43 protein-coding genes and 1 pseudogene (1 of these 44 only partly in view) are annotated in these 45,822 nt (G+C 62.5%); 23 read left to right on the forward strand and 21 right to left on the reverse strand.

What is annotated here, in order from left to right; all coding sequences use genetic code 11:
- The 5 genes from BEN47_RS01460 to katG form a co-directional block, all read right to left on the reverse strand.
- Positions 1-324: the start of a M48 family metalloprotease gene (locus BEN47_RS01460; protein ID WP_083321999.1), read on the reverse strand. Its footprint begins 1,080 nt before the window's first position; the window shows 324 of its 1,404 coding nt (coding positions 1-324); its start codon is at positions 322-324; its stop codon lies off the left edge, out of view.
- A 116-nt stretch (positions 325-440) separates the two neighbouring features.
- A complete protein-coding gene (locus tag BEN47_RS01465) occupies positions 441-1,901 on the reverse strand; it encodes a M48 family metalloprotease (protein ID WP_070724424.1) in 1,461 nt (486 codons plus the stop codon).
- Between the two features lie 109 nt (positions 1,902-2,010).
- Positions 2,011-3,345, reverse strand: coding sequence for a type IX secretion system plug protein (locus BEN47_RS01470; protein ID WP_239691466.1), 1,335 nt, complete (start codon positions 3,343-3,345; stop codon positions 2,011-2,013).
- Positions 3,346-3,498: 153 nt separating this feature from the next.
- The gene (locus BEN47_RS01475; protein WP_070724426.1) at positions 3,499-4,605 is read right to left on the reverse strand and encodes a porin; all 1,107 of its coding nucleotides are present in this window, start codon (positions 4,603-4,605) and stop codon (positions 3,499-3,501) included.
- Positions 4,606-5,304: 699 nt separating this feature from the next.
- A complete protein-coding gene (gene katG, locus BEN47_RS01480; RefSeq protein WP_438830491.1) occupies positions 5,305-7,506 on the reverse strand; it encodes a catalase/peroxidase HPI in 2,202 nt (733 codons plus the stop codon).
- A 703-nt stretch (positions 7,507-8,209) separates the two neighbouring features.
- On the opposite strand from katG, the gene BEN47_RS01485 reads away from it, so the two are divergent.
- Positions 8,210-8,680: a nuclear transport factor 2-like protein gene (locus BEN47_RS01485; RefSeq protein WP_158010794.1), complete on the forward strand. Its 471-nt coding sequence runs from the start codon at positions 8,210-8,212 to the stop codon at positions 8,678-8,680.
- 78 nt (positions 8,681-8,758) lie between these two features.
- On the opposite strand, the gene BEN47_RS01490 is transcribed toward BEN47_RS01485, so the two are convergent.
- Entirely contained in the window at positions 8,759-10,669 is a 1,911-nt protein-coding gene (locus BEN47_RS01490; RefSeq protein ID WP_070724471.1) for an ABC-F family ATP-binding cassette domain-containing protein, read from the reverse strand.
- A gap of 167 nt (positions 10,670-10,836) precedes the next feature.
- Here BEN47_RS01490 and BEN47_RS01495 point away from each other — a divergent pair, with 167 nt between their 5' ends.
- Positions 10,837-11,856 (forward strand): SMP-30/gluconolactonase/LRE family protein, encoded by a 1,020-nt coding sequence (locus tag BEN47_RS01495; protein ID WP_070724429.1) that lies wholly within the window; start codon positions 10,837-10,839, stop codon positions 11,854-11,856.
- Positions 11,857-11,959: 103 nt separating this feature from the next.
- On the opposite strand, the gene BEN47_RS01500 is transcribed toward BEN47_RS01495, so the two are convergent.
- Positions 11,960-12,742, reverse strand: coding sequence for an acyl-CoA desaturase (locus BEN47_RS01500; protein ID WP_070724430.1), 783 nt, complete (start codon positions 12,740-12,742; stop codon positions 11,960-11,962).
- A gap of 299 nt (positions 12,743-13,041) precedes the next feature.
- Positions 13,042-15,726: an AsmA family protein gene (locus tag BEN47_RS01505; RefSeq protein WP_125921441.1), complete on the reverse strand. Its 2,685-nt coding sequence runs from the start codon at positions 15,724-15,726 to the stop codon at positions 13,042-13,044.
- A 258-nt stretch (positions 15,727-15,984) separates the two neighbouring features.
- Here BEN47_RS01505 and BEN47_RS01510 point away from each other — a divergent pair, with 258 nt between their 5' ends.
- Positions 15,985-16,524 (forward strand): 2'-5' RNA ligase family protein, encoded by a 540-nt coding sequence (locus BEN47_RS01510; RefSeq protein WP_070724432.1) that lies wholly within the window; start codon positions 15,985-15,987, stop codon positions 16,522-16,524.
- Between the two features lie 20 nt (positions 16,525-16,544).
- On the opposite strand, the gene BEN47_RS01515 is transcribed toward BEN47_RS01510, so the two are convergent.
- The gene (locus BEN47_RS01515) at positions 16,545-17,177 is read right to left on the reverse strand and encodes a DNA-3-methyladenine glycosylase family protein (protein ID WP_070724433.1); all 633 of its coding nucleotides are present in this window, start codon (positions 17,175-17,177) and stop codon (positions 16,545-16,547) included.
- Between the two features lie 156 nt (positions 17,178-17,333).
- Here BEN47_RS01515 and nhaA point away from each other — a divergent pair, with 156 nt between their 5' ends.
- Positions 17,334-18,518, forward strand: coding sequence for a Na+/H+ antiporter NhaA (nhaA, locus tag BEN47_RS01520; protein ID WP_070724434.1), 1,185 nt, complete (start codon positions 17,334-17,336; stop codon positions 18,516-18,518).
- 139 nt (positions 18,519-18,657) lie between these two features.
- Here nhaA and BEN47_RS01525 read toward each other — a convergent pair whose 3' ends face one another.
- Together BEN47_RS01525 and BEN47_RS01530 are read right to left on the reverse strand one after the other, a co-directional pair.
- Complete coding sequence (locus BEN47_RS01525) at positions 18,658-19,425, reverse strand: IS5 family transposase (protein WP_070724435.1); 768 nt, start codon at positions 19,423-19,425, stop codon at positions 18,658-18,660.
- A gap of 119 nt (positions 19,426-19,544) precedes the next feature.
- Entirely contained in the window at positions 19,545-20,597 is a 1,053-nt protein-coding gene (locus BEN47_RS01530; RefSeq protein ID WP_070724436.1) for a threonine aldolase family protein, read from the reverse strand.
- Positions 20,598-20,827: 230 nt separating this feature from the next.
- Here BEN47_RS01530 and BEN47_RS01535 point away from each other — a divergent pair, with 230 nt between their 5' ends.
- Entirely contained in the window at positions 20,828-21,103 is a 276-nt protein-coding gene (locus BEN47_RS01535; protein WP_070724437.1) for a hypothetical protein, read from the forward strand.
- Between the two features lie 215 nt (positions 21,104-21,318).
- On the opposite strand, the gene BEN47_RS01540 is transcribed toward BEN47_RS01535, so the two are convergent.
- A complete protein-coding gene (locus BEN47_RS01540) occupies positions 21,319-21,822 on the reverse strand; it encodes a metallophosphoesterase family protein (RefSeq protein WP_070724438.1) in 504 nt (167 codons plus the stop codon).
- A 136-nt stretch (positions 21,823-21,958) separates the two neighbouring features.
- On the opposite strand from BEN47_RS01540, the gene BEN47_RS01545 reads away from it, so the two are divergent.
- Positions 21,959-22,663 (forward strand): NUDIX hydrolase, encoded by a 705-nt coding sequence (locus BEN47_RS01545; RefSeq protein ID WP_070724439.1) that lies wholly within the window; start codon positions 21,959-21,961, stop codon positions 22,661-22,663.
- Between the two features lie 47 nt (positions 22,664-22,710).
- A complete protein-coding gene (locus BEN47_RS01550) occupies positions 22,711-23,196 on the forward strand; it encodes a hypothetical protein (RefSeq protein WP_070724440.1) in 486 nt (161 codons plus the stop codon).
- Positions 23,197-23,214: 18 nt separating this feature from the next.
- Here BEN47_RS01550 and coaD read toward each other — a convergent pair whose 3' ends face one another.
- From coaD to BEN47_RS01570, 4 genes are all read right to left on the reverse strand, one after another.
- A complete protein-coding gene (coaD, locus tag BEN47_RS01555; protein WP_070724441.1) occupies positions 23,215-23,688 on the reverse strand; it encodes a pantetheine-phosphate adenylyltransferase in 474 nt (157 codons plus the stop codon).
- Between the two features lie 151 nt (positions 23,689-23,839).
- Complete coding sequence (locus tag BEN47_RS01560) at positions 23,840-24,706, reverse strand: DUF3822 family protein (RefSeq protein WP_083322001.1); 867 nt, start codon at positions 24,704-24,706, stop codon at positions 23,840-23,842.
- 242 nt (positions 24,707-24,948) lie between these two features.
- The gene (locus BEN47_RS01565) at positions 24,949-25,461 is read right to left on the reverse strand and encodes an NUDIX domain-containing protein (RefSeq protein WP_070724443.1); all 513 of its coding nucleotides are present in this window, start codon (positions 25,459-25,461) and stop codon (positions 24,949-24,951) included.
- A 19-nt stretch (positions 25,462-25,480) separates the two neighbouring features.
- Positions 25,481-26,149, reverse strand: coding sequence for a DUF4126 domain-containing protein (locus BEN47_RS01570; protein ID WP_239691468.1), 669 nt, complete (start codon positions 26,147-26,149; stop codon positions 25,481-25,483).
- 216 nt (positions 26,150-26,365) lie between these two features.
- On the opposite strand from BEN47_RS01570, the gene BEN47_RS01575 reads away from it, so the two are divergent.
- The 4 genes from BEN47_RS01575 (at position 26,366) to BEN47_RS01590 (ending at position 29,481) form a co-directional block, all read left to right on the forward strand.
- Positions 26,366-26,821: a PaaI family thioesterase gene (locus BEN47_RS01575; RefSeq protein ID WP_239691469.1), complete on the forward strand. Its 456-nt coding sequence runs from the start codon at positions 26,366-26,368 to the stop codon at positions 26,819-26,821.
- Between the two features lie 52 nt (positions 26,822-26,873).
- Complete coding sequence (locus BEN47_RS01580) at positions 26,874-27,359, forward strand: hypothetical protein (RefSeq protein WP_125921442.1); 486 nt, start codon at positions 26,874-26,876, stop codon at positions 27,357-27,359.
- Between the two features lie 5 nt (positions 27,360-27,364).
- Complete coding sequence (locus BEN47_RS01585) at positions 27,365-28,795, forward strand: ATP-dependent DNA helicase (RefSeq protein ID WP_070724445.1); 1,431 nt, start codon at positions 27,365-27,367, stop codon at positions 28,793-28,795.
- A gap of 200 nt (positions 28,796-28,995) precedes the next feature.
- Positions 28,996-29,481 (forward strand): DUF1573 domain-containing protein, encoded by a 486-nt coding sequence (locus BEN47_RS01590; RefSeq protein WP_070724446.1) that lies wholly within the window; start codon positions 28,996-28,998, stop codon positions 29,479-29,481.
- Positions 29,482-29,585: 104 nt separating this feature from the next.
- Here the strand turns inward: BEN47_RS01590 and BEN47_RS01595 are convergent, their stop codons facing one another.
- The 4 genes from BEN47_RS01595 to BEN47_RS20020 all read right to left on the reverse strand — a co-directional run bounded on the left by BEN47_RS01595 (position 29,586) and on the right by BEN47_RS20020 (position 32,739).
- Positions 29,586-29,963 (reverse strand): DUF423 domain-containing protein, encoded by a 378-nt coding sequence (locus BEN47_RS01595; RefSeq protein ID WP_070724447.1) that lies wholly within the window; start codon positions 29,961-29,963, stop codon positions 29,586-29,588.
- A 63-nt stretch (positions 29,964-30,026) separates the two neighbouring features.
- A complete protein-coding gene (locus tag BEN47_RS01600) occupies positions 30,027-31,238 on the reverse strand; it encodes an aspartyl protease family protein (RefSeq protein ID WP_070724448.1) in 1,212 nt (403 codons plus the stop codon).
- Positions 31,239-31,363: 125 nt separating this feature from the next.
- Complete coding sequence (locus BEN47_RS01605) at positions 31,364-32,431, reverse strand: o-succinylbenzoate synthase (RefSeq protein WP_070724449.1); 1,068 nt, start codon at positions 32,429-32,431, stop codon at positions 31,364-31,366.
- 38 nt (positions 32,432-32,469) lie between these two features.
- On the reverse strand, positions 32,470-32,739 hold the full coding sequence (locus BEN47_RS20020; RefSeq protein WP_083322003.1) for a KGG domain-containing protein: 270 nt from the start codon (positions 32,737-32,739) through the stop codon (positions 32,470-32,472).
- 276 nt (positions 32,740-33,015) lie between these two features.
- On the opposite strand from BEN47_RS20020, the pseudogene egtB reads away from it, so the two are divergent.
- The 6 genes and pseudogenes from egtB to BEN47_RS01635 all read left to right on the forward strand — a co-directional run bounded on the left by egtB (position 33,016) and on the right by BEN47_RS01635 (position 39,258).
- Positions 33,016-34,370: pseudogene (egtB, locus tag BEN47_RS21910) on the forward strand (ergothioneine biosynthesis protein EgtB).
- 63 nt (positions 34,371-34,433) lie between these two features.
- The gene (gene egtD, locus BEN47_RS01615; RefSeq protein ID WP_070724450.1) at positions 34,434-35,411 is read left to right on the forward strand and encodes an L-histidine N(alpha)-methyltransferase; all 978 of its coding nucleotides are present in this window, start codon (positions 34,434-34,436) and stop codon (positions 35,409-35,411) included.
- A 36-nt stretch (positions 35,412-35,447) separates the two neighbouring features.
- Entirely contained in the window at positions 35,448-36,563 is a 1,116-nt protein-coding gene (locus BEN47_RS01620; protein WP_083322004.1) for a pyridoxal phosphate-dependent aminotransferase, read from the forward strand.
- 142 nt (positions 36,564-36,705) lie between these two features.
- Entirely contained in the window at positions 36,706-38,076 is a 1,371-nt protein-coding gene (locus BEN47_RS01625) for an MATE family efflux transporter (protein ID WP_239691470.1), read from the forward strand.
- A 207-nt stretch (positions 38,077-38,283) separates the two neighbouring features.
- Positions 38,284-38,880 (forward strand): DUF922 domain-containing protein, encoded by a 597-nt coding sequence (locus BEN47_RS01630; RefSeq protein WP_070724453.1) that lies wholly within the window; start codon positions 38,284-38,286, stop codon positions 38,878-38,880.
- Between the two features lie 33 nt (positions 38,881-38,913).
- Positions 38,914-39,258 carry a tRNA-binding protein gene (locus tag BEN47_RS01635; protein ID WP_070724454.1) on the forward strand — a complete coding sequence of 115 codons (345 nt, stop codon included), beginning with the start codon at positions 38,914-38,916 and terminating at the stop codon, positions 39,256-39,258.
- A 13-nt stretch (positions 39,259-39,271) separates the two neighbouring features.
- Here the strand turns inward: BEN47_RS01635 and BEN47_RS01640 are convergent, their stop codons facing one another.
- Positions 39,272-39,688 carry a DUF4296 domain-containing protein gene (locus BEN47_RS01640; RefSeq protein WP_070724455.1) on the reverse strand — a complete coding sequence of 139 codons (417 nt, stop codon included), beginning with the start codon at positions 39,686-39,688 and terminating at the stop codon, positions 39,272-39,274.
- A 37-nt stretch (positions 39,689-39,725) separates the two neighbouring features.
- Here BEN47_RS01640 and BEN47_RS01645 point away from each other — a divergent pair, with 37 nt between their 5' ends.
- The 6 genes from BEN47_RS01645 to BEN47_RS01670 all read left to right on the forward strand — a co-directional run.
- On the forward strand, positions 39,726-40,619 hold the full coding sequence (locus BEN47_RS01645; protein ID WP_070724456.1) for a DUF58 domain-containing protein: 894 nt from the start codon (positions 39,726-39,728) through the stop codon (positions 40,617-40,619).
- A gap of 3 nt (positions 40,620-40,622) precedes the next feature.
- Positions 40,623-41,594, forward strand: coding sequence for a hypothetical protein (locus tag BEN47_RS01650; RefSeq protein ID WP_070724457.1), 972 nt, complete (start codon positions 40,623-40,625; stop codon positions 41,592-41,594).
- A gap of 128 nt (positions 41,595-41,722) precedes the next feature.
- On the forward strand, positions 41,723-42,724 hold the full coding sequence (locus tag BEN47_RS01655) for a VWA domain-containing protein (RefSeq protein ID WP_239691471.1): 1,002 nt from the start codon (positions 41,723-41,725) through the stop codon (positions 42,722-42,724).
- Positions 42,725-42,887: 163 nt separating this feature from the next.
- Positions 42,888-43,556: a YggS family pyridoxal phosphate-dependent enzyme gene (locus BEN47_RS01660; protein WP_070724459.1), complete on the forward strand. Its 669-nt coding sequence runs from the start codon at positions 42,888-42,890 to the stop codon at positions 43,554-43,556.
- 88 nt (positions 43,557-43,644) lie between these two features.
- Positions 43,645-44,811 carry a lysophospholipid acyltransferase family protein gene (locus BEN47_RS01665; protein ID WP_070724460.1) on the forward strand — a complete coding sequence of 389 codons (1,167 nt, stop codon included), beginning with the start codon at positions 43,645-43,647 and terminating at the stop codon, positions 44,809-44,811.
- A gap of 74 nt (positions 44,812-44,885) precedes the next feature.
- Positions 44,886-45,822: alpha/beta hydrolase (locus tag BEN47_RS01670; RefSeq protein ID WP_070724461.1), on the forward strand; the 937-nt coding region annotated here is incomplete at its 3' end.

Here is a 45,822-nt window from a genome sequence, read left to right on the forward strand (position 1 = left end):
CACCCCGGCAAATTGGGCTTCGCTGTTGAAGTGGGCCATGATGCCGCGCGTGAAATACACGTGGCCGTCGGGCGTGGCGAAGGCGTTGATGACGGGCGAATCCACGATGGTAAAGCCGTAATCGCCGGGGCGGTCCGATACCTTGTTCATCTGCTGGCCTTTGGTGTCAATGAGGCGCTGCAGCGTGGGGTTGTTGTACAGCCCGAACTGGGCCAGCACCTGGGGGTCGGGCTTGGGGCCCTGGGTGCGGCTGGTGGGCACGGCGCTGATGAGCGTGAGGGGCAAAAGCAGCGCGGCACCGGTACGCAGGAAGGAGAAATTCATAGGTCAGAATGAAAGCTGAATGCGCCGCATGGACTGCGACGGCTGGGCTTAAAACGCATTGCCCGGAACAGGGTTGCGGGGCATGCTCGGGCAACCCTAAACCAACATGATGCCAGTTATTTCCCAACCACCTTTATCAGCGAGCCAGCATTCACTTGCTCATTGAGCTGCATGCCGTTCAGAATGGCTAGCTCTTCCAGGCGTTTTTCGGGCACGCCGTTGCTGGTGAGGGCCTTGGAAAGGCTGCTGCGCAAGGCCAGCTTCTTGATGCGGATGCGTTCGGGCTGGCGGTTGAGCTTGTCCGGGTCGGTGAGGCGCTGGAAGGCTTCGGCCACGCCGCTGAACTGCGGGGCGTAAGCGGGGAAGTCGGCCGGGGCCGCCACGCCCAGCAGGGCATACAGCGTTTTGCCGTCTTGAATGACGTGGCCCAGCACCCGCACACCGGCCACCTGCTGGCCGGTTTGGGGGTCCTGCTGCACTTGGTCGGCAGTGAAAACCAGGGCGGGGAAGCCGTTGATGGTGGTGCGGCGCGAGTCGGTGGGCTGCAGGCTGAGCTGCTTGGTAATGGCCTGGGCAGCTTCGTCGAGGGAGTTGCCGGGAGCCGTCATCAGAATGAGCAGGGCCTTGCCGGCGGGGTCGGCCATCTGGAACTGCTGGGGCGTGTTCTGGTGCTTCCAGCCGGCGGGCACGGGCATCCGGAACTTCAGCTCAGGGTGGTAGAACACGCTGTTCTCCACAAAGCCCTGCTTGGGGTCCTCGCCGTACACCATGCCGTCGATGAGGCGCAGGTACTGGTCGCGGTTCACGGCTAGCACGGGGTTGCCGTTGGCGGCCTTCCACTTATCGGCCAGCTGCTTCACGGTGTTGTACCGGTCTTCGGGATTGGGGTGGGTAGACAGGAAATCAGGAATGGGCTCGGCCTTGGATTTTTGCTGCTCGCGGGCCAGGGTTTGGAAGAAGTCGGCCATCTGGCTGGCGTCGTACCCAATTTTGGACGAATACTCCACACCCAATTCATCGGACTGCCGCTCGTCGTCGCGCCCAAATTTCAGGAACAGCAACTGCATGCCCTGCATGGCTTGGTCGCCGAACTGCGCCACTTGGGGCGAGAGTATCATGGCCCCCATCAGCCCCACCTGACCCAGAATGGCCTTGGTTTGCTGCCGGGCCGAGTGCCGCGCCGTGACGTGCCCGATTTCGTGGCCCAGCACGCCGGCAAACTGCGCTTCGTTGTTGAAGTGGGCCATGATGCCGCGCGTGAAATATACATAGCCGCCCGGCACGGCGAAGGCGTTTATCACCGGCGAGTCGACCACCTTGAACTGGTATTTCAGGTTGGAACGGTGCGAAATAGCGGCCATTTTCTGGCCCTTTTCGTCGATGAACTTCTGCATCTTCGGGTCCTGGTACAAGCCAAACTGAGCGGTCACGGCCGGGTCCGACTGCGCGCCCATGGCCACTTCCTGGCCTTCGGATACCAGAATAACTTCTTTTTTGCCCGTGACGGGGTTTACGGCGCAGCCGCTAAGCAGCAGGATGGCGGCCACGCCTAGGCGCAGGGTATGACGTGTTTTCATTGGTGTGAGGCACCCGGCACCCGCCAGCGGGCCAACTGCGGCCCGCCCATCGAGAGCTGATGGTGTGCGATAACAAACGAAACTGACCGCGGCGGGTTGTTAGGCCCTGCTACTGGCGGCTGTTGAAGCCCACGGCCTGGTAGCCGATGAGCAGGTCGGCGCGGGTTCCCGGCGGGCGGTAGTACACCAGCAGGTCGTACTGGTTTTCGGTCTGCTGGTGGGTGCCTTCGAAGTACACTTCGTTGGGCACGGCGCCCCGGGCCCCGGCCACGGCAAAGCTGTAGTTGTAGTAGCCCTGCTTGAGCAGGGCGTGGCCGGTGTACAGCTGCCTGCCCTCGTCGTAGGCCAGCCGGAACTCGTCTTTGAGCTGCCAGTCGGTGAGGGCGCCGAGGACGTACACGGGGCCCGGCGCGGGCTGGGCAGCCTTGAGCTGGAAGGTCACGTCCACGTAGTCGGCGTTCACGTCGCCGTTGCCGTACTCGCGGCTCTCGAACACGCGCTGGCCGTTGGCGTCCTGGTACTGGTTGTAGGCCTGGGTGCTGCGGGACGTTTCGGGCAGCAGCAGGGCCGTGGCGGGCACGGGGCGCGGGTCCACGCTCAGCACGCCAATACCGGCGGCCAGCACCGAGCGGATGTCAAAATAGCGGTACTCGCTCAGGCCGGGAAACGCGTTTTCGAACCCAAAGTACTGGTACTCCAGCCGGCGCTCGGCGTCGCGCACGAAGGTGGGGCGTAGGTTGTACTTGGCGTTGTCCCAGCGGAAGTTCTGGCGCAGCACCACCTTCACCTCCGACACCGGGTTCACTAGGTTCACGCCGGCGTAGCCGATGCCGAAATCGAGCTGCTGCAGCGTGTAGCGCTCCTCGCCGCCCACCACAATGCCGGGTTTGAGGGCCACTTGCACCTGGTTTTCATACACCAGCAGCCGGCGCGATACTACCGGCACGCCGCCCGCGCTCTGCACCACCAGCAGGTAGTTGCCGCTCAGTTTCACGCCGGGCGCCCGCAGCCGGTAGTGGTAGTAGGGCACCTTGCCGCCCACCCCAATCCGGAAATCGGTAATCAAAAACTCGTTTATCTCACTGAGAAACTGCAGGTCGGTGAGAATAGATGGCTGCCAGTTGGCATCGCAATGAATGATTTTGGCCGCGTAGCGCTGGCTTTGCTCGCCCAGCACGTCAAACTCCAGCGTAATGGCCTGGCTACGCCCCAGCGGTACCACCGGCGGCTGAAACACCTCGTTGGGCTGGCCCGTGGCTACGTAGCACTGCACACTGCGCACATCAGGCGAGTAGGTGTAGTCTTGGTAGCGCAGGGTTTTATCGGCGTAGTATTCGGGAGCCTTCTGGCCGCCAGACGTTGTTGGGCTGGTGCTGGTGATGGGCGTGCCCAGCGGCACGCAGGCGGTGGCAAGCAGGAGGGAGGCAAAACGGAAAAGGCGCATGGCGCGAAAGTACGGAGGCATACGTTGCCCCGCTCTCAGAGAGCTGGCAAAGTGCCCCCGGCAAGGGCAGTACCCGCCCCGGCCCGCCCCGCGCCCGGTGCTGCTCTGGCGTCTGCCAAGCCAAGCACTACCAGACGCATTGCCTGCCTGCCCTTACAGCGACAGCGCGATGGTGCCCGTTAGGTTGCCGTAGGTGCGGGCCGAGGGCTGCTCGGCGGCATCATACAGGGAGTTGCGGGAATTGAGCACTTTGCCTTCGAGCCGCACCAGCACGCGGCGGGTGGGGGCGTAATCCAAATTGAGAGAACCGCCCCGCACAAAGAAATCGGGCTCGGACGCCGGTGGGCCGGCATCGCGCACCACCACGCCGTTTTTGGCAAAGTAGTATTCGCCCCGCAGCGCCGCCGTAAACGGGCTGCCAGGCTGCCGGCCCAGGCGGTAGCGCAGCACCAGCGCTCCGGTGTGCCAGGAGTCGTGGTCCTGGCCGGCGCTGCGGGCCTGCTGCGTGCCAATGTCGAACAGGGCGAGCACCGAAAGGCGCGAAGTGGCCGCGTAGGTCAGGTAAAAATCGTGAAAGTAGCGGCGGCGCGCCGCCGAGTTGGTGGGCTGTTCGTTGCCGTAAAACGTGCTGGAATTGAGCAGCCAGCGGGCCGAGGGCCGCCACTGCACCTGCGTGCCCAGCGCTTTGGCCCGGTTGGTTTCGCGTATGTTCTGCCAGCCGTTGAGGGCCAGTGCGGTCAGCGTCCATTTCGGGCTGGCCTCATAGGTAAAGCGCGCTCCGGCTTCGTAGTAGGGCGAGCTTTCGGCGGCCAGCGAATGCGTGAGCGTCCAGTTGTTTTTGGAAATGGCCGACTCGAAGCCGATGTGCGAGCCGAAAACGCCCACGTCGAGCCAGGCTCGGCGCAGGGGCCGGAAGCCCGCGTAGGCTTCGTAAATGTGCTGCAGGACTTGGGGCTCGGCCGCGTAGTTGGCTTCGGGGTAGGTGCCGGCCTGCAGGCCCAGGGCACCGCGCACGCGGCCGTCGTCAAACTGGGCCCCCACCAGCGCCTGGTTCACGGTGAATTCGTTCTGGCGGTTGTGGGAGTAGAGGAAGCCGGGGCGGCGCGTGTCGGTGGGAGCTGGAAAATCCAGCCCGAAATAACCGTCTACGTAGCCGTAGAGCTGCACGGTAGCGGTAGTGTCGGCGGTGGGCAGTTGGGCAGCGACGGGCCGGGCCAGCCCCAGGGTCAGCGGAAGCAACAGGAGCAGGAGGGGTTTCATAGCGAAGCGGTGACGGCGGGGCCGTAGGTGGCGGGTTGCTGCACCCGGAAACGGGTGCTTGGTGGGGGACATTGATGAGCAAACAGGGAATAACTTCCGGTCCGGATGTACAGCTCCGCGTTTGTTTTTGCAACCTGCATTTATCGGCGTCAAAAAGCATGTAAAATTATCATTTTCCGCGGCGCCTGCAATGCACCTGGGCCGTGCCGGACGGCAGCAGGCAACCTGCTCCCCCCCAATCGGGAACTTCACCCGCGTTGGCCAGCAGCACCCTGAAAAAAACATTTCTACGTTCGGTTCCGGCTCGACGGTCGAGTTGACCAATGCTGAGTGCTGATACCCAAGTGCCCCATACAAGCGCAGTGCGCTGCTACTGGCCCGTATCAAGGGGCTTTATGAAAAATGAAACGATTTTTTCGTCGGTAGTATCCCGGCTTTGGGCTACTGCCGGCGCAAACCCTCGCAGTGGCCTTGAGGTCTGGCTGCTCCATGCTTTTTGAGGTTGTCCTACCAGTTTGCCGAAACAGTCCTGAACGGCTTCGATGGCGCTTAGCGTGCCCGTATGGGTTATGGGTATTGAATTATCAGTCATTAACAAGCCAGCGTCAACAAAAAAAGGTGGCCTTGAAAAAGGCCACCTTTTTTGTTGACATAATTCGACAACTGTTGCAGTCTAAGGACCGCGAAAGCTGCGTCTGACTATGCCCGGTCGAAGCGGCCGAGGTTCATCACCTTGGTCCACACAGCCACAAAGTCTGTCACAAACTTTTCGTGGGCGTCGGAGCAACCGTAAACTTCGGCCAGGGCCCGCAACTCGGAGTTCGAGCCGAAAATCAGGTCCACGCGCGAGCCGGTCCACTTCACGGCGCCAGTCTTGCGGTCGCGGCCGTTGAAGGTGTTCTGGGCGTCCGACGTGCTGCTCCAGGTCGTGTTCATGTCGAGCAGGTTCACGAAGTAGTCGTTCGTCAACGCGCCTGGGCGGTCGGTGAATACGCCGTGCTTGGACTGGTCGAAGTTGATGTTGATGGCCCGCAGGCCGCCAAACAGCACCGTCAGCTCGGGCGCGCTTAGGGTCAGGAGCTGGGCTTTGTCAACCAGCAACTCCTCGGCCGCCGCCTTGTGGTGGGGCTTCAGATAGTTGCGGAAGCCATCGGCGGCCGGCTCCAAGGCTGCAAACGACACCACGTCGGTTTGCTCCTGCGAAGCATCGGCACGGCCGGGGGTGAAGGGCACCGTCACTTCCTGACCCGCGTTGCGGGCGGCTTGCTCCACGCCCACGCCACCGGCGAGCACCAGCAGGTCGGCCATGGAAATCTGCTTGCCGCCGGTCTGGGCGCCGTTGAACTCGCGCTGAATGCCGTCGAGCTTTTGCAGCACCTCCGCCAACTGGGCGGGGTTATTCACTTCCCAGTTGCGCTGGGGAGCCAGGCGCAGGCGGCCACCGTCGGTGCCACCGCGCTTGTCGGAGCCCCGGTATGTAGAAGCCGATGCCCAAGCGGTAGACACCAGCTGGAACACGGTGAGGCCGGAAGCCAGAATCTTCTCCCTCAGCGCGGCCACGTCCTGGTCGTTCACAAGAGAGTGCGTCACGGCCGAAATCGGGTCTTGCCAGAGCAACTCCTCCGTGGGCACTTCCGGACCCAGGTACCGCTCTTTCGGGCCCATGTCGCGGTGGGTCAGCTTGAACCAGGCGCGGGCGAAGGCATCGGCAAACTCGTCAGGGTTCTCGTGGAAACGCTTGGAAATCACCTCATACCGGGGGTCTACGCGCAGGGCGATATCCGTGGTGAGCATGAAGGGCGCGTGCTTCTTGGCCGGGTCGTGGGCATCGGGAATGGTGCCGGCACCGCCGCCGTTCACGGGCCGCCACTGGTGCGCCCCGCCGGGGCCCTTGGTCAGCTCCCACTCGAACCCGAACAGGTTATCGAAGTAGTCGTTGCTCCACTTGGCGGGCGTGCTGGTCCAGGCGCCTTCCAGGCCGCTGGTGATGGTGTGCTCCGAGTGGCCCTTGCCGAAGCTGTTGCTCCAGCCCGTGCTCATTTCTTCGAGGTTGGCACCGGCGGGCTCCATGCCCACGTGCTCGGCGGGGCTGGCAGCGCCGTGGGTTTTGCCGAAGGTGTGGCCGCCGGCAATCAGGGCCACGGTCTCCTCGTCGTTCATGGCCATGCGGCCAAAGGTTTCGCGGATGTCGCGGGCCGAGCGCACCGGGTCAGGCTCGCCGTTGGGGCCTTCGGGGTTCACGTAGATGAGGCCCATCTGCACGGCGGCAAGGGGGGTGTCCAGCTCGCGGTCGTTGGTGTAGCGCTTGTCGCCCAGCCACTCGGTTTCGGGGCCCCAGTAAATGTCCTGCTCGGGCTCCCACACGTCGGCGCGGCCGGCGCCGAAGCCAAAAGTTTTAAAGTTCATCGACTCGAGGGCGCAGTTGCCAGCGAGCACAATCAGGTCGGCCCAGGAAATTTTCTGGCCGTACTTCTGCTTGATGGGCCACAGCAGCAGGCGGGCTTTGTCGAGGTTGGCGTTGTCGGGCCAGCTGTTGAGGGGCGCGAAACGCTGAGCACCCGAGCCGCTGCCGCCGCGGCCATCGCCGATGCGGTAGGTGCCGGCGCTGTGCCAGGCCATGCGCACGAAGAATGGGCCGTAGTGGCCGTAGTCGGCCGGCCACCAGTCCTGCGAATCCGTCATCAGGGCAAACAGGTCCTGCTTCACGGCATTCAGGTCAAGCTTTTTGAACTCGGCGGCGTAGTTGAAGTCCGCGCCCAGCGGGTTAGATTGTGCGGCGTGCTGGCGCAGGATGCTCAGCTTGAGCATGTTGGGCCACCACTCGCGGTTGGTGCGGCCGCCGCCGGCGCTTTGCTTCACCGCGCCGCTGCTGAAGGGGCATTGGGCTGCCGGCTCGTTCATCTCAAACAGAATGGAGTTTTCCGGAGGGAGGTCGTGCAAGTTGTTTTTCATCTTAGATTGATTTTTTATGTCGTCCTGTTTTGCGAGTTCTGAGAGTCGAAAATGGAGTGTTCCGGTGTAGTGGTCAGCCTATCCGAAAGAATTGGAAATTCGATGAAGCTGGATTTAGTCCGCTCGGAAAACTTGGCTTTAGGCAAATTTACAACTACGCTTTTCATAATCAAAATTGATTTAATTAATTGTTTTATAAGCACAGATTATACTTGGCGAAGAATTAACCTTGAACTGCTATGGCTACATTGGCCAATTGCCTGAAGCGTGTTTTAGCCAGCTTATGATGCAAAGAGTAGCCATTTCGATTCTGGAATTGGTAGTTACGCTCGGCGCTTTAAAAACGGCCGGTTCAGACCTTATCTTACGAATCAAGATTAATTGCAATAAAAAATTGGATGGTAAAAAGTAAGGCATAGATTTGCGCACCTCGAAGCTTATACATTTAAGTATTGCCATTGCTTAAAGATGCTTTGACTTGGTGCCTTGTTCAACCGCTTTGAGTTTCTTTCAAAAACCGCCCACGCACTTTCAGGTAACCTTCAAATTCAGTCAACCTCATATGAAAAACATGATTACCCCAACGCTGATTCTTGCAGCCCTGTTATTTGCGGCTGTAGAGTTGCCCGTGCAGGCACAAACAAAAGCTCCCGTGCCACCTCGCTACAAGGACGTAGTGGGCGAAAACCCCACCGCCGACGCGGACATCCAGGTGGTCACGAACTACCTGAACCAGCTGGCTGCCGGCAACCTCGACAAAGCCAAAATGCTCCTGACGGATACCTACCGCGGCTACGGCCCGGCGGCCACCGATTCGGCCACCCGCGACAAAGTAATGGCCCAGTGGGAGCAGCGCTACAAGACGCAGCTGAACCGCAAGGTGCGCTTCGAGGGCCAGACGGCCTTTCAGGTGAAAACCGGCCGGCTGCGGGGCAACTGGGTGTCTACCTGGGGCGAATACACGTTCACGGACGCCGGCAAAACCCTCAAAGCGCCGTTTCAGCACATTGCGCACGTCACGAAAGGAAAAATCGACGTCGACCGGACGTACGTCGACAACCTGAGCCTCACCCTGGCCCTGGGCTATAAGCTAACGCCTCCTGCCGCAACGACGGCGAAGTAGTCCTTCGTTGCTATTAACCAAAAAGCTCGCCCACAACAATAGCTATGGGCGAGGCTTTTTGGTTGATTCCGCTTATCCCTACACCTCCGCCAGCATTTCCCACCGGTCGTTTAGCTGCATCAGTTCCTTTTTTACCTGCTCAAATTTCATCGTCGCGTCTTTCAACTGCGCCGAGTTTTCGTAGATTTTCGGGTCGGCGAGCTGCTTTTCGTAGCCGGCCAATTCCTTCTCCAGCGTGTCAATTTTAGCTTCTACCTCGGCCAGTTCCTTCAGGGCTTTTTTCTGGTCGGGTGAAGTAGTTTTGGCGGGCGACGCGTCGGCCTTTTTCTCTTCCTTGGGCTGGGGCTTCGGGGCCGAAGGGCTGGGCAGGCCGGCTTTTTTGGCGGCCTTTTCGCGGTCTTCCTGCCACTGCTCGTACTCAGCGTAGGTGCCGGGGTACTCTTTCAGCTGAAAATCCTCGATGTACCAGATTTTGGTGGCCACGTTCTCCACAAAGAACCGGTCGTGACTGATGACGATGAACGTGCCCTGGTACTGCTCCAGGGCCTGAATCAGGATGTTTACCGACACCATGTCCAGGTGGTTGGTCGGTTCGTCGAGGAGCAGGAAGTTGGCTTCCGAAATCAGGGTTTTGGCCAGGGCCACGCGGCTTTTTTCGCCGCCGCTCAGCACCTTTATTTTCTTGAAAACCTCCTCGCCCGTGAACAGGAACGAGCCCAGCACCGAGCGCAGCTCCATGTCGTTGCGCTTCGAGCCGGCCTCGCCCATCTCCTGCAAAATCTCGTTGTCGAGCGTCAGCGACTCCAGCTGGTGCTGGGCGTAGAACGACATTATCACGTTGTGGCCCAGCTGGTGCTTGCCGGCGGTGGGGGCTTCGGTGCCGGCCACGAGGCGCATGAGCGTCGATTTACCTTTGCCGTTGGCCCCGATGAGCGCGATTTTATCGCCCCGCTCAATGTGCACGTTCGTGTCGCGGAAAATCAACTTCTGGTCGTACTTCTTGGTCACGTGCTCCATGCGGAGGATGTGGCGGCCGGGCTCAATTTTGAAGGTGAACTTCATGTTGATTTTGGCCGCGTCGCTGGCCACGTCCTCAATGCGCTCCAGCTTATCGAGCGCTTTCACGCGGCTCTGGGCCTGCTTGGCCTTGCTGGCCTTGGCCTTGAAGCGCTCAATGAACCGCTCAGCGGCCCGGATTTGGGACTGCTGGTTCTCGAAAGCGCCTTTTTGAATGAGGTTGCGTTCCTCCTTTTCCTCCAGGTAATAGGAGTAGTTGCCGGCGTAGGGCACCAGCTTGCCGCCAGTCACCTCCACGGTGGTGTTGGTGGTGCGGTCGAGGAATTCGCGGTCGTGGCTCACGATGATAACCGCGCCCTCGTAGTCGGCCAGGTAGTTCTCAATCCACTTGATACTGGGCAAGTCCAAGTGGTTGGTCGGTTCGTCGAGGAGCAGGAGGGAGGGTTGCTGCAGCAGGATTTTGGCCAGCATCACGCGCATGCGCCAGCCGCCCGAAAAGGACTTCAGCGGCTTGGTGAGCTCCTCGGTGCTGAAGCCCAGGCCTTCCAGAATCTCCTCTGCGCGGGCCTGCATGGTGTAGCCGCCCAGCGCCTCAAACCGCTCCTGCATGGTGGCCAGTTTGTCGACTAAATCATCGGAATAATCGGTTTCGAACAGCACCAGGATGTCGTCAATCTTCTGCTGCAGCTCCAGCGCTTCCTGGAAGGCCTGCATGGCCACGTGCAGAATGCTTTCGTGCGTGTCGTAGCTTAGCAAGTCCTGGTTGAGGAAGCCCAGGCTCACGTCTTTGGCCATCGAAATGCTGCCGCCGTCGGCTTTGTACTCGCCTACCAGCAGGCGCAGCAGCGTGGACTTGCCGGTGCCGTTGAGGCCAATGAGGCCGATTTTGTCTTTGGGCTTGATGTGCAGGCTGGCGTTGTCGTACAGTGCACGGGAGCCAAAGTGGAAGTCGAGGTCGGAAATGGAAATCATCTGGTCAGCGGTATTGGGGGGCAAAGGTACGGCGCCCGCTTGGGCCAGCCGACCAAAAAACAAGGCGGTCCGATTTCATAACCAAAAAGCCCCGCCGCCTGTATAAACCGTGTTCCTACACGAATGCGTTTTAAAACGCGGTTTTCCTCCCCTTTTTTATTCTTGATATGTCAAAATTTGATTTATCCGCCCAGGTGGCGGCCGCTGCTCGCCGCGTTGTACCCGTTGCTTTTCTAGGCCTTGCGTTGCTGTCGTCCTGTTCCGATGACGACGATGCCGTGACCACCCCGGCAGCACCCGCCACCATCACTTTCACGCAAGCCGGTCTGTATCCGGAAGGTGTGCAGTACGACGCGCCGAACAAGCGCTTCCTGGTGACTTCGCTAGCTACCGGCAAAATCGGGCAGGTACAGGACGACGGCACCTACAGCCTGTTTGCCGACAACCCAGCGCTGGTCTCAACCATTGGCCTGCACATCGACGGCAACTTACTGCTGGTGGCCGTGTCGGACCCCGGCGCTAACCCCGCCCGCACCAGCCCCGCTACCCAGCGTAAGATGGCCCACCTGGCCATATACAACCGCGACACCCCTTCGAACACGCCCGTGGTGCTGGACCTCGACGCCGCCAGCCCCAACCACCCCAACCACTTCGCCAACGACATCGCCGTGGACGCCCAAGGCAATGCCTACGTCACCGACAGTTTCGCGCCGGTGATTTACAAGGTAACGCCCAATAGGACGGTGACCGTGTTTCTGGACAATACCCAGCTGACGGCCCCGGCCGGCATGTTCGGCCTCAACGGCATTGTGTATCACCCGGACGGCTACCTGCTGGTGGCCAAGTCCGACAACGGCGCCATCTACAAAGTGCCGCTGAACAACCCGGCCGGTTTCACGCAGGTGGCCATCTCCCAGAACCTCGCCGCCGCCGACGGCCTGCTGCTGCAAGACAACAACACGCTGCAGGTGGTGAGCAACGCCCAGGCCCGCGTGTTTCGCCTCGTCACCACCAACGGTTTTACCGCGGCCACGCTGTCGGGAACATTCGTGACGCAGCCGCAGTTTCCCACCACCCTCGCGCGCCGCGACGGTACCAGCTACGTGCTTTACGCCAACCTCGACGCGCTGTTTTCTGGCCGGACGCCGGCCGTGAGCCAGTATAGCATCAATCGGGTCGACTTTTAATAAGCTGACCTTTGTGCCAAAAAAGCGGCCGCTTCCCATGGGAAGCGGCCGCTTTTTTGGTTTTGGGCTGTCGACTGATGCCACTATCGGCACTGAGCAGGTGCTACCGGACCAGCGCGGCCTGGGCATTGGCCGCGGCCGTTTCCTGTGCGGCAGCCTTCAATTCCCGTAGCTTGATAACGCCCAGCTTGTCCATGGTCCAGATGACGGGGTAGGAAGGGTCGAGCTCCCAGCGTTTCACGCCGAAGTTGACGCGGCTGGGCAGCTTGTGGTGGTTGTTCTGGAACAGCTCGCCGCCGGTGAGGAAGTCAAAAAATAGCGAATTGCGGCTCTTGTCGTTGTTGTCGAAGTTCTGGTAGCCGTATTTGTGGCCGGCCCAGTTCACAATGGCGCCGTGCACCGCCCCCATGCTCAGGTGAATGGGCAGGAGCAGGTATTGCCACCAAGCCGTGGCGAATTTGACGTAAAACAGCACGTACACCGCTCCCCAGCCCACCCGCGAATACCACTTGTTGCCGAACTCCTCCAGTGAATTCCAAACCGGATAGTTGCCCTGGAAGCGCTGGGCGGCCACCGAGGTGCCTTTCACGCACTCCTGATAAATGCCCCGCGTTTTCCACATCATGGTGAAGGCGTTGGTGCTGTTATGGGGCGAGTGCGGGTCGTTGGGCGTGTCGGAGTAGGCGTGGTGCATGCGGTGCAGCAGCGCGTAGGCCCGCGGCGACATAAAGCTGCTGCCTTGCGTGAGGTAGGTGAGCACGAAAAACAGCCGCTCGGTGAGCGCACCCATCGTAAACATGCGGTGAGCGGCGTACCGGTGCTGGAAAAACGTCTGCGTGAACAGCGACAAATACCAGTGCGCGGCGAAAAAAATCAGGATAATCATAAGCAGTGGCGGCAAAGCGGGGCAGATGTAGAAGCAAGCACCTCCAGTCTGGAAATGTTCAGGTTGCAGCGCCGTAAGATACGGCCAATTGACCCGGCAACCGGACGCGGCTGGCGCGCGTTGGCACGTAGCTGGCGCGCGTTGGCGACGCGCTGCCGACTGGCGCCGAGCCTGCGGCTCGAGGTGGAACGAAGCGCGGCCGCTCCCTGATAAATGCTTGCCCGAGCCACAGGCTCGGCGCCAGTCGGCAGCGCGTCGCAGACGCGCGCCAGCCGTAACGTCCAGAAACTACTTGGTAGCTACTTGGGTAGCGGCGCTTCGTCCTTGCTTTCGCTCAGCTTCTGGGCCAGGGGCTGGGGCACGCCCACATTGTGGAACAAGCCGCTCACAATGCCCTGGCGCCAGAGCGTGAACACCGAGAAGCGGGGCTCGCGGGTACTGGTCATCTCCCCCGTCACCACCCGGCCGCCCTTGCGCGGGTTCTGGTCGCGGATAACCACCGCGTTCACCACTTTCGACTTCAGCCGGCTAAACAGGGTCTTTTTAATTTCCTCCTGCTTGTAGCTCAGCAGCGACAGCTCCAGACCCGAGTATTCGGTGGTCATCGTGCCCGTCACGCCTTTGCGGTCGGCCTGCAGGTCGAAGCGCAGCCGCCGCACCTGCCCGCTTTTGAACTTGACCAGCCGGGTGGGCACGGTCATGGAGTTGAGCATGGCAAACGGGCCCGGCCCAAAGGCGCCCCACACGCGGTGCCGGCCCCGCGGGTCGAGCAGGTACATCGACACCTGCGCATCGAGCCGGCAGCGGTTCTGGAGGTAGGTGGTGGCGCGGCCGGTGAGCGGCGTGGCGGCAGTCTGCCGTTTCCGGTCGTTGCTGAGGTTGTAGAAGCTGCCCGTGAAGCGGTTGATGCTCAGGGTGCCGGGCGTGGGCGTGAGCGGGCTGCGGTATTTCGAATACAGGTTGCCGTTGCGGAGGTCGAACCGGCGCACGTCCACTACCACAGGCAGTTTAATCATCTCCTCGGGCGATATTTTAGACCAGTTTGGGTTGATGGACCCGCGGCCGTCGGAGGCAATTGTCACCACCGGGCTTTGGGCCACCACCCGCGCCACGCGCACATCGGCCCGCCGCACCAGCCCGGCAAAATCCAGCCCGGAAAAAGCCAGCGACGCCAGCTTGATGGTGACGGCCGGGGCCTGGTAGCCCTTGTGCAGGTTCATGCCCACCGCCGAATACTTGGGCGTGAGGGCCATTTGCTCAAACTGGAAGGTTTTGGCGTCGGTGTCCAGGCGGGCCCGCTGGCTGCTGGCGCGGTAGTAGGGCGGGTCAAACGGCGCGGCGATGAGCCCGGAGCTGGCCTGCCAGGCGCGGGCGTAGGCAATGCGGCGCGGCTCCAGCGCGGCCAGCGAGTCGATGCGAATGGCCCGGCCGGTCAAATTCAGGCCATGTACCTCGGGCGAATGGCGCAGGCCCCCAATCCGCAATTCGGCGTTGCGCACGCCCAAGTGCGCCAGCTCCGTGCGCCGCGCCACAGTTAATAGCATTTTCCACACCGGGGGCGGCGATTTAGCCGGAGGCGTAAACTTCAGCTTAGCACCTTCCAGCAAAAGGTTCTGAGCTTGAAAAAGCTGCCGCTGCTGCAGGGCCGCGGCATCGAAACCCGTCAGGGCCAGCTGCGGCAGCGTGAGGTCAACCTTCACCGTCCCCGCAGGCCCTTGCCCAGGCGTCGGCGGCCGGATGCGCACCGAGCGCAGGCTAAACGTGCCGGCTTTGGTGGACAGGTGCAGGCTTTCCAGCGTCACGGCGTGGGCCGCCACGGTGGCGTTGCTGCGGCCCAGAGCCACGTCCCAGGCTCGGGCAAACAGGATGCTTCCGGCCCCCGGTACCAGCGTCGAATCGAGGTGCAGGGCGGTGCCGCTTACGGCAATGTCCCGAACCGTAGGCTCCCCGACGCTGCCTTTCAGGCGCAGGTACCCCCGGCGCACCGCCACATGAGCCAAATCGACTTGCCGCAAAAAGGAAGAGCCTGATTTTGAATTCTGTGTGGAAGTGCCGGGCAGCGTAGCGCTAAGCTGTGGCCCCTGTAGCAGCAGCGAATCTGCCTGAAAACGGCGCTGGCGCAGCTTCGGTGCGTCGAGGCCGGTGAGGCGCAGCCGCGCAAGCATCAGGCTAACCTGGGGCTGTGTAGCTGTTTGGGGGTCAGTGGGCCGAATGCGCAGCGAATCCACCAGCAGCAACTTCCCGGCCGTGGCCAGGTGTAGCCCCGCCACGGCCAGCGCGTGGCCCGACGCCCGGCCCTGGCCGCGAAGCACCCGCAACCGCCAGTCGGCCGCATAAGCCAGCCGCTGCGTGTCGGCCGCTCCGGCCGCACTGATGAGCAGGCCCTGGGCGCTGAGGTCGGCGCGCTCAAACTGCACCGTGGTTCGCGCTTGCGGCAGGTAGCTGGCCCGGGTGTGAAGCAGGCCGACGTAGCCAATTTCGATGCCTTTGAGTTGCAGCGGCAGCCGCTTGTGCAGGGGCTGGCCCGCATTTTTGGTTGGCTTCGATGCCAATGCCAGCACCTCTATTCGAGTGGAATCCAGCACTACGCTGTCGATGGGCACCACGCCCTTGCGCAACAGCGCCAGCAGCCCAATGCCCGTCACGTTCAGCCGGGCCACATCAAGGCGGACGCGCGGCAGCGTATCGGCTACCTGGGCGGCGGGCCGCAGGCGCACGTTTTGCAGCCGGACGGCCCGTTGCCACAGGCTGGTGTGCAGCTCGCCCACTTGCAGGCGGTACTGGCCCTGGGTTTGTTTGGCTACCTGCTTTTCTAGCGTGCGCCGCAGCCAAGGGTCCAGAAACTGCAGGGCCACCAAGGCCAGCAGCACCAGTCCCAGGCCGCCCAGCACCCAGCGCACCCACCGGCGAGGAGCACGGGTGGGTGCCCCCGTTAAGGGCGACGAATGAGCAGCAGAGTTGGCGGTAGCAGGCGTATCGGACACGGAAACAGGGGCGAGGATTGGGTAACGGCAAAGGCCCCGCCGAGGGTTGTGCTTTGAGCGGCGATGTAGACAAAAAGCCGCACTCACTCGACCAGCCCGGCAAATCAGCGGGGTGCGCAAGCCGAAGTATTTGCCTGCTCTGCGCCGGGTAATGGGTTGGTTCTGGCCCGGTTCGGCTGCGCGCCCGCTGGCTGCGGCCCGGCCCCGGCAAGTGCGTGGGCACGCCAACTCTGCGGGGCCTTCACTAGTTTAGCCCCTATGTACGCCATTACTTCGCTGCTCAACCCCCGCAACGCCAGCCGCATCAATCGCATCGTGAAAGGCCTGGAAACCCGTTTTGGCCTCGACGATGTGCAGGACACCCCCGACCCGCACCTCACCTACCTGCTCACGGCCACCCGGCGCCTCATCGACCTGAAGGAGGTGCTGGCAGAAGTAGCCGCCACCACCCCGCCATTTTCGGCTTATACCACGGGCCTGGGCGTGTTCCCGGGCAAAAATCCGGTTATCTACATCCCGGTGCTGCGCTCCAACGACCTGAACCTGCTGCACCAGCGCGTGCTCGACGTGACTGCGCCGCTCTGCCGGGCCAGCCAGTACTACCAGCCCGACCGCTGGCTGCCGCACCTCTCCCTGGCCCTGCACGACACCACCCCCGACCTGCTGGGCCCCGTACTCGGCCACCTCAACCAGGAAACCTACAACCTGCGCCTGAACGTGAATAACCTGGCCATTATGCGCAAAAAAGGGGAGCTGTTCGTGTGCGAAGAAGTGTTTGAGCTAAGCGGTAAGCCGTAAATGCCCAGCTTGGCCCTGGCTCACGCCGTGGGCGGAACCTGGGTGCCGTTGTCCAGCGACTGCCACAGGTACTTACAGGCCAGCGTGCGATACGGCCGCCAGCTTTCGGCAATTGCCAGCATGCGTTTTTGCAGCGCGCGGCCGGTTTCTACCAGGCCGTAGAGGCGGCGCATGGCATTCTGCACCCCCAGGTCGCCTTCGGAAAACACGTCGGGTTGGTCCAGGGCAAACATCTGGAGCATCTGCGCCGTCCACCGGCCCACGCCGCGAATGGCGGTGAGGTGCTGGGTAAAGGCTTCCTCGTCGAGGCTGGTGAGGTGCCCATAGTCGAGCAGGCCCTGCTCGTTGTAGGTGGCAATGGCCTTGAGGTAGCCCGCTTTTTGGCGCGACAGGCCGGCGCTGCGCATTAGGTCCTCGTCCATCTGCAGCACCTCGCGGGGCTCGGGGTATCCCTCGGGTGGAAACAGGCCCTGGAACCGTTTCCAGATAGCCGCCGCCGCTTTGGTCGAAATCTGCTGGCTCACAATGGCGCGCAGCAGCGCGAGGTACAGGTCTTCGTGCGGTCGGGGCTGAATTTCCCGGCCTCGGGCAATCAAACCGCCTAGGAGCGGGTCGGTGCTGGAGAGGTGCTGAATGGCAATCTGATTAAGCATGTAAAGGGGGCGTATGATGAGCGCAGGAGTATTTTTTTGATGCGGTATACGGTCGTGTTCCGCACAAAGAAGTCCCCGGCTTGGCGGCGGCTTCGGGGACCTTTTTCGCCGTGGGCCGCTGGTTGGGTAAGTGGGCTGGGTTACCTTTGTGGGTCTATGCCAATCCGCCGAATACTACGACCTGTCCGTGAATTATCCGAAAGTGGGAAGCTAGCCGGGCTGCTCCTGATTCTGGCCACGGGCGTGTCGTTGCTGCTGGCCAACAGCGTGATAGGCACGAGCTACGTTGCTTTGTGGGAGCAGCACGTGGGATACGGCGCGCTCAACAAATCTGTCAGCCACTGGGTAAACGACGGCCTGATGGCTGTCTTTTTCTTCCTGGTGGGGCTGGAAATTAAGCGCGAGGTGCTGGATGGGGAACTAGCGGAGCCTCGGCAGGCCATGCTGCCCGCGCTGGCGGCCGTGGGCGGTGTAGTGGCCCCCGCGCTCGTGCACCTGGCGTTTACCAATGGCACCCAGGGTGCCTCGGGCTGGGCCATTCCCACCGCCACCGACATTGCTTTCTCGCTGGGCATCCTGGCCTTGCTGGGCAAGAGAGTGCCCCCCAGCCTGCGCATCTTCCTCACCGCCCTGGCCATTATCGACGACCTGATGGCGGTGCTCATCATCGCCTTTTTCTATTCGGGTAGCCTGAACGTGGCGTACCTCGGGGCGGCGGGCGTCATTCTGGCCTTGTTGGTGCTGCTCAACCGATTGAAAGTGCGCACGCTGGCTCCCTACCTGGTGCTCGGGCTCGGGCTTTGGTTTTGCGTGCTGGAGTCGGGCATTCACGCCACCATTGCCGGCGTGCTACTCGCCCTCACCATTCCCCTGGAACGCATCGAGAACATCGAGCAGACCCTGCGGCGGCCCGTCAACTACGTCATTCTTCCGCTGTTTGCGCTGTGCAACACGGCCATTGTGCTCAACGGAAGCCTAGTTCCTAACCTGAGCACGCCGCTCTCCCTAGGCATCGGGCTGGGGCTGCTGCTTGGCAAGCCCTTGGGCATTGTGGGCGTGGTGGCCTTGCTGGTGCGCCTGAACATGGCCAAGCTGCCCGCCCACGTCAACTGGAAGCAGATGGTGGGGCTAGGCTTCACGGCCGGCATCGGCTTCACCATGGCCATTTTCATTGCCACCCTGGCCTACCGCGACCCCACCGCCATCAACTTGGCTAAGCTGGCTGTGCTGCTCGGCTCGCTTGCTTCAGCAGTGGTAGGGGCCGCTATCCTGGGTTTTACCAACAACAAGGACGCCCCGCCCCAGCTGGCGCAGGTGAGAGAGCAGGAGCAAGCCTTTTAAAAGCCGCCGGAGCAATCAAATAACCCAGCAGAAGTAGCCGTGGCTAAATACTCGTCATGCCTCAACTTCGCGGACGCCAGATGAGCATGATGGGCTAATGGAATGCCGTCAACGGTGAGCCGCGAGTTCTTAAAGCCTGTTAAAATTTTCGAATAAGGTGTCGAATACTGGACAAATACAAGGTAGCTTCGGCGCTGCTGGTTTCGCATTCGTAGTCGCGGCTTAAGCGCCGGTCCCAGTGGAGCCAGCTGATGGAGCGCTCGACGACCCAGCGGGTGGGTTGGGGGGTAAAGCCGCCGCGGCCCGTCAGGCCGGGGGCTGTTTCCAGCCGCCAGCCGCAGTGGGCCCGGACCCATTCAGCCAAGGGCCGGCCGTCGTAACCGGCGTCGGTTAGCACGAGCTTTATCCGCTTAAAACCTTGTCGATTAAGTTTTTCCAGCACGGCGCGGCCGCCGGTCCGGTCGTTCTCATCGGCCGGCCCCACGTGGGCGGCCAGTAGCCGCCCGCCCGTGTCGACGGCGAGTTGGCGCTTGCGGCCCTGAATCTGTTTGTGGCCGTCGAAGCCCTTCTCCAGCACGCCACGTTCGCTGCACTTGACCGATTGCGCGTCCAGGATGGCCACGCTGGGGCTGGGCTGGCCCGAGGGAGCCGACTGCTGGCGGTCCTGCTCAACGAGTACTTGATTGAGGCCTGCCCAGTGCCCGTCGGCCTGCCAGCGGCGGAAGTAGTAAAAGCAAATCGGGTAGGGCGGAAAGTTGTGGGGCAGCAAGCGCCACTGGCAGCCGGCCTTGGTCAGATAAAGCAAGGCGTTGACAATGAGGCGCAACGAATACTTGCGGCGGCGGGCAACGGGCAAAATAGTTTCCATAACTTGCCACTGGGAATCAGTCAGGTCCGTTTCGTACATCTTTGGTCGGATGAAGAAATTACGGTAACCTGGCTGGTTTCTTTTTGTCTAACAGCTACTTGTAAATTTTAACAGGCTCTTAGCCTCTGCGACTTCTTCGGAACGGCATTAGCCCAAGCTTACGCTGGCTGCGCAACCTGCTGCAGGGCGGCCTCCACGCGGGCCAGGCCGGCATCGTCCACGTCGAGGTGCGTCACGAAGCGAATCCATTGCGGGCCGAAGCTGCTGGCCTTGATGCCCTGCTGCTCCAGCGCGGCCAGGAATTCGGCGGCGGGCTGGCTGTCGTGCAGCCGGAAGATGACGAGGTTGGTTTCGGGGTTCAGCACGTCGCTCACGTAGGGCTGCTGGCGGAGCACTTCGGCCAGGCGCGCGGCGCGGCGGTGGTCGTCGGCTAGGCGCGCCACGTTGTTTTCCAGCGCGTAAATGCCGGCGGCGGCAAGGTAGCCGGCCTGCCGCATGCCGCCGCCCATCACCTTGCGGATGCGCTTGGTCTTCTGAATAAAAGCAGCCGAGCCCAGCAGCACCGAGCCCACCGGCGCCCCCAGGCCCTTGGAGAGGCACACCGAAATCGAATCGAAGAGCTGGCCGTAGTCCTCGCCGCGCTGGCCCGTGGCCACCAGGGCGTTGAACACCCGGGCGCCGTCCAAGTGCCGGGCCAGGCCGTGCCGCTGGGCTACGTCGCTGATGGCCGCCATGTCGTCCCAGCTGTAGCAGCTGCCGCCGCCGCGGTTGTGCGTGTTTTCCAGGCACACCAGGCGGGTGGTGGGGTAGTGGATGTTCTGGGGCCGGATGGCGGCTTCCACCTGCTCGGCCGTGAGGCGGCCGCGCTCGCCGACCAGCAGGGCCACCGAGGCGCTGGAGTGGAACGCGATGCCGCCCACTTCCCACAGGTACACGTGGGCCGTTTGCTCGCAAATTACCTCGCTCAGGGGCTCGGTGTGGGCCTTTATGGCAATTTGGTTGGTCATGGTGCCCGAGGGGCAAAACAAGCCGGCTTCGAGCCCAAAGCGGGCGGCGGTCATTTCTTCGAGGCGGCGCACGGTGAGGTCTTCTTCGTACACATCGTCGCCGACGGGCGCGGCCGACATGGCCGCGAGCATGGCCGGGGTGGGGCGCGTCACGGTATCGGAGCGCAGGTCAACGGGGGGCAGGGAAGTGATTTCGGCAGTCATGAGGCAAGAAAACGGACGGAATGCAAAAGGAGGAAAGCGGGCCACAGCTTCCAGCCGCTGCAGCAGGAAGCCGGCAGCCCGACAAAAGTAGCGCCCGAAGCTGCCCCGTGGCTACTACCTCAAATACGCAGTAATTCAGCAAAATGCCTCATGGGCTTGCACTTTCAAAATGAAAGCCTTACTTTTGCCCTCCGTTTCGTAAGCCCCAAGACTCTAACTAATCCGGCACCATGTCCGTTACCCGCCTCAAGCGCAAGCACCGCAAAAACATTGCCCGTGCCAACAACAAAAAGCACATCATCAAGGAGCTGCTCCGCACGCCCGTTCTGAAAAACGTTGATTTGGAAGAACTGAAGTCGCGCTTCACCACCAACGGTGGCGTTTCGGACTCCGCAGCTGCTCCCAAAACCGCTGCCAAAGCGAAGAAAGAAACGGCTGCCGACACCCCTGCCGCTTCCGACACCGCCGAAGCCCAGCCCGTGAAAGAAAACGGCCAGGAAGGCTAGTCCCCCAAGCCCAAAATCGCGCTTTACATAAGCCCGTTGCCGCAAGCTGCTTACTCATTTTAGCAGCCCGCGTCAAAAGCATACAACTGCGACAAGCCCCGTTACCTGTGATGCAGGCAGCGGGGCTTGTTGTCTTTGTTAGAGTGGGAGTAGAGGGTTGACTGGTTGCGTCTCTACCCCCCCCTATACTAACCTGCAAGCTCCCTAGTGTACCCTTAGCTGGCCCGCGGCCCCAGCTCTACGGCTTGCATGTCCACCACTTTCCCCGCCTCGATGCCAAACCGCAGCAAGGTGCGCACCTTATGAAAGCCGTGCCGGCCAGCCGCGCCGGGGTTCAGGTGCAGCAGGCCCAGGGGCTTGTCCGGCATCACGCGCAAAATGTGGGAGTGGCCCGTGATGAACAGGCCCGGCCGGCTGGCGGCCAGCAACGGCCGGGCGGCCGGCGCGTAGTGCCCGGGGTAGCCGCCAATGTGGGTGATGAGCACCCGCAGCCCGTCAATTTCGAAATTCTGCACCAAAGGTTGGGTCCTGCGCACGTCCGTACCGTCGATATTGCCGTACACGCCCCGAAACCTTGGCGCCAACGCCTGCAACTCGTCCACCACGCGGGTATCGCCGAAGTCACCGGCGTGCCATATTTCGTCGCAATCGCGCAAATGGTGCGCAATCCGCTCGTCGAAGTAGCTGTGGGTGTCGGAAAGCAGGCCAATGCGCGTCATGCTGCAAAGATGCGGCCGGCCGGCAAATCGGTGCGCTCCCGTATCTTGCAGCCGCTGCCCGGAGCTAGTTTTTTCTTACATTTCTGACCCCGGCTCCCTCGCTGCCCGTCATCATCTTCTCAATTCGATACTTCCGATGAATATTTTCATCAACGACATTCCGCTGGTCATCAAAAAGCTCAGCGAAAAGGTGTACAAGCACAAATTCGACCTGATTTTGAATCCCGACGATGACTTTACATCCAAGGACCTGGTGGGCGATGTGCTGGTACGCGACGCCGGGCCGCTGTTCATCGACCGCCTGCTGCGCCTGATGGAGGTGAAAAAGATGAAGAAGCTGAAGTCGCTGACCATGCTGGTCAAAAAGAAAAAATACATCACCCTGCACTTCAAGGACCAGTTCAAAATCGCCAAAGCCGGCGGCGGACTGGTGGTAAAAGGCGACCAGGTGCTGATGATTTACCGCCTCGGCAAGTGGGACCTGCCCAAGGGCAAGCTCAAGAGCGACGAGGACCAGGCCGCCGGTGCCCTGCGCGAGGTGGAAGAGGAAACAAACATCAAGCTGGAGATGGGCGAAGAGCTGCCCAGCACCTGGCACAGTTACGCCTACAAAGGCAACAAAATGCTGAAAAAAACCAGCTGGTACCTCATGAAGTGCGTAGATGATTCGCTGATGAAGCCCCAGACCGAGGAGTACATCGAAGAAGTGCGGTGGATGTCGCCGCAGGAGGCCCTGGCCAAACTCGAAGATTCCTACGCTTCCATTGCGCTGGTGGTGAGGCATTACCTCAACAACATGGCCGGGCAGCCCGCCAAGGTGACGCCCGCCGCCGGCAAGTAAGTCGGCGTCGGGCCAGCCCATCGGAAAATAGCTTTATATTGCGGTCTATGCGACTAGCTGTACTGCTTTTTCTGGCCGGTGCTTTGGGTGCTGCGGCTTGTTCCGGCACGCACGAGCCCCTGCAAGACCAAGCCGTGAGTGCCGTGCCGCAGCCCGCGAGCGATGCCTCCGGCCTGTGCGTGCCCGAGCTGCTCAGCCTTGATATCGACGAGCTGAGCCAGCAGCTGGGGCCGGCCTTGCCACTGCCCTCCGGCTTTGCCGACCCAATTCTGGCCCCGGTGATTCAGCGCACCGAGCAACTCGATTCGAGCATGCTGTTCCGGCGCCGGGGGCTGGCCATTGTGGCTTCGTACGACTACCGCTCGCGGCAGGTGAGTAACTTGCTGCTGGTGGGCAGCAATGAAACCGAGCTCATGAGCCGGGCGCAGCTGCAGCTCGGGGCCGACAGCTACCTGGTGCTGCCCGTGTTCAAGGAGCGCCCCGTGAATGAGCTACTGGGCCTGCGGGTGCTGGCCATGAGTCTGAACCAGTAGCGTCCCCCCGTGCGGCGATTAGCCCAGCTCCGCCACGGGCGGCAGCGAAAAGGGCAGAAAGGCATCCACGTTGCCGCCGTAGCGGTGAATGTCCCGGATAATGGTGCTGCTCACGGCACCCAGGGTAGGCGAGGTTAGTAAAAACACAGTTTCCAGCTCGGTATTTACGTGTTGGTTGCCGTAGGCAATGGGCATTTCGTACTCGAAGTCCAGGCTGTTGCGCAGGCCGCGCAGCAGGTAGCGGGCACCCACTTCCCGCGCAAACTCTGCCGTGAGGCCCTTGAAGGTGCGAACCGTCACGCGGGGCTCGTCGGCAAACACGGCGGCTATCAGGGCCTGCATGCGCTCCACAGGCAGGTAGCGCTGCTTGCTGCTGTTGGTGCCAATGGCGATAATAACCTCGTCGAACAGCGCCGCCCCCCGCCGCACAACATCCAGATGGCCGTTGGTGAAAGGGTCGAACGAGCCGGGAAAAAGGGCAATACGGGCCATTTTGATTAATGAAAGGAAGGGGAAGGATACCAGCTATCGGGCATTTGACCCTGCTGGCAGCAGTTAGGCAGTCGTTCAACGGTAAACGGGTTATCAGGTGCTCATTGTCAGATACCTGCATACTGAGAACTGACAGCGAGCACCTGACAACTCAAGCAAAGTGCAGGCTGAACAGGTCAAAGTAGCGGTACTCAAACACGTCGTTGAGGCGGTAGCTGTACTGCACATTGCCGGGGCGGGCGCCAAACTTCACATTGCGTACGTAGGTGCGTAGCAGGCTGAATACCGCCGAATCGGGCGTGAATTCGCCCCACACGGTTACGTCGTCCTGGTCCGGGTCGAGGCCAAGTTCCTGCATCACCAGGATGGTGTAGTACACCACGTCTTCGGCAGTGCTGCACGGAAACACATTGCAGTATTCCAGGTGCTGGCCCAGCACCACCAGGGTTAGTTCCTGCTGGCCGGGGTTGAGGTAGAGGCGGCGGGGGGCGGCCGCGCCGCGCTGGTGCACCAGGCCGGCCAGCAGGGCGCTGGTGTGGTGCAGCAGGCGGCCGGTGGCCCCGTGCGTGGCCACCAGCCAGTTGGCCAGGGCAGCATCGGCGGCAAAAACGTTTACCAGCTCCTGGCCGGGGTGCGTGGTGTGGCGAATGGTTTCGGCGGGAGTGGGGGTGTGGTGCAGGCGCAGGGCCGCGGCCTCGTCGCCGGGCCGGAACAGGGAGGCCGGCAGCAGCGTAAACGCCCGGCCGGTCACGGCCAGCCGCACCGCATTCCACCCGCGCAGGGCCAGGAAGTCGTGCTGAGCGGCCAGCGTCGGCACGCCCCCCGCCCCGAGGATGTACTCTTCAAGGGCCACGAATTTCTGGCGTTCCACGTCGACAGCGGCCAGGTACAGGCGCGTGGGGCCAGCCAGCAGGTACAGGTTGTAAGCGGCGGGGTTGGCAGGGTCAAACGTCTCGTCGCGCAAGCGCAGCAAGGACGTGGGCGCGGCTGTGGGTGCAGAAGAAGCGGAAGCAGGCACGTATCGAAGCTAAACAGGCCCAACGGGCGGGGCTAAAGATAATGCTTCACCGCAGGAGGACCGCCGCCGCCGGCCCAAAGAAGCAACGAACGGACCGGAAAGCTCCGGTTAATCGGGGCAATCAGCACGCGGCAGAGCCGACTTGGTTTGCTTTTTGGGGCTAAATGGCCACCGGCGTACAATTTCCAGCGGCGCGGGTATCCGGCCGCAACTCTCGGCAGCTTCACCCCATTTCCTGTGGCTTAAACGAACAGGGTTTGGGGCACGAAGATGTCGTCGGGGCTCAACACCATGCGCAACACGGGGTGCACCTGCTCGTGCGGAACGTGCAGCAGCTGCCGCGGCGTGAGCCAGGCCAGCTCGGTGAGGAGCTGCCGATTGGGGGCGTGCTCGGGGTCGTGGCCCAGGCGGGGCTGCTCGTCGGCATCGTTCAGCACTTCAAAGAATAGCTCAAGCGCCTGCAGCTTGCCCGTGCTGAACTCGTGCAGGTGGAGAAACCGGCCTACGCGCACGGTCAAGCCGGTTTCTTCTTTAAACTCCCGCACCAACGCCGTGCGAATGCTTTCGCCAAACTGCCAGCCGCCCCCGGGCGGCGACCAGAACGGCGCTTCTTTGGGCAGCAGGCCGCGGTGCGCGGCCAGCAAAATGCCGCCATCGCGCAGCAGCAGCCCGCCCACGCGCACCCGCACCTTGCCGGAATAGGCATCGAGCAGGGATTCGGGAGAGAGAAAGGTAGCGTCGGGCGAGAGGGACATAGCGGCAGCGGCGGCCCTTCTATAAGTTGAGGTGCGGCGGTAGGCTAACGCCCGGCCCGGCACATTGTTTTTGCCCGGTGGCAAAAAACTGCCTGTCCACCCTACACGGCGTGGCGGCGCCGGGCCAGCCACCGGCGCAACCTGCTGAGGATGAATACCAGCAGCGCCACCACAAAGCCGGCCGCAACCACGGGCAGCAGCAGCGTGAGCGCCACGCCGCCCACCGCCAGCGAGTTTTCGACCGTGGCCAGAATGGGATTGGCAATGCCCCCGGTGGCGGCGTGGAGGCCCCACGGAGCAGCGCCGTGCCCGTTTGCACCAGTCCGGCCGTGCCGCCCCCCACCAGGATGCCCAGCGTCCAGCGCAGCGTGGGGTCGAGGTGGGGCAGGGCCGAGGTCATGAGAATGGTGCCCGCCACAAAGGAGGCCGGGGTGGTGAGGGTGTCGAGAAAATGGTCGACGATGGGGACGTAGTAGCCGGCTATTTCCAGCACCGTGGCGGTGGCCAGGGTGAGCAGAGCCGTCCAGGTGCCCAGCCAGGCAAAGCCGGCGGCCGGCGTCAGGTAGCCGAAATGGTAGGCGGCACTCGCCGCCAGCAGGGGCACAAACACCCGGAAGCCGCTGCACGCCGCCAGGCCCAGGCCCAGCGCGCCCGCCACGAAATACGCCATGTTCGGCAACGTTTCCATAGGATTTGAAAAGCGTAATGTGAAGCAAAAGGCCCCGTGCCGGCAAGCAAGCCAGTACCTTTGCGGTGTCAGCCGGGCAAGTACCCTGCGAGGCCGGAAAGCTCATTTGGAGGTATTCAGCGGTTCTAAGGACTGGTCGTAAGTAATAGGCAGTACAAAGCCCGGCCCAGGACCCCTTCATCTGCCGTACCCCTTAAGCAAACATAAACGTTTTCAGTGTCAACTACTCAGCCTACCCACTCGCCAGCCCCTGCTGCCGATACTCCCGAAGAACTCGAAGCCCGCATTCGGCGCAAGCTCACGCGGCAGCGGTTCATGCACCTCATCGGGGCCGATTTGACCGTCATCACGCCCGGCCGCGTGGAGGCGGAGCTCATTATGGGCGAGCAGCACCAGCAGCAGCGCGGCTTCGCGCACGGCGGCCTTATTGCTACCCTGGCCGATTTGGTGGCCGGTTTTGCCGGCGTCACGCTCATTCCGGACAACTACGGGCTGGTCACCTCCGATTTGAAAATCTCCTACCTGCATCCGGGCATCGGGCAGAAGCTAAAAGCCATTGGCTGGGTGCTGAAAGCCGGGCGGCGCCTGCAGTTCTGCGAAGCCGAGGTGTGGTGCGACGACCTGCTTATTGCCAAAGCCAGCGCCACCATGGCCGTGATTGAGCCTGCTTAGTATATGTCCTATGCGAGGTTTGAAACTACAAAGGCTGTTACTGATTGGACTAATGCTCCAGACGGCTTGCCAACAAAGCGAGCAAGCAACGGACCTTCGCAAGAGTCAGCTTGCTAGTCCCACTGAACAGTACATCGAAGCTCAACGAACCGATACTGACGTGTTAACGGAATCCACAATAAAAAAACTTGTTTTAGGCCCTTCGCTGCACCACTGGGAAAAGCTTGATTCCCTTGCCTGCTTGACCGGTGGGGAAAGCACTGGGAATATGGGCCTGGCTACGGTCAAACTTTGGGAGCTTCAGTTCCAATCCTTTGTCACTTACCTAACGCAACACCCTAAAAGCTGTTTACGGCAGAGTTTAGTTTGGGGAATGAGTGAGGAACAGTCGGTGTTAAAAGGCACTGCAAGAGCAGTTGCACTGGCCGCGTTTAAGAAAGAAGTCAGCCAGCGTGCTGCCATGGCAGGCCTTACGCAAGCAGAGCAGCAATACTGCAAATTGATAATGGCTGATGTCAAGCCAGAGTTATACGACTAAGCCAAATGCTCTCCGCTAGAACTCCGTCCGTCCGCGACTACTTTCCCTACCAGCCCACCGACGACCAGTCGTTGCTGTTCACGCAGCTCGACGCTTTTCTGCGCGACGACCTGCCGGGGCGCAAGGTGTTTGTGCTGCGCGGCTACGCCGGCACCGGCAAAACCACCGTGGTGAGTGCCCTGGTGCAATGGCTGCACAAGCTGCAGCGCAAATACACGCTGATGGCGCCCACCGGCCGCGCCGCCAAGGTGATGGCGGGTTACGCGGGCGTGCCGGCCAGCACCATCCACAAAAAAATATACCGCCAGACCTCCGGCGCACCCAGCGAGCGGCTCAATTTCCAGCGCCAGCCCAACCGCACCGAGCAAACACTCTACATCGTGGACGAGGCCTCCATGATTTCGGACGAGAAAGCCTTCGGCGAAAGCGGGCTGCTCGACGATTTGATGGGCTTTGTGTTTGAGAAAACCAGCAACAAGCTCCTGCTCATCGGCGACACGGCCCAGCTGCCTCCCGTGGGCCAGCTCCTGAGCCCTGCCCTCGACCCCGAGCTGCTGGCCCACCGCTTCCGGGCCACCGTGGGCAGCGTGGAGCTGCGCCAGGTAATGCGCCAGGCCCAGGCGTCGGGCATCTTGGTGAACGCGACCGAGCTGCGCGAGGAACTGCGCGAGCAAGCGCCCAATATCCAGTTGCACACCAAAGGCTTCAACGACATCTTTAAGATGGGCGGCGACAAGCTGGAGGACGGCCTGCGCTGGGCCTACCGCAACTTCGGGCACGAGAACACCACCATTATCTGCCGCTCCAACCGCAACGCCAACCAGTACAATCAGCTCATTCGGCGGGCTTTGTTTGATGCCGAGGAGGAGATAGAGGGCGGCGACTACCTCATGGTGGTGCGCAACAACTACTTCTGGCTGCCCAAGGACTCCGAAATCGGCTTTTTGGCCAACGGCGACTTCCTGCAAATCACCAAAATAGTGCGGCGCGAGGAAGTGTACGGTTTCCATTTTGCCCAGGCCCAGGTTCGCCTCGTGGACTACCCCGACGAGCCGGAGATTGAAGTAAAGCTGCTGCTCGACACTCTGCACACCGAAAGCCCGGCCCTGCCGTCGGACCGCAACAACGCCCTGTACACGGCCGTGAGTGAGGATTATGCGCACCTCAAAACCAAGTCCGAGCGCTATAAGGAAATGCGCAAAGACCCGTACCTGAACGCCCTGCAAATAAAATTTGCCTACGCCCTTACGTGTCACAAAGCGCAGGGCGGTCAGTGGCAGGCCGTGTTTGTGGACCACGGCTTTCTGAAGCCCGATGAGCCCCTGGCGGGGGAATTCGCGCGCTGGCTCTACACGGCCATCACGCGGGCTTCGGAGCGGCTGTTTCTGCTCAATTTCCAGCAAAAACTCATCGGCGACCCGCCTGAGGCCGACTGAGAAGCGCCTGCGCGGCACGCTAAAAATTTTGGTGCCAAAGAATTTAAAGCGGCTGCCTGTGGTTACGGGCACAAGTTTACTGGTTTCGGGCTGGCGCCGATTAGTTTGGTCGAAAATTTGCCTGACCGCCCGAAACGAGTAAATTTGTTACACGCCGTTAGCGGCTCCCTCAACGTTCATACCTTACCATTTTCCTTCTCATGAAAAAAACCCTGCTCCTCGCCCTGAGTCTCACCGCTGCCGCTTACTCCGCTCAGGCCCAGACTGCTGCCCCGGCGGCTGTAGGTCCCGTAGCTGGCCCGGCCATCACGTTTGAAGAGTCGAAATTTGACTTTGGCTCCGTGGCGCAGGGTGGTACCGTTACGCACGTCTTCAAATTCAAGAACACGGGCAAAGCTCCCCTCATCGTGAACAACATTGGCGTGAGCTGCGGCTGCACCACGCCCGAGTGGACCAAAGCGCCCGTTGCCCCCGGCAAAACCGGCACCATCACCGCCCACTTCAACACCACCGGCAAATTCGGCATGCAAAACAAAGTGCTGACCGTTGAGTCGAACGCCTCGGCTGGCGCCGCCACCGTTTCGTTGGTTGGCGAAGTGAAAGAGGCTTCGGCCACTGCCAGCACCGCGCCCGCCACCAGCACCGGCGCCGCGGCACCCGCCAAGATGAAAATGAAAGTGAAGTAAGCCCCTGCGGGTTGCTTCGCTACCAAACGAAAAGGGCTGTCCGCAGATGCGGACAGCCCTTTTTGCTGTTGAAACCGCGCCGGACTGGCGGCAGGGCCTGTGCCCTACAGCTTGCGCACCGCCAGCAGCAGGCTCACCCAGCCGGCCATGAGGAGCAGGCCACCAATGGGCGCCACTGCGCCCAGCTTGGTAACGCCCGTGAAAACCAACGCGTAGAGTGACCCGCTGAACACGATGATGCCGCCCAGCCACAGCCAGCCCGTGGTGCCCAGGGACCGCAGCTCGGGGCGGGCAGCCCACAACACGCCGATGGCCAGCAACGCCAGTACGTGGTAAAACTGGTAGCGCACGGCGGTCTCGAAGGTGTCGAAGCGGCCGGTTTTTTCAAGAAAGCCGCGCAGGCTGTGGGCCCCGAAGGCGCCGATGGCCACGCCCAGACCACCAAGCAGGCCAGCGAGTTGAATCAAAAGACGAGCAGTCATAGAAAGTGGGTAACGAATTGTGAGGGCGATGATACGCCGCGAAGGTACGGCTGCCGGCCCAGCTCAAATTTGCCGTTTGAGGCGCACCGAGGCGGTGTGCAGGCTGCCATCGGCGCGGCGCAGCACGATAAGCAGGAGGCGCCCGTCTTCCGAATGCAGGAGGCGGTCGAGCTGGGTGAGGGTAAAGCCTTCCACGGGTAGGAAGTTGATGCTGAGCAGCTCATCTTCAACCTCCAGGCCGGCGGTGGCGGCCGGCGACCCGGGCATGACGCGGAGCACCAGGTAGCGGCGGTACTGGGGGCCGGCCGCCAGCAGCTCAATGCCGCACATGTCGTGCTCAAACGGGTCGCGGAACTTGGAATTGGGGCGCAGCAGCATGCGCTGGTGCGGGTAATCGATGATGAGCGAGAAGCGCTTGAGTAGCTCGTAGCCAATGTTGCCGTTGCGCGGCACGTCGGTGCGGCGCTGCACATCGGCGGCATTGGGGTAGGAGGTGAGCACCGAGCGCAGGATGTAGCGCCCCAGCCGCAGCGTGGGCACCCGGCCCAGATAGCCCTGCACAATGCCCGAGAGGCCCCGGCCCAGGTCGGTGGGCAGGCGCCGGGCCGGGGCCATCAGGCGCGGGTCCGATTCGAGCTCAATGGACAGGGCGTGGCTGGCGCCGGTGTCGAGCACCAGCTTCAGCGGCAGGGTGAGCGAGTCGGTCAGCTGCACGTCGGCGGTGAAGTAGGCCTTGTTTTTTTGCAGCGTGAGCGGCACCGCGTCCCATTTTGTGCCGGAGGGAGCGCGGAACGTGGCCGGGTCATGCACCACCATCTGGTTGTCTTCCAGCTGCAGGGAAACCACGAAGCTGCGGAACAGCTCGGACCCCAGAATGCCGTGAATGGGCACACCGATGTAGCCCGACAGGTTCAGGGCGTCGTCGGAGAGCACCAGCCAGGTCATGTGCGGGGCCACCACGCCGTCGAGTTCCACCCGCACGCTGTCGGTCTGGTAGGCCAGCAGGCCCGTGTCGAGGCCGCCAGCGCCCACCACGCGGTACTGCTGCCCGTGCCGCAGCCCCAGCGAGTCGGCCAGCGTGGGGGAGGTGATGATGGACGTGTTCACGCCCGTGTCGAGCAGGAAATTGTAGGGTCCATTGCCGTTTAGCCGGGCTTTCACCACCAGCAGGTTGCGTTGCAGCAGAATGGGAATGCGAGCCTTTTTCTGCTGGGCTTTGCTGAAGCCGAAAAGCCCCGACGCAGTGCCGGGCTGGGCGTGCGCGGACGTGCTCATTTCCCAGCAAAGGCCCAGGAAAAGGAGCAAACGCAGAACACGCGAAACAAGCATAGCGAGGAAACGCAACCGAACCGGTAAATTAAGCGAAGAAGCCGCGCCTTTACCTAATACCGGCGCGCGGCCTACGGCTGCTCCCACGCCCCGGCGGGGTCGTAGCGCAGCCAGCCGCCCGTAATATCCAGCGGGGCCGCCACATTGTTTTGGTACAGCTGGCCCGTGCCCAGGCCCTGGGCAAAGCCGGCCACCTCGTACTGGCCGGTGAGCTGGGCCACCGCGTTCAGGCCCACGTTCGACTCCAGCGCCGATGTAATCCACCAGCCGATGCCCCGGGCCTGGGCCAGCGCCACCCAGCGGTGGGTGGCCGCGTGGCCGCCCAGCAGCGTGGGCTTGAGCACGATGAAGGCCGGCTGAATTTCATCGAGCAGGGCGGCTTGCTCGGCCGGGTCCACCACCCCAATCAGCTCCTCGTCGAGGGCAATGGGCAGGGGCGAGGTACGGGCCAGGGCCGCCAGGGCGGGGCGCTGTCCGGCCGCAATGGGCTGCTCAATGGAATGAATGTGGAAGGCAGCCAGCTGTTCCAGCTTGGCGAGGGCGTTGGCGGGGGCAAAGGCCCCGTTGGCATCCACGCGCAGCATGAGCTGGGCCGGGCCCGCCACCGCCCGGATTTCGGTGAGCAGTGCCAGCTCCGTAGCAAAGTCGAGCCCGCCAATTTTGAGTTTCAGGCACGAATAGCCGGCCGCCAGCTTCTGCCGAATCTGCTCGCGCATAAACGGCGCGTCGCCCATCCACACCAGCCCGTTGATGGGCAGCGCGGCGCGGCCCTGGCTGAAAGCGTTGGCGTAGAGCTGCCGCCGCCCGCCGCGGGCCAGGTCGAGCACGGCGGTTTCGAGGGCAAATACCAGCGACGGCAGGCCCGGACCCACAAATGCCGGAACATCGGCCGCCGCGAAGGTGGCAAATGCCCCGGCATTAAACCGGTCGCAGAGCTGCGCTACTGCGGCTGGAAATGTGGAGTCGTAATCGGGACTAAGGCCTGCTAGCGGGGCGGCCTCGCCCAGGCCGGCGGTAGCGGGAGTGGCGGCATCGGTCAGGTACAGGTACCAGGCCACGTGCTCGGCAAGGGCGCCCCGGGAAGTGCGGGCGGGGAAGTTGAAGCGCAGGGCGCGCTGCGTGTAGGTGAGGCGTAGCATAGCGCAAAGATGCGCGGCATCGCCCGCCTGGGAAGCGCTTACTTGCCGGCCGGGGCCGAAGTCTTGCCGCGGCGGCTTACCAGGCCGCCTTTGCGGCCGGCGTCCCGGGCTTCTTCGGCCGAGAAACGGTGGCCGCGTCCGCTGGCGTGCGATGCCTTGCCGCCTTCGCTGGCGATGCGGCGCTGGGTCTCGGGGCTCATGGCCGCAAAGCCTCTACGGCTTTTAGTACCTACCCGGTTGGCGGGACGGGTGCCACTCTTGGCAGCACCGCCGGCAGTATTGGCGATATCAGAAATTGAAGATGCCATTGGAATATGGAAAGAAGGTGAGGAATGGTGCAAGTGTAAGCATAATCTGTGATAATCCCATTTTTGCCCAGATGGTTAGATGTGATTTAAGCTCAAAACAAACGCAAATACCACTTTGTACGGAAGAGCTTCTACGTACCTTTCGCAGGCTCACTGCGTGTTTGCAGTAGGCTGGCTCACGGCCCCGTATTTAATGCCAGTGCCCTGCAAACGCAACCTCAGCCCTGCTAACCCGGTTAGTGGTTGTGGTTGTTGTTTCCGCTCACGCCCCTGCCCATGTCTTCCACTCTCGAAATTCAGTCGCCACCCCGCATTGCCCAGTCCTGGCTGGCGCGCTACCAGGCCGTGCGGGCCCAAAGTACTGCCCTGTGTGCCCCGCTGCTGCCCGAAGACACGGTGGTGCAGCCCATGATAGACGTGAGCCCGCCCAAGTGGCACCTGGCGCACACCACCTGGTTCTGGGAAACGTTTTTGCTGCAGGAGTACGCGCCCGGCTACCAGGTATTTCACCCGGAATACGCCTTTCTGTTCAACTCTTACTATAACTCGCTGGGGTCCCGCGTGAACCGGGCCGACCGGGGTACGCTCTCGCGCCCGGCCCTGGCCGACGTGTTGGCTTACCGCAGCCACGTGGATGCCGCCCTGGCCGCGCTGCTCATGGAGCCCCACGAGCTGCCGGCCGCTTTTTTCGAGCTGCTGGAGCTGGGCCTGCAGCATGAGCAGCAGCACCAGGAACTGCTCGCTACCGACATCAAGTACATTCTCAGCACCAGTCCGTTGGCTCCGGCGTACGCTGCACCTGTGGCTGCGCTTAATGAGGAATCAAGAATGAAGAATGAAGAATTACCAGACGACAATAATTCTTCATTTCTCATTCCTCATTCTTCATTAAGCGCAGCGTCCTGGTTGCCGGTGCCCGGTGGCATTTGCACAATTGGTTTTCAGGAAGAGGGTTTTTGCTTCGATAATGAGCTGGCCGCGCATGACGTGCTGGTGGCGCCCTTTGAGCTGCAAAACCGCCTCGTGACCAACGCCGACTACCTGGCCTTTATGGAAGCGGGTGGCTACCGCGACTTTCGCTATTGGATGGGGGAGGGCTGGGACCTGCTCCAGGCCGAAGGGTGGGCCGCCCCGCTGTACTGGGTACAGAAGGAAGGCGGCTGGCACCGCTTCACGCACCACAGCCTGCTGGCCGTGGACCCCGCCGCGCCCGTCACCCACGTGAGCTTTTACGAGGCCGATGCCTACGCCAACTGGGCCGCGCGCGCCTGCCCACCGAGGCCGAGTGGGAAACCGCCGCCCGCCATTTCAACGCCACCACCGAGGGCGGCACCTGGCTCGAAAGCAACGCCCTGGACCCGCAGCCCCTGCCCGCCGCAGCCGACCCCAGCGCCTGCCATCAGCTGCTGGGCGACTGCTGGGAGTGGACCTACTCGGCCTACCACGCCTACCCCGGCTACTCCCGCGCCGCCGGGGCGCTGGGCGAGTACAACGGCAAGTTTATGGTAAACCAGCTGGTGCTGCGCGGCGGCTCCTGCGCCACTCCCGAGAACCACATCCGCATCAGTTACCGGAATTTTTTCCACGCCGATAAGCGCTGGCAATTCACCGGCTTGCGCCTGGCCCGCTAAAGCGGCGGCCCAGGCGCAAGTCTCCGGACATTACTTACTTTTCCTTTCGTTTTTAGCTGCTGCATGAGTTCATCTTCCACCCTAAGCCGCCCCTTGAGCGCGCTGGCCCAGCACGTGGCCACGGGCCTGCGCCAAACTCCCAAGGCGCTGTCGTCCATGTACTTTTACGACGACGCGGGCAGCCGGCTGTTCCAGCAAATCATGGCGCTGCCGGAGTATTACCCCACGCGGGCCGAGTTTGCCATTTTTGAGGAGCACGGCGCAGCCATTGCTGCGGCCCTGCGGCCAGCCGGCAACGGCCCGTTTGCGCTGGTGGAGCTCGGCGCGGGCGACGGTTCCAAAACGAAGGTGCTGCTTCGCGAGTTTTTGCGCGCCGATGCGGACTTTACTTACGCCCCGGTGGACATTTCGGCGGGGGCCATGACGGGGCTGGTCGATGGCCTGAAGCAGGAAATGCCCGGCCTGCGGGTGGCTCCGGTGGTGTCGGACTACGCCACGGCCCTGCGCCAGCTCGGCAGCCGCCCGGGCAGCAAAGGCGTGCTTTTTCTGGGGTCTAATATTGGCAATTTTGCCCCAGCCGACCGGCTGAGCTTTTTGCGGCAGCTGGCCGCGCCCCTGGCCCCGGCCGACCGCCTGCTCATCGGCTTCGACCTGCAGAAAGACCCGCGCCGCATTCGCGCTGCCTACGATGACAGCCAGGGCGTTACGGCGGCCTTCAACCTCAACCTGCTCACCCGCCTCAACCGGGAGCTGGACGCGGATTTCGACCTGGCCAGCTGGCAGCACTTCACCGATTACAACCCCCTGAGCGGCGCCGTGCGGTCTTACCTGGTGAGTACCCGGGCCCAGCAGGTGCGCATACCGGCCCTGGACGAAACCTTCCAATTCACCGCTTGGGAGGTAATTCACACCGAGAATTCGTATAAGTTTACGCTGCCTCAGATTGAGGAGTTGGCGGCCCAGGTAGGCCTGAGGGTGGTGGATACCTTCACCGATGCTGACGCCGACTTTGCCGACGTGGTGATGGCCGCGCAAGAGTAACAGGGGCGGCGGCAAAGTTTTAAAGAGCAAAAAACCATGGTCAGCTTAGCCTCCGGGTACGGGAATTTCGCGGTGCCTGCTGCAGCTATGGAAGCCGCTCTGGCCGTCCTGGCTGATGCCCAGCGCCCAGGCAAGCCCCTGGAAGTGAGCCCTGCGGCCGGCCTGCCTGAGCTGCGCGAAGCCCTGGCCCAGCGCTACCGGCAGCGCGGGGCTGCCAGCGTGAGTGCGGCGCAGGTCATCGTAACCAGCGGGGCCAAAACCGGGCTTTTTGCCATCCTCAGCGAGTTGCTTGCACCCGGCGGCGACGTACTGATGCCCACGCCCAACTGGTTTGGGTTTTGGGAGCTGGTGCGCCGGACCGGCAGCACGCTGCGCACCCTGCCGCTTGCAGCGGCCGATGACTACGCCCTGGCCCCGAAGGCGCTGCGGGCGGCCCTCACCCCGGATACCAAAATGCTGATTATCAGCAATCCAAACAACCCAACGGGGCGCGTGTATTCCCGGGCGGAGTGGGAGGCGGTGCTGGCCGTCACGGCAGAATTTCCGCAGCTGTGGGTGCTCAGCGATGAGATTTACGAAGGCATCAACTTCGGGCCGGAGCCGGTGCCTACTCTACTGTCCTTTCCCGACCCGCACCAGCGGCACGTGGTGGTGAGCGGCTTCTCCAAGTCGCTGGCCCTGGCGGGGTGGGGCGTGGGCTGCGCGGTGGTGCCGCCCGCGCTGTCCCCGGCCGTGGTGGCCCGCCTGTTTGGGACCGGCGTGGCGGTTCCCGTGCCGGCGCAGGCTGCCGCCCTGGCCGCCACCCGCCAGGCCGACGCCGTTGCCGGGGCGCTGTGCGCCCAACTGGCCGGCAACCGCCGCCTGCTGCTGGATGGCCTAGCAGCATTGCCCGGCGCCGCGGTCAGCCCGATTCCCGGGGGGACTTATTACGTTTTCGCCGATTTCACCCGCTTCCTCGACCCCCAGCTGCCGGCCGCTGCCGCTTCGGCGCAACTGGTGCAGCAGCTGGCGGCGGCCGGACTGGTGGTAGTGGACGGGGCCACGTGCGGCGCGCCGGGTTTTGCGCGCCTTTCCTACGCCGTGCCCGCGGCCGACCTTGCGCGCGCCGTGACCATTTTGCAGCAGATGCTGGCGCCGTTGGCAGTCCGATAGCGGGATTTTTGGAACAAAAGCACCGGGCGGAGCGCCGCCATCCATTCTCAGGGCCTCTGGAATGCGCTGTGGGGCGGTTGCCCGCAAGCCGGCAGCCGTACCTTTGCGGCGGCTAGTTTGCCCGTTGCTTTTCGTTTTTGTGTTGAAAAATCTTCGTCCGCATCTGCGTCCTACGCTGCTGCTCGCTTACCCGGTCATGCTGTCGCAGCTGGGCCACGTAATGGTCAATTTCGTGGATTCTGTGGTGGTGGGCCACATTGGGAAGGTACCCCTGGCGGCCGTGGGCGTGGGCGTGAGCACCACCAGCGTGCTGCTGGTGCTGGGCGTGGGCCTGAGCATGGGCAGCGTGCCCCTGGTAGCCGCCGCCGACGGCCGCCGCGACTTCCCCGAGCTTGGCCGCCTGCTGGTGGCCTCGGTGTGGACCAATGCGCTGGCCGGGCTGGTGCTGGCCGGGCTGGGCCAGCTGGTGCCGTACCTGCTGCCGTGGCTGGGCCAGCCGGCCGAGGTAGTGGTACTGGCCGGCCCCTGGGTGCAGGTCATCAGCCTGTCGCTGTTTCCGTTGATGGTGTTCCAGGGCTTCCGCGAGTTTGCTGAGGGGCTGGGGCTCACGCGGCAGGCTATGTGGCTGTCCATACTGGGCAACGTGCTGAATGGCGCGCTGTGCTACGCGCTGGTGTACGGGGCGTGGGGGGCGCCCGAAATGGGCATGATGGGTTCGGCCTGGGCCACACTGTTTGCCCGCACCTTGATGGCGGTATTTATGGGCGCGTACGTGCTGCGGGCCAAGCGTCTGCGGGCCGAGCGCGCGGCCGTGACCAGCTGGCTGCCGGAGGGCGCCACCGTGCGCCGCGTGGTGGACCTGGGTGCCCCCATCGGCGTGCAAATGGCCCTGGAAGTGGGCGCTTTTGCCACGTCGTTGCTCATGGCCGGCTGGCTGGGCGTGACCACCGAAGCGGCGCACAAAGTGGCCATCGACGTGGCTAGTATGACGTACATGGCGGCCAGCGGCATTGCGGCGGCGGCCACCATTCGGGTGGGCAACTTGCGGGGCGCGAATGACTTGCCGGCGGCCCGGCAGGCGGGGTTTGCGGCGTATTGGCTCACGTTTGGGTTTATGGGCGTCATGGCGGTGCTGCTCATTGCCACCCGGCACGCCGTGCCCTACATCTACATCAGCGACCCGCTGGTGGTGGAGCAGGCCGCTACGCTGCTGCTGGTAGCGGCCCTGTTTCAGGTGTCCGACGGCTTGCAGGTGGTGGGCCTGGGCGCCCTGCGCGGCCTGGAAGACGTGAAGGTGCCCTCGGTGGTGGCCCTGCTGGCGTATTGGGCGGTGGCTCTGCCGCTGGGGTATTTCCTGGGCTTCAAGCTGGGCATGGGCGCGCCCGGCGTATGGACCGGCCTGCTCGTGGGCCTGACCATTGTGGCGGTGGTGCTGTTGCTGCGTTTCCTGCGCGAAACCAGGCCCGAATACGCCGCGGCGCTGCCGGTTGCCGGGGAGCACGCAACCGCGTAAGCGGCCTGGGAGCTAGCGGTCTGAAAGTTGATAGCTTGTTCGTTGCAATATCTTTGTTTAATCAATTGTAAGTCAAACAATAACTGACGACCAACAACTAATAACTTGCCGCGCTTGAGTGGTATTATTGAGCGATGGAGCAATTTTTGTTCAGCCGGCATTGTTCGGTTTGCCAAGCGTTATTTTCTTCGCCCTTACTACCTCTTTATGTTCTCGTTTCTGACTTCCTTTCTGCTGGCTGCGGCGCTGTGGCTGCAAGGCCCTGCGGCCAAGCCCGGCGCGTCAGCCGGCACTGGCAGTCAGGCCGCGAAGCCCACGGCGGCCCCTATTCCGTGGTCCGCTACGCGCCGGCTCGTTGTTGAAGATTTCCAGTCCCGCCCCAAGCCGTACGAGAAGCTGGCGGCCCTGACGACCACCGACATCAAAGCCGGGGCCGCGTGCCGCGACTTCGTGTTCACCGGCACGGTGCAGGCCACCTTCGACCCTACTGCTTCGTGGTTTCGCGACCCGAAAAACTTCACGCCCCAGCTGCTGCGCCATGAGCAGCTGCACTTCGATATTACGGAGGTGTACGCCCGCATCATGCGGCAAAAGCTGGTGGTGTTTCAGGCCAAAGCGGACTGCGCCAAGCTGCAGCCGGCTTTCAACAACCTTACCAAGGCCGTGTACGCGGAGTGGGACCGGGAGCAAAACCGCTTCGATGCGGAAACCAGCCACGGCCTCAACGCCGTGAAACAGGACTACTGGGAAAAACAGACCCAGATTAAGCTCGCCCAACTCGCGGCCTTCGCGGCGCCACAATAGCCCCGCCTTGCCTCTCGGCTACTACTTTCGTGCATGGATGCTCCCGCGCTGACCTGGCCTGAATTTGAACGCGTCGACCTGCGGGTGGGCACCATTCGGGAAGTACATCCTTTCCCGGAGGCGCGCCGCCCGGCCTATCAGCTCCTCATTGATTTCGGCCCCGAAATCGGCCTGAAGAAATCCAGCGCCCAAATCACGCACCACTACACGCCTGCCACGCTGCTGGGCCGGCAGGTGATGGCCGTGGTCAACTTCCCACCCAAGCAAATCGGCAAATTCCGTTCTGAGGTACTTGTGACCGGCTTTCCCGATGCCGACGGGTACATTGTGCTGGCCGGAGTGCCAGGGCCCGTGCCCAACGGCAGTCGCCTAACCTGATTCAAGTTGCCGGTTATTGGTTCCGCTGCGGGATTGGCGGCGGTGGACTTAGCATGCCTGTTTTGGAAGGCTCCAGGCGGTTTTCGCGCGCCTTTAGGGTGTCAATTACCACTTTGTAGATATTGTCCAGGTCTTTGCCGTGGATGCTGTAATAGCGGTAGCTGCGCTGGAAGGCCGAGTCCGTTACCTGCTGCTTTTGCAGCAGCAGCTTGTGCTGCGAAAGGTAGAGGGCCCGCGAGGAGTCGGGGCTCAAGCGGCTGTTTTCCAGGCGCGCCTCCAGCACGTGCAAGTCGGTGAGCAGGGTTATCATCCGCTCTTTGGGTACCAGGTCGGCGGGCTGCGGGGGCTCTTCGGGGCGCTGGCACGCGGGCAGCACCAGCAAGAGGAGGGGCAGCAGCGAGCCCAGGCAGCGGCAATGGAATGATTTCACAGCCGCAAAGTTAGTCCCAAGCCGTAGCTTCGCCGATATGAACCCCTCCGTGCCTTCGGCCCTGACCGCCCTGGTGCGCCGCCTGCGCCACCTCGAAATCCGCATTCGCAAGGCGGTGGAGGCCCAATTGCAGGGTGACTTTCACTCCGTGTTCAAGGGCACGGGGCTGGAAGTGGACGATGTGCGCCTGTACCAGTACGGCGACGAAGTGCGCGCCATCGACTGGGCGGTGTCGAGCAAAGGGCACGGCACATTTGTGAAAACCTACCGGGAAGAAAAGGAGCAGCAGGTGCTGCTGCTGCTCGACGTGAGCGGCTCGCTGGACGTGGGCGACGGCCAGCAGCGCAAGCTCGACGTGGCCCGCGACATTGCGGGCCTGCTGGCGCTTTCCGCCGCCCGCCAGGGCTCGGCGCTGGGCCTGTTTGCCTTCTCCGACCAAAAAGAGCTGTACATGCCGCCGGGCAAGGGCTCCCGGGCCGCCTACGCCCTCATTCAGCGCCTGTTTGCCCTGGAGCCGGTTTCGCGGCGCACGGGCATTGGGGCGGGCATCAAGCAGGCGCTGGGGCTGCTGAAGCGCCGCAGCCTGGTGGTGCTGATTTCGGATTTTATTGATGGTAGCTACGAGCGCGAGCTCACCATGCTGGCCCAGCGCCACGACCTGATAGTGGTGCAGATGCTGGCGCCCCGCGAGCGGCACTTTCCCGCCTTGGGCATTGTGCCGCTGCGCGATGCCGAAACCGGCCGGGTGCGCTGGGTTAATACGTCGGCGCCCGGTTTTAGGGCCCGGGTGGCCGCTGCGGCCGCGCAGCAGGAGAGCCAGCTCGTCAACATTTGCCGCCGCACCCGCACCGGCTTCCTGGCCCTGAGCACCGAAGGCGACTTCGTGCCGCAGCTGGTAAACTTATTCCGGCATCGCCGCCAACAGAGCTGACCCGTGACGCATTCACCCCCTGTTTTTGCGCACTGCCTGCCCCTGGGAAACCGGGCCGGTTTCGCCCTGCTGCTGGCGTTGCTGCTGGTGCTGGCCGGGCCCACGGGGGGCGTCCAGCGGGCTGCGGGCCAGACGCGGGCGCTGCCGGTGCCCGCGGGCCGGTTTCTGCAAGCCACCGTGCGCGTGGGCGAGCCGCTGGACTACGAGCTGCGCTACGAGCACGCGCCCGACCTGGAAGTGGTGTTTCCGGATTCGCTGGCCGAATTCGGGCCGTTTGAGTACGTGGGCAAAACGTATTTCCCCACCCGCACCCGCCAGGGCCGCAGCCTGGACCGGGCCATCTACCACCTGCGCACGTTCCGCCTCGATTCGGTGCAGCGCCTGGCCCTGCCCGTGGCCGTGCTCCGGGGCGAGGACACGTTGCGCGTGGCACCGCCGGCCAGCCGGGTGCGCCTGCGCCGCACGGCCGCGCCGCAGCCATCCGCCACCGCCCTGCCCGAACTGCGTCAGAACCTGGACCTGGTGCCGGTGGAGCCCGTGTTCAACTACCCGTATTGGGTGGCCGGCGCGGTGGCCGTACTGCTGCTGCTGGCGGGCAGCGCGGCCTTGTTTCGGCGCCCTCTTACCCGGCGCTACCAGGCATATAAAATGCGCAAAAACCACGGGTATTTCCTGGCTCAGTTTGCCCGCCACGTCGAACGCTTCGAATTGTCGCGCTCTGCTAACAATGTAGAGCGGGCCGTGGCACTGTGGAAAAACTACCTCGCCGGCCTCGAAAACAGCGAGCTAAGCTCCTTCACAACCCGCGAAATCGTGGCCTATTTCGCGAACGAGGTCGACGTCAGCAAAGCCCTGAGCGCCACCGACAAAGTTATTTATGGCAACCTGCAGACCGAAGATGCCGAGGAGGTAGACCAAGCCTTTCAGCGCCTTCGGGGCTTTGCCGAACGGCGCTACGCATCGATAAGTAATTAGTAATTATTAATTATCAGCCAGCAATTCGTACTGGTTTTAAAGCATTGCGTCAATTGTTTATTTTCTTAAATACTGCTGGACAGCTATTTATTAATTGCTAACTAAACTTGAGCGATTTTTTCACCCTTTTGCGCTACACTACCCTGGCGGGCTACCAGTGGCAGGAGCCGCGGCTGCTGCTGCTCATTGCGGTAGTGCCCCTGCTGTTTGTGCTGCGCTGGGCACTGGCCCGGCGGCGCGCCAATGTGGGGGTGGCGCTGGGGCCGGAGGTGGGCCCGCGCGACTGGACGGCGGCCCTGCGGTTTTTGCCCGATGTGGTGCTGGGCCTGGCGCTCAGCTTTGCCGTGGTGGCCCTGGCCCGGCCCCAGCGCACCGACGAGCGGGTGGAGCAGTCCGGCCGCGGCATCGACATCGTGCTGGCCCTCGACGTGTCGGGCTCCATGGAAATTGAAGACCTGCGCCCCAACCGCCTGGCCGCCGCCAAGCGCATTGCGGCCGATTTTCTGCGCGGCCGGGCCGGCGACCGGCTGGCCCTGGTGGCGTTTGCCGGGGAGGCCTACTCGCTGGCTCCTCTTACCACCGACTACGAACTGCTGCAGGAACAACTGGCCAGCCTGCGTTTCGGCATGATTAAGCTCGACGGCACGGCCATTGGCAGCGCCCTGGGCGTGGCCACCAACCGCTTGCGCGAGTCCACGGCCCGCACCAAGGTGTGCATTCTGCTGTCGGATGGCGAGAGCAACGCCGGCAGCCTCGACCCCGTGCTGGCGGCGCAGCTGGCCCACGCTTACGGCATTCGCATCTACACCATCGGGCTGGGGCAGGACGGGTTTGTGCCCTACGGCAAAAATGAGCAGGGCGAAACCCGTTACGTGGACACCCGCCTCGATGAAACGACCATGCGCGAGTTGGCCGCCGCCGCCGAGGGCCAGTTCTTTCGGGCCACCGACACGGCTGGCCTGCGCGAAGTCTTCAGCCAGATTAACCGCCTGGAGAAGTCCGAAATCAAGCAAACCCGCTACCGTAACACCAAAGATTTTTACCTGCCCTACCTCTGGCTATCCATCGGCTTGTGGCTGCTGTGGCTGGTGTTGCGCAGTGCTTTTTTGAGCAACCCGCTGGAGGATTAGCGCGGCTGTCTGTTGGGGGTGGTACGTAATAAGCCAATAGCTTTTAGCCATTAGCCGTCAGCTTTCTTGTTTACATCCAAATGCTTACGACCGAATCATTGGACAAGTAATTAAGGCCCATTACGTAGCAAGTGAAACAATTTAAAACCTGTTCTGATACGCCATGTCCATTGCCGAGAATATCCACCGCATTGAAAACGAGCTGGCTGGCACGGCCGCCCGCCTGGTAGTGGTAACTAAAACCCACCCCGTGGAGAAGCTGGGAGAAGCCTATGCGGCCGGTGCCCGCATGTTTGGCGAAAACCGGCCCCAGGAAATGGCCGCCAAGCAGCCCCAGCTGCCCGCCGACGTGGAGTGGCACCTCATCGGGCAACTGCAAACCAACAAGGCGAAGCTTGTGGCGCCGTTTGTGCACACCGTGCAAAGCATCGACAGCCTCAAGCTGCTGCGGGAGCTCGACAAGCATGCCGCCGCGCACGGCCGGGTTATCAACGGGCTGTTGCAGTTTCACATCGCGCAGGAAGCGACCAAGTCGGGCCTGTCGCTGGCCGAGGCCGAAGAAATTTTGGCCTCCGAGTCCTTCCGGCAACTGCAAAACGTGCGCCTGACCGGCGTGATGGGCGTGGCCACCTTCACCCACGACGAAGCCCGGCTGCGGCAGGAGTTTGGGCAGCTGCGCGGGTACTTTGAGCAGCTTAAAGCCACTTATTTTGCTAATCAGCCGGCTTTTTGTGAAATATCGATGGGCATGAGCGGCGATTACGCCCTTGCCGTGACCGAGGGCAGCACGCTGGTGCGGGTGGGCAGCGCCATATTCGGCAACCGCGGTTAAGCAGGGCCGGGCGGCGGAGTGGGGCAGAAGGGAGCCCGGCGGTGGGTGAAATTCTCCTATCTTTCCTCCGCCTGCTGCCACTTCGCCTATGCCCCCTGCCGCTTCTTCCACGTCGCCCCCGCCCGTTATTCAGGCGAACCAGCACATCTACGACGACTATTTTCGGGAGGAGTTTACGCACACGCTGGACGAGAACCTGCTGCAGTTGCTCGACCGGGTGTGGTTTCGCTCGGAGCTGGTGGGCTTTGAGGATTTTCCGCAGCGCAATCGGCCCGACCGGCCCCTGATTTTTGCCAGCAACCACTCGGGCATGGCCTTTCCCTGGGACGCCATGGTGGCCCTCTCGCACCTGTGGCGCCACCTGCTCAAAACCCGGGGCTCGCTCCGCGATTTGCCCCGCCCGCTCTCGGCCCCCATGCTCTCGCAAACGGCCCTGATGAACCCCTACCTGGTGAAGGATTTCTGGAAGAAAAACGGCTGTGTGGATGCCACAACGCTGAATTTTGAAACCATGATGTACTACCAAGACCACAACCTGATGCTGTACCCGGAAGGGGTGCCCGGCATTGGCAAGGGGTTCAACCGCAAGTACCAGTTGCAACGCCTGGCCACCAGCATGGTGCGCCTGAGCCTGGAGCACGGCACCGATATCGTGCCCTTTTACACCATCAACGCCGAATACCTCAACCCCTACGCCTACAGCTTCGAACCCATAAACCGACTGACCAAGAAAATCGGCATCCCGTTTCTTCCGCTCACGCTGATGCTGGTGCTGGTCATTATTCAGCCGTGGGCCTTTTACCTGGCTTTTCCGGCTAAGCTCACCTTTGTAATGGGCACCCGCATTCGGCCCTCAGACCTCACCACCAAAACCCGGGACGAGCTCACCCGCGAAGACTACCTGGCCATGTCCGAGCAGATACGCCTGCAAATGCAGGCCGAAATGGACGTCGCCGTGCGCAACCACGGCCAGAAGCCCTACCGCTGGGGCGAACTGTGGCAGCGCATCAAAGAAAACCGCCGGTTCTTTCCTTTTTTCCTGCCATTCGCCTGGCCCGCTATGTTCGCCGAGTTTGAGCGGCTGTACGTGATAGAGGGCCGCCGCAATTTTCGCATGCAGCTTGACCGCCCCGGCGCCTGGTTGCGCATGGTATGGCGCAACCCCATCACCCTCGCCTACTTCGTGCCCGTATTAGGCTGGATACCCCTGGCCATCAAAGGCTACCGGGGCAATAAGCTAGGACAAAAACCGTAGTTGCTGCCTGAAACCACTGGCAGGACATTCCTGCCGCGCCTGCATCCTCCGCTCTCCCGCCTTCATCCCACCCAATGCCGTCTTTTCAGCACTTGCTGCTCAAGCAGCTACTTACCGCAGCAGCTACGCCACTGGCCAAGCGCAAGCCGTCGGTAGGAGCCATGCGCCTGGCTATGGAAGCCGGGTCGTTGTTCCAATTTATGCCCTGGCACGTGCATTTGGAGAGCCTGAAGCTGGATAAGCGGCTGGAGGCCGAATGGCTGCGGCCGCGCGGTGCGCACGCCACCCGCGTGATGCTCTACCTGCACGGCGGGGGCTACGTGTTGGGCTCTCTCAACACCCACCGCAGCCTGGTGGGCAGTCTGGCCCAGCGCTGCGGTCTCAACGTGCTCACCATCAACTACCGCAAAGCGCCCGACCACCCGTTTCCGGCGGCGCTCGACGATGCCAAGCGGGCCTACCGCTGGCTGCTGCGCCACGGCCACCAGCCGCAGGACATCGTGGTGGCCGGCGACTCGGCTGGGGGCGGACTGGCCCTGGCCCTGCTGCTGGCCCTGCGCGAGGCCGGTGAAACCATGCCGGCCGCCGCCGTGGGCCTGTCGCCCTGGACCGACCTCGACCTGCCCATTACGGCGCTGCGGCGCGTGGCCCGCGAGGAAGGCCTGCTGCTCGAAGCCCTACAAATGCGCACCTGGGGCCCGCTTTACGCCCACAAAACGTCGCTGGCCCACCCGCTGCTTTCGCCGGCCCGCGCCGACCTGCACGGCCTGCCGCCGCTCCTCATTCAGGTTTCCACCGCCGAAGTTCTCTACGAAGAAGTGGTGAAATTTGTGGATAAAGCCCAGGCCGCCAACGTCAAAGTCACCCTGCAACCCTTTGAGGGGCTGGTGCATTGGTGGCATTTGTTTTGGCGCGTAGTACCCGAGGCCCGGCAGGCACTGGACCAGGTAGCCAGCTTTGTGGAGCAGGTGTGGGCCGCCGCGCTGCCTGCCGCCGCCACCTGGCCTGCCG

The sequence above is a fragment of the Hymenobacter lapidarius genome (assembly GCF_001816145.1).
GTDB classification, from domain to species: Bacteria; Bacteroidota; Bacteroidia; order Cytophagales; family Hymenobacteraceae; genus Hymenobacter; species Hymenobacter lapidarius.

Bases quoted from the DNA above. Each gene is read 5' to 3' on its own strand.
- BEN47_RS01465 (WP_070724424.1), bottom strand. From the start codon at position 1,901: ATGAAAACACGTCATACCCTGCGCCTAGGCGTGGCCGCCATCCTGCTG.
- BEN47_RS01470 (WP_239691466.1), bottom strand. From the start codon at position 3,345: ATGCGCCTTTTCCGTTTTGCCTCCCTCCTGCTTGCCACCGCCTGCGTG.
- BEN47_RS01475 (WP_070724426.1), bottom strand. From the start codon at position 4,605: ATGAAACCCCTCCTGCTCCTGTTGCTTCCGCTGACCCTGGGGCTGGCC.
- katG (WP_438830491.1), bottom strand. From the start codon at position 7,506: ATGAACGAGCCGGCAGCCCAATGCCCCTTCAGCAGCGGCGCGGTGAAG.
- BEN47_RS01490 (WP_070724471.1), bottom strand. From the start codon at position 10,669: ATGATTTCCATTTCCGACCTCGACTTCCACTTTGGCTCCCGTGCACTG.
- BEN47_RS01495 (WP_070724429.1), top strand. From the start codon at position 10,837: ATGTCAAAATTTGATTTATCCGCCCAGGTGGCGGCCGCTGCTCGCCGC.
- BEN47_RS01500 (WP_070724430.1), bottom strand. From the start codon at position 12,742: ATGATTATCCTGATTTTTTTCGCCGCGCACTGGTATTTGTCGCTGTTC.
- BEN47_RS01510 (WP_070724432.1), top strand. From the start codon at position 15,985: ATGTACGCCATTACTTCGCTGCTCAACCCCCGCAACGCCAGCCGCATC.
- BEN47_RS01515 (WP_070724433.1), bottom strand. From the start codon at position 17,177: ATGCTTAATCAGATTGCCATTCAGCACCTCTCCAGCACCGACCCGCTC.
- nhaA (WP_070724434.1), top strand. From the start codon at position 17,334: ATGCCAATCCGCCGAATACTACGACCTGTCCGTGAATTATCCGAAAGT.
- BEN47_RS01525 (WP_070724435.1), bottom strand. From the start codon at position 19,425: ATGTACGAAACGGACCTGACTGATTCCCAGTGGCAAGTTATGGAAACT.
- BEN47_RS01530 (WP_070724436.1), bottom strand. From the start codon at position 20,597: ATGACTGCCGAAATCACTTCCCTGCCCCCCGTTGACCTGCGCTCCGAT.
- BEN47_RS01535 (WP_070724437.1), top strand. From the start codon at position 20,828: ATGTCCGTTACCCGCCTCAAGCGCAAGCACCGCAAAAACATTGCCCGT.
- BEN47_RS01540 (WP_070724438.1), bottom strand. From the start codon at position 21,822: ATGACGCGCATTGGCCTGCTTTCCGACACCCACAGCTACTTCGACGAG.
- BEN47_RS01545 (WP_070724439.1), top strand. From the start codon at position 21,959: ATGAATATTTTCATCAACGACATTCCGCTGGTCATCAAAAAGCTCAGC.
- BEN47_RS01550 (WP_070724440.1), top strand. From the start codon at position 22,711: ATGCGACTAGCTGTACTGCTTTTTCTGGCCGGTGCTTTGGGTGCTGCG.
- coaD (WP_070724441.1), bottom strand. From the start codon at position 23,688: ATGGCCCGTATTGCCCTTTTTCCCGGCTCGTTCGACCCTTTCACCAAC.
- BEN47_RS01565 (WP_070724443.1), bottom strand. From the start codon at position 25,461: ATGTCCCTCTCGCCCGACGCTACCTTTCTCTCTCCCGAATCCCTGCTC.
- BEN47_RS01570 (WP_239691468.1), bottom strand. From the start codon at position 26,149: ATGGAAACGTTGCCGAACATGGCGTATTTCGTGGCGGGCGCGCTGGGC.
- BEN47_RS01580 (WP_125921442.1), top strand. From the start codon at position 26,874: ATGCTCCAGACGGCTTGCCAACAAAGCGAGCAAGCAACGGACCTTCGC.
- BEN47_RS01585 (WP_070724445.1), top strand. From the start codon at position 27,365: ATGCTCTCCGCTAGAACTCCGTCCGTCCGCGACTACTTTCCCTACCAG.
- BEN47_RS01590 (WP_070724446.1), top strand. From the start codon at position 28,996: ATGAAAAAAACCCTGCTCCTCGCCCTGAGTCTCACCGCTGCCGCTTAC.
- BEN47_RS01595 (WP_070724447.1), bottom strand. From the start codon at position 29,963: ATGACTGCTCGTCTTTTGATTCAACTCGCTGGCCTGCTTGGTGGTCTG.
- BEN47_RS01600 (WP_070724448.1), bottom strand. From the start codon at position 31,238: ATGAGCACGTCCGCGCACGCCCAGCCCGGCACTGCGTCGGGGCTTTTC.
- BEN47_RS01605 (WP_070724449.1), bottom strand. From the start codon at position 32,431: ATGCTACGCCTCACCTACACGCAGCGCGCCCTGCGCTTCAACTTCCCC.
- BEN47_RS20020 (WP_083322003.1), bottom strand. From the start codon at position 32,739: ATGGCATCTTCAATTTCTGATATCGCCAATACTGCCGGCGGTGCTGCC.
- egtD (WP_070724450.1), top strand. From the start codon at position 34,434: ATGAGTTCATCTTCCACCCTAAGCCGCCCCTTGAGCGCGCTGGCCCAG.
- BEN47_RS01620 (WP_083322004.1), top strand. From the start codon at position 35,448: ATGGTCAGCTTAGCCTCCGGGTACGGGAATTTCGCGGTGCCTGCTGCA.
- BEN47_RS01630 (WP_070724453.1), top strand. From the start codon at position 38,284: ATGTTCTCGTTTCTGACTTCCTTTCTGCTGGCTGCGGCGCTGTGGCTG.
- BEN47_RS01635 (WP_070724454.1), top strand. From the start codon at position 38,914: ATGGATGCTCCCGCGCTGACCTGGCCTGAATTTGAACGCGTCGACCTG.
- BEN47_RS01645 (WP_070724456.1), top strand. From the start codon at position 39,726: ATGAACCCCTCCGTGCCTTCGGCCCTGACCGCCCTGGTGCGCCGCCTG.
- BEN47_RS01660 (WP_070724459.1), top strand. From the start codon at position 42,888: ATGTCCATTGCCGAGAATATCCACCGCATTGAAAACGAGCTGGCTGGC.
- BEN47_RS01665 (WP_070724460.1), top strand. From the start codon at position 43,645: ATGCCCCCTGCCGCTTCTTCCACGTCGCCCCCGCCCGTTATTCAGGCG.